Consider the following 57671-nt stretch of genomic DNA (forward strand, 5'->3'; position numbering starts at 1 on the left):
CGAGGGAGGGACTCGAACCCCCGACACGCGGATTATGATTCCGCTGCTCTAACCAACTGAGCTACCCCGCCAAAGTACAGTCAATATAGCGTTCCAGGTGAACGCTGTCTAGCAAGAATTGAGAGGAAGGATGGAATGATATTTGCTGTGAGATGGTTTTGGATACTCATTTGTTGAAGGGGGGATTCAAGAAATCCCTGCATCCCCCGTTCAAAATAGACTTTAATATTTGAGTTTGCCCAAAAGCACTTTCTTCTCCACAGTCATCCAACCACCTGTAGCCTTAGCTTTGGGAGCCTCAACCTTTGATTCTTCCTTAGAAGCTTCAGCCTTAGGTGCTTCCTGAGTAGCTCCACTATTTGCAGAGCCCTTAAAACCGAAGTGCGCCGTTAAAGTCAACCCAAGGATTGTATTTGGAAAATCTTCTCCGAGACGATCGCCAGGTCTTTTTACATGATCTGCTGGCAGGGGAACATTTTCTACTCTCACACTAATTATAGGAGAAGTATGGAATGTATAGCTGTTGTCAACATTTAACCCATTGAAGAAGGCATTTAGAGCTCTAACTTTAGATTCATTCTGAGCTGAAAACTCGATTTTATCGATGTTAAACATGCCATTTACAGAAGGTACGATTGTTGCGGGCGTTAGAGCTACAAGGGCGTTGTATTCGCCATGGTTGTCAATTTTTGGATCATGGACTTGCCATTCGGTCCCATTGAATCGACTGATCTTTCTCACCAAGCATCCGTTGCAGTCTTGTATCCGCACAGCTTCGTATTTTTCCATAGCGCCGGTGGGATTCAAGCCTAAAGCTAACAGGGCAATAAAAAGTGATCTAAATAGATTTTTCATAAGAGATTCCTTCTAATTTATATTATACGTGGATTTTTTATTTGATCAGGCTGACCATAATATTAACGTAATTATGAGTCAAGATAATTCATATTTAGTTAGAAAGAAGAAATATCCTAAAGAAGCCACTTATTCGAGGCCAAGTGCGCATTATGTCTTGAAAGAGAACCATGCTTTTTCAACAAAATTTGAACTTCTTCTTTATCCAAACTTTCCATGTTAATTTGCAGTTTCTCGATGACGTACGGTGCGATTTCTTCATGTTCACTATGCAAAAGATCAACCAAAAGAGGCATTAATTGCGCCTTTCTAAAATGGGGCAGATGATCTTCATTTGCCAGAAGGCTTTTGACCTCATCAACATAATTATGACGAAGGAAAAAGCTTAAAGACCGGACAGGAGAATGAGGGATGAGTTGCCGCAAAACGGCGGGATGCTTCTCTTTCTCTACTTTAAGGGGATAGTAAAATACGGTAAGTTTTTCCTGACGGTTTTTGAAAGCATCGATCATTTGAGCAGTATATGTTGGATCATCATCCACGAAAAAATAATGGGTAGCCTTCACAATCCGGGGATCATCAATCAAACGGACAGTCACTTGCCCTTTCTTACTCCCCGTAAAACAAGTCCCTTTCGTAAATATGCCGCGATCTAATGATCCGTCCCGTAAATCAAATTCTACATTTTCAAAAGGTCGTTGATTTGAAAAGCAAATACCGGATTCGGTTTCCATGGAATGGGCCCAAGTAACATGGTATGAAAAATGGTCGGCCGTATGATGCTTCCATCTTGCTGTGACTTGGATAACAGGTACCCCCTTCTCTTTAAAGGCTTCAATAACAGCGTTTGTATTTTCTTGTCGATGAAAGCTTTTATGATCGAGGTCAGTAATAGCGCCAAGGGTCAGATCGCGGTCCGTCAACAGAAGATATGTCTCAGACGGGTTCGCACGTGAATCTTGGACATAACACTCCAAAACTTCCTCATAGGACCCTATGGTAACCTGGCGAATGTGAGGCGGCAGCGCGCCGTCTGTGCCCTCCTCCATTCCCAAAAGAGGGCAAAGAACCCCTAAGATCATAAGCACGGCAACAAAAAGTGAGTAAATACGAGAAATGAGAGAAACCCTCCTGTTGTAATTCATTAGGCTCATTCAGCGTCTCTTTCAGGAGATTCATAATGATGTTTTAATTGTTATATAATCACAAAATGATTGATATTCAATGCTTATTTCGAATTACACTTACAGAATATATTAAATAGAAAATATATTATAAATAAAACTCTTACTTCACTCTTTTCCAAATCTTGCGCTTGGATAAATAAAGAACAAAGGTAAGAATGAAAAGATAGAAGAGGACTTTGACGCCCATTTGTTTACGCTGTTCCATTTCCGGTTCCGCTGCCCACGACAAGAACGTCACAACATCACGCGCCATTTGGTCAACCGTGGCTTTAGTTCCGTCCGCATAGGTCACTTGCCCTTCAAAAAGAGGCGGTGCCATAGCGATTTGACGACCTGAGAAATAAGGGTTGTAGTGCATACCAACGGGTATGGATGTATCTGGTGGTGCGTTGCAATATCCCGTAATAAGGGCATACACATAATTAGGGCCCCCTGCCCGTGCCTTCGTGATCAATGATTGGTCTGGGGGTAAAGCCCCATTGTTAGAGGCCCGTGCCGCCTTGTCGTTGGGATAGGGGGAATGAATATGATCCGATATAATGCCTTTGCGCATTGTCGGCTGGCCCTCATCATCAAGGTCTGGCTGATCATGTTCAGCGGCCAAGACTTTCACGGCATTCTTCGACAAACCAATGGCCATCAATTTACCATAAGTGATGCGCTTCAACCCATGACAAGCGGAACACACTTCCTTGTAGACTTGATATCCTCGTTGCAAAGCATCTTGCTTAAAGGTACCCGTGGGCCCTTCAAAGGACCATTTTTGACGGGGGATCGGCAAGGTGTCGTTATCTGCCAGAACACTTGTGATAGAGATGGCCATGAGAACAACCCACAGGAATAGCTTATCCCTCATCGTGTTGACTCCGGAATGATGGGGCGGCTAATGCTCAAAGGCAGGGCCATAATCGGTTCCAGTCGACTTAAAGCGGGTAGAAATAGGAAGAAATGAGCAAAGTAATAGAGGGTTGCTGCCCGTCCAATAAGGACAAACATCCCTTCCGGAGGATTGGCGCCAACCCAGCCAAGGATAAAACAATCAAGCAAAAACAGCCAAAAGAGCCAGCGATGAATGGGACGAAATCGGGAGCTGCGCACTGGGTGCGTATCCAACCATGGAACGAGGAACAAAACCATGACTGACCCAAACATGGCAAGAACACCCAACAACTTATCCGGAATGGAGCGTAAGATTGCGTAAAATGGCAAGAAGTACCACTCTGGAACGATGTGGGGCGGTGTGACGAGCGGATTGGCAGGAACATAGTTGTCAGGTTCGCCAAAGAAGTTCGGCGCAAAGAAAATAAATCCACAGTAAATAATCAAGAATACCCCAAGACCAAAGGTGTCTTTGATCGTGTAATAGGGGTGAAATGGAATCGAATCTTCAGGGCTCTTACGTTCTATACCCAAAGGGTTGCTGGACCCAAATTGATGTAAAGCTATCAGGTGAAGCATGCTCACCCCAACGATGAGAAAAGGGAGAAGATAATGCAAGGCATAGAAGCGATTTAAGGTCGGGTTATCCACCGCAAAACCACCCCAGAGCCAATGGACAATGCTCTCTCCAAAGGGAAATGCTGAGAAAAGATTAGTGATGACCGTAGCACCCCAAAAACTCATCTGCCCCCAAGGAAGCACGTACCCCATAAAAGCGGTTGCCATCATGAGGAGGAGAATAATGACCCCCAAAATCCAAAGAAGTTCGCGTGGTGCTTTGTAGGATCCATAGTATAGGCCGCGAAAAATATGGATATAAACCACGATAAAGAACATTGTCGCCCCATTCATGTGAATATAACGAATCAACCAGCCCCCGTTCACGTCGCGCATAATATGTTCAACACTATCAAAGGCATGGTCTACGTGGGGGACGTAATGCATAGCAAGAAAGATGCCGGACGCAATCATAATAATCAGGATAATTCCCGCCAAGGACCCAAAATTCCACATATAGGAAAGGTTTCTTGGGGTCGGATAGTCCCGCAGCTCATTATTGATGAGGCTGATAAAGGGAAGGCGTCGGTCAATCCATTTTAATATGCTCATGATTGTCTTTAGTAACCTTCTAGCCGATTCGAAGAACGGAATTGGGGTTGATAAACTCATAAACTGGGACTTCCAAATTCTTGGGCGCAGGCCCGCTAATAATTCGGCCTGAGTAGTCATATTTTGAACCATGACAGGCACAAATCCAGCCAATATCTGGCTCACCGGTATCTTGCATTGCCTTACGTTGTGTTGGGATACACCCTAGGTGCGTGCAAACGCCCACAACGACCAGCCAATTGGGGTCTTTGGTGCGCTCTTGATCCGTTTGAGGGTCAGGTAGCGTTTTCAGGGCCGTATCCCGCATTTCTTTTACTTCCTGAGGGGTGCGATGACGCACAAATACAGGCCGCCCGCGCCACATCACCGTTTGGGTTTTCCCCAAAGGGATAGAGGATATATCTACTTCAATGGACGACAACGCCATCACATCAGCAGAGGGGTTCATGCTATTGATAAAAGGCCACGCCGCAGCGCCAAGCCCCACAGCTCCCATAGCCCCTGCGGTTAAATGAATAAACTCGCGACGGGTGGGCTGGACGACCCCAGGAGTTGATGGGGATTTAACCTCAGAATCTGACATCGCTAACCTTTAAAATAGAATCTCTCAGCTTCTATATTATTAGATTAAAGAGCCGTATTGATCAAGGGGATGGATGTTCTGAGGGAAGAGGCTGAAATAGCCCTCATTTTACCGCATTAACTCCCTATTAAACAAGATCATACTAAGATTAATTGAGTTTTATAGAATTTTAAGGAGAAATCATGATGAGCAAGAAAAATTTATTGTTAACTTCGTTGTTTCTGACGGTAGCTGCCGTGGCGTCAATGGAGAGTGTATCTGCGGCCGCAGTGCTTGATGAAGTGGCAGCTGCTCCACCGCCCCCTCCGCCCCCGCCTCCTGGTCATGGAGCACCCCCTGCCCCTGGACTGCCCTCGGCCGCAGCTCATTCAGGAACTGTCGATAAAAATGCGCTTGGACAAATGGTCCGTTGGGCTCAAAAGGAAAAGTTGATTACTATTGCGGATGGTGTGTCCATGGATGATCTTCTCAACGGCATGATTTCAAAGAAGTCGACAGGACCTAAGCCAGAAGAAGCAAAGAAGCATAGCGTCAAGAAACAAGGAGCCCCTACAAAGACGCAAGAACAGATGATGAAAGAGTTGAATGAGAAGCTTGCAAGGCGCCAATCAGGTGGTGTTACTCCCAAAACAGCCCCAGCAGATAAAGACGCATCAAGCGACGCCTTAACAGCTGAAGAAGAGAAAAGAGCTGCCGCTCGATTCGATGAAATCTATGCAAAACAAAAAAAACCAGCCTTGAAGAAAGCCCTCGCTCCTGAAGCAAAAGATCCAGCTGAACCTGTGAATCCATGGGCAGGTGCTCTTAGGAAATCTACTCCCGCTCGATAAATATTGAGGGGAACATAGAGGGAAGCATAAAAGTTTGAAGAGGACTTTTATGCTTTTATCTTTGATTTTTCGTGATACTTCAGTTAAGGATAGACCACGACAAACAAAAATAATTTTATTCAAAGACATAAGTGATCCATCATGAAGTTTCTCGATCAAGTAAAAATATACATTAAATCTGGCGATGGTGGTGCAGGCGCCTGCAGCTTTCGTCGGGAAAAATTTATTGAATACGGCGGCCCCGATGGGGGCAATGGCGGCAGGGGTGGCGACATCATCCTGGTGGCAGTCGAAGACTTGAACACTTTGATTGACTATCGCTATCAGCAACATTTTCGCGCTGAAATCGGACACCACGGCATGGGACGGAATCGCACCGGTAGGGATGGCGAATCGATTATTATGAAAGTGCCTGTGGGCACGCAAATATTTGATGAGGATAAAGAAACCATTCTGGCGGACATGTTGGTAGAAGGACAAACCGTTCTTCTCGCCCGCGGCGGAGATGGTGGCTTTGGAAATGCCCATTATAAATCCTCTACGAACCGATCGCCGCGCAAGTTTACTCCCGGATGGCCGGGGGAAGAACGCTGGATATGGATGCAGTTGAAGCTGATTGCCGATGCGGGCCTCGTGGGATTGCCCAATGCGGGAAAGTCGACGTTTTTGTCATCCGTCACCCGCGCAAAGCCAAAGATCGCCGATTATCCCTTCACCACTTTGGCCCCCCAATTGGGCGTCGTGTACATTCATGATAAAGAATTTGTCATGGCAGATTTGCCAGGTCTCATTGAAGACGCTCACCTTGGAGCTGGCCTTGGGTATCGCTTTTTGGGCCATGTTGAGCGTTGTGGCGTTATCCTCCATTTGATTGACGGAAGCGCCGAGGATGTGGTCGCCTCCTACAAAACCATTCGTCATGAGTTGGAAGAGTACGGCTGGGGCTTGAAGGAAAAGCCGGAAGTGGTTGGTCTGAATAAATGCGATCTTTTAAGTGATGAAGAAATTGAAGAAAAGATCGCCGCGTTAAAGAAAGTCAGTGGCTCCGACATTTTTGTGATGAGTGGCGCCACCCAGAAAGGCATTCCTGACGTCTTGTCTTGCCTCCTGAAACACATCCAGGCTGACCGAGCCCATAAAAAAGAAGACCTTACGGTAAAAGACGAAGGGTTTCACCCTCTCGATTAGGCATTGTTTTTATTGAATAATTCACAATTGCGCTTTTGATGTTAGGAGGCAAGAAAAATGAATTTTAAAAGTGATAATGTTGTCCCCGCAAGTCCTGAAATTGTCCAAGCCATCCAGGACGCCAACAAAGACACCCAATCTTCCTATGGCGCCGATACCTATTCCGCTGCAGCCACAAAAAAGCTATCTGAGATTTTTGAAAAAGAGGTGATTGTCTATTTTACAAACACAGGAACAGCGGCAAACAGTTTGGCTTTATCTGCTTTAGTTAACCCTCATGAAGTCATCTATTGCCACGAGGAATCACATATCAATACGGATGAATGTGGCGCGCCAGAGTTTTTTACGGGCGGTTCTAAATTGATACCTTGCAGCGGACCTCACGGAAAGCTCGATCTCGATTTGCTGAACGAGAAGATTCTCCAGGGCATTTCCATGCGCCCCCATGCTCAAAAACCAGGATGCATCAGCATTACGCAAGCAACGGAATGTGGCACAGTCTATACGCTTCAGGAGCTCCATCAATTACATACCATTGCAAAAGAACATCATCTCCCGATCCATATGGATGGAGCCCGTTTTACCAATAGCCTCATCAAGCTTGGATGTACGCCGGCGGAACTTACCTGGAAAACCGGTGTGGATGTCATGAGTTTTGGGGCCACGAAAAATGGGACCGTGTGCGCCGAAGCCATTATTTTCTTTAACCATAATCATGCGAAAGATTTTGATTATCTTCATAAAAGATCCGGTCAGTTGATGTCAAAAACACGTTTTTTTGCCTGTCAATTGACCGCTTATTTAGCACAAGACTTATGGCTAAAAAATGCGAAACATGCCAATGCAATGGCACAAAACCTGGTTAGGATTTTTCAAAAAAACGGGGTAGAAATTGTCCATCCTGTTGAATCTAATGAAATCTTTGTGAAGCTTCCCTCGCAAACCGTGACCACTTTACGAGAGCAAGCTTGTGGATTTTATGATTGGGGGGCAACAAACTCAGATCTTTACAGATTTGTGACGTCTTTTCACACCTCAAACTCAGACATCGAAGGTTTAGACAAGTGCCTATCAAAAATCACTCTCCAAGAAGAAAGAACGGTATAAAATGACAAAACATGTCCTAAAACTCATCCTTCCTATGGTTCTCTTCGCTTGGCATACGGGGGCTCGTGAGTGTCGTCTCCCAAGTGAATGGCAAGAATTGTGCCGTATTCTGAATGCAAGAGTCGCCCAAAAGCAGCCGAAGATGAAGTTGGAAGATGCCGAGGCTTCGAGTCTGGAAACGTTCTTAAGAGAAACAAAAGCTGACCTTCCCAACCTCAACGCGCTGAAGACTATTTTACCAAAAACGACGCTGGAGCTCTTGATGGCGATTCACAAAAGGGGATTGTCGGCCGAGGAATCAGAGTTAATGGCCGCCTATTTAAAAGACCTAACAGCGGCGTTTCAATTTCAAAATGTGGGAGCTTTTGATAACAACACCTCCCACATCATTGGCCGAGAGTGGCATGAAATTGATTATACGGGCGAAGGCATGACCTGGAAAAAACAGCGGGCCAAGTATGCCCCTTATGGCATCACCCACTTCAAATCGCTCGACTGTCTCGAGAAGTTTTTCCCCGTGGAAGCGCGATTGCCCTATTTTAGAACATCTTACAAACCCCGACATCCCCGAGCACTTGATCATCAAGGATAATAAAGGGGTTCAAGACTGTAGTGCGTTAAGGTTTTCTGATGATTTCCACTGATCCTTTATCCATCGAATGACAAGGAAAGAGCGATATCATGGAGAGACCTATCGCAAGAATAAAGGCGAATCTAGAGTACATGGGTGCCTCGTGAATGTATGTGAAATGATGGTAATTTATAAAGGGTTTCTTAATTTAAAAGCAAGAAGGAATATATTGTGTGAAATTTCATTTACAATGAAATGATGACAAATGTTTAGTCTTGTCCAACCCTTTTAAACCCAAAAGCCTTTTGAATATGTTGTTGGAATTCTTTGGCGGTCATGAGCCCTAAATCAACAGCAGCTTTTTCGAGAGTAATTTCTTCGAGAAGCGCGCGCTTCGCAATTTTAGCGGCGTTATCATACCCAATGATAGGGTTAAGAGCCGTAACCAGCATCAACGAATATTCTAGGTTCGCTTCCAGTTTCTTTTTATTGGGATGGATGCCCTTCAAACAATTGTCCGTAAAGCTATTAGCGGTGTCGCTCAACAGAGCAATCGATTGCAGTACATTGGCAATGATCACGGGTTTGAAGACGTTCAGTTCGAAGTTTCCTTGGCTCCCGGCCATGGTAACACAGGTATGGTTCCCCATCACTTGGGTCGCAACCATGGTCATGGCTTCGGCTTGAGTGGGATTAACTTTGCCAGGCATGATGGAAGATCCGGGTTCATTCTCTGGCAGTTCAATTTCCCCGAGGCCGCACCGCGGACCTGAGCCTAACCAGCGAATATCGTTGGCAATTTTCATGAAACTGACGGCGATCACGTTTAAGACGCCGGATAATTCCACCATCGAATCGTTGGAAGCCAGGGCTTCAAACTTGTTTGGGGCCGTAAGAAAAGGAAGCCCTGTATAGTCCGCCACATTCTGGGCAAAGACTTCTGCAAATTTAGGGGGACAATTCAATCCCGTCCCCACAGCTGTTCCTCCTTGAGCCAAGAGATAGAGGCGTTTCAGGCAATCTTCGAGACGGGTGATGTTTAGGTCAATTTGAGCCGCATACCCTGAAAACTCCTGACCCAATGTAAGGGGCGTGGCATCCTGGAGATGGGTTCTTCCAATTTTGAAGAGGTCGGCAAAAGCTTTCTCTTTTGTTTTCAGTCCTTGATGAAAGTAGGTTAAGGCCGGTAGGAGTTTTCCCTGAACTTCTCGAACAGCGGCAATGTGCATGGCTGTTGGAAACGAATCATTCGTTGATTGTCCTGAGTTGACATGATCATTGGGGTGAACGGGTCGTTTGGTCCCCAAAGCGGATCCGAGCAATTCATTGGCTCGATTCGCAATCACCTCATTCATATTCATGTTGGTTTGGGTACCCGACCCCGTTTGCCATATCACAAGGGGAAAGTGGTCGTCCCACTTCCCTTCAATCACCTCATCGGCAGCTTGAATAATGGCCTCTGCGATATTTGAGGCAAGGGTCTTTAGGGACAGATTCGTCTGCGCAGCACAGCGCTTCTGGATCGCCAGGGCCCGAATCAACCCAAGAGGCATCAGCTCTTTGCCAATGCGGAAATTTTGCCGTGCACGTTCCGTCTGGGCACCCCAATAGGCACGTTTTGGGATGCTGACCTCACCCATGGAGTCTGATTCTGTGCGAAACTCTTCAGCCATATTTGGTCCTTTAACTTCAAAAGGGGCTTATTCTATACTCTACCTTAAAGTGAGTATAACCGGGAGATGCTTAATGACTTCTAAATGGGCAAGCCAAGAGGAGGGTAAATGGATGGCCCTTGCTATAGACCAAGCCAAAGAAGCGGGATTGCGCGGTGAGGTTCCTGTGGGCGCCGTTTTTGTAAAAGACGGTACTATCCTAAGTGCTTCAGGGAATCGTGTTGAAGAACTATTGGACCCCACCGCTCATGCGGAAATATTGGTGATTCGGGAAGCGGCTAAATTTTTGGAGAGTCCCCGCCTGGGGGGGGATTTATACGTAACGTTGGAGCCCTGCTCGATGTGTGCAACAGCTTTGTCATTTGCTCGCGTCGATCGTATCTTCTTTGGAGCATTTGATCCTAAAGGGGGGGGCATTGATCATGGCCCTCGCATCTTTCAGCAACCCACTTGCCACCATCGCCCAGAAGTATATGGAGGAATGTCTGAACAAACTTGCGCCGCTGTGTTGATTGATTTCTTTAAGGAAAAGAGGTAGGAGCGAAATATAAATCTCAAAAAAGTTGAGGGGTGTTCTTTAACACGCCCTCAACAGTTTCTAAACATCAGTTCAATACTTCCTTACACAATCACAATGTGACTGAGTTGGACAATGTCTGATAGGTGTTGGCCTGAAACGAAAGCAACACTCGAAAAGTTAATACTTGTTCCATTTGCAAAAGTTGCAAGAGCATGGCCCGATCCATCATTTGTAATGACAGCTTGAGAATTCGCTGCAGCTGCAGTTGCCACACCGTGGATTTGGAGATAGTCATTTACTTTGCTAAAGTCAGTAATCGTATCATGACCCTCATTGTTTGTCAGATCATACCGGAAAGTGTTATTTCCTCCATTACCTGTAAGAACGTTGTCCGTTACATCTCCCTTGAATACGTCGTTAAATGCGCTTCCCAGAAGAGCAGTGAATCCATTAGCGAACCCTGATAAGTCATCTCCTTGAGCATCTCCTCCAGAACTTGTCAATGCCATGAGGTCTACATTTACACCCGCATTGGAAGACGCATAGGACAAGATAAGATGATCAGCAAACCCTTTAATAGTATCTGCTCCTGCTCCTGCCTCAAGAACGCCACCCTTTGCAGTTACGATGGTAAAGGAATCGTCCCCATCGCCACCACTGAAGTAGTCGTTGGTGTTAATGTTTAGATTTATGAAGGTATCATTACCGGCTTCACCATAGACTTGCTTTTGGTTGACTTGGCAATCCATATTAAATAGATCATTTCCATTACCACCATAAACAACGACCGAACAACTTGGGCAATAGTCAAGGAAGGTGTCGTTTCCATCCCCTAAGTAATTGAGACTCAAACCGATCTCAGAACAGTAGCACCAAACCGTATCATCCCCTTGACCCGCATAGGTTAGGGTAAAGATAGGGGTACCAATGTTGTTAGGTGTGGAGTTAAGATCCGGGATTCCGAAAGGGTAGGCTGGCGAGGGATCAAATAATCCTTCACTCAGGTTCGAGCCGATGCGGATATAATCATTACCTGCCCCTGAGCTGATGTAGCTGAATTCTTCTCTGCCTCCATATATGACATCATCACCGCTACTGCCAACCAGAGTATCATAACCACCATCACCACTTATGAGATAGCCAACACCGCCTGAACCGCCAACGCCTGCATTTGGGTTAGCAAGGTATTGGGCATCGATCACGATGTAGTCGTTTTGATTTGTCCCTTGAAGTCCTTCTATGCTTATAAAGGTCGTTGTGTCACTACCATGGACAGCCGTTCCATTCCCGTTTACAACGCCATTAATCATAACACCATCAATGTCATAGGAGGACGGTGGGGTGGGTAACCAGGCAGGATTTGCAAACTTGGTTTGCAAATCAGCATAGGTTGTCCCGTAAATGGAAGGAATTGAGAAGGCAAGCATAGATGGTGCAGCATCCGTAATCCCGATAAAGCTTAAGAGGTCACTTCCTCCCCGTCCATCTATCGTGTCGCTTCCTCCGTTACTGTAGAACTCATTATGCTCACTTGTGCCTTTTAGGGTGTCATTATACTTTGACCCAATAAGTCCCTCGATGGAGGTCAAAGTATCAGTCCCTAAACCGCCGCCAACTGATTGTGCCACAGCAATATTTATATCAACTGTTACCCCAGATGTTGCATCAGAATAATCCGCCGTATCAAAGCCAAAACTAGGATCAGGTTGGAACAAGCCCAACAAACCACTTCCGGATTCTGTATGATAAGTTACGGCCGTATTTGAGCCTAGTATTCCTGGCGCAAGATTGGATGTCGTGAGAGGAAGACCATTTAGATCATCAATCGTTAAAATGTTATGCAGATAGTCTTGATTACTCCCGACACCCGTAAAGAGCTCTTGATGCAACGATGTTGTTCCAATCGTCGTGTCTAAAAAGGCATTAATATCTGCCATCCAAGTATGGGCTATGTCGTTTAATGTTACGGTAATATTTATCATAGTTCCTGTAACACCCGCGACAGCTATAGTAGACGTATTAGTTACAAGATCTTGTATAGCTATTGGCGCTGGATTTGCAAAAGTATAAGTCCCGGTGCTTGTATAAAAATTAAGCGTCCACCCTGAAGCAATACTTCCCGGATCGCCAAGAGCTGTATCAGAAATCCTTAAGGTCCAATCATGGTTTACGTCAAGAACAGCTCCTAAAACCCCTCCTGTAATTATGTCATCTCCCTTACCGCCTCTCAGAGTGTTATTGCCATAATCACCAGTCAAAACGTCGTTGTAATCGCTTCCAATCAAGCCCGCATTCATAAATGCCGCTCCCGTAAGATCGTCACCTGTTGCGTGCCCCCCTGATGCTGTTCGGGTTGCAAGGTTAACATTTACAGCCGCATTGGAGGATGCATAGGAAAGGATGACGCCAGATCCGGCTCCATTAAAGATGTCAGCACCCTGGCCACCTTCTACAATACCACCAGTAGCATCCCCAATATTAAAGGTATCAACACCAGAGCCACCACTCATATAGTCATTAGATGATAATTTCAGTATGTTAAATACATCGTTTCCATCTTCACCGAAGATACGCTTCAAATTTGCATCGCAAGCAATGTTAAATATGTCATTTCCTGTGCCCCCATAGACAACATTGCTGCACAAAGAACAAAAGTCGTTAAATACATCATTTCCTTCCCCTAAGAAAGTTAGGGTCATACCAATCTCTGAACAATAACTATAAACGACGTCATCTCCTGTTCCAGCATATACAAGGGCAAATATAGGAGTATGGTAATTGTTGGGGGTAAATTCACCCGGGACACCAAATGGGTAGGCAGGAGATATATCCTTCAAATTCTGGTCATTATTCAGATTCTCGCCCGTTTGAATGAAATCGTTGCCTGCGCCAGCACTTATGAAGTTAAAGTCTGTACGCCCCCCGAAAATAACATCATCGCCACTCCCACCTACCAGCACATCTTTTCCTAATTCACCTGATAAGAGATACCCCGGGCCTCCCGAACCAGAGGGACCCGCATCAGGATTTAAGAGATAAGTTTGATTCATAACGATATAGTCATTCAGATTACTTCCCTGGAAACCTTCAATGCTTTGAATGGAGGCAACGCTGCTTCCGCGAGTAACGGTGTTACTGGCCCCATTCATCCACACACCATCTATGTCAAAAGACGTCGGCGCTGTGGGCAACCAATCCGGATTGGAAAACAAGGCCTGCATTGAGCTGTAAGTTGTTCCAAAGATTGTTGGAATTGTGAAGGTATGACCAGATGCAAGTGGGTTGGTAATGTCTATGAAGCTTAACATATCAGCTCCTCCACGCCCATCAATCGTGTCATGACCGCCCGTAAACCGGAATACGTTGTTGGCGTCATTTCCAATTAACGTATCGTTATACTTTGAGCCTCTGAGGCCTTCTATGCCGATCAACGTATCATTGCCAAGACCTCCCCCAACACTTTGAGCAGTTGAAATTCTTAAATCAACACGCACGCCTGAGCTTGCATCTGAATAATCTGCAATATCAACACCGCCAAAACGTTCGAAACCGACAGGGACTAATCCATTCAATATATCGTTGCCTTGTCCTCCTTGGAGAATATCACTACCAACTCCGCCATAAAGAGTGTCATTGCCACTGCCCCCCATGAGTGTATCGTCTCCCCCTCCAATACCTAGTTCTGAGCCGGCGGCCTGATCAAGAGGACTGAGTTGAGTTATATCCATCATATCCCCGTAAAGGATGTCATTACCGTTATCTCCCTTTAAAGTATCGTTACCAAAGAAAATCGTTGTGGCTTTTATTGAACGATTCGTTCCCGTATCAACAATTGACGTGGTAATGGTGCGAACATCTCCAATCAGTACATCGTCACCATTATCCCCATTGAGCGTATCATTTCCAAAAGTTAATGTTGTTGATAATAAATTCGCATATATATCTGTATTTACAAGTTTAATATTAAGGGTCTCAATGTCTCCAGTAAGGGTGTCATTTCCGTTGCCCCCTGTTATCACATCATTGCCCAATGTTATTTTTAAACCAGCTATTTGAGCTGCAACAGGTCCTCCAATAACGAGGGGAGCGTCTTTAATATCCATTGTCATTGATTGAACATCACCGATTAGATTATCCTCACCATTGCCCCCATTAAGGGTATCAGTGCCAAAAGTAATCGCCCCAGCAGGGTTCATAACCGTAATTGCAAAGCCACCACTCGCAGATGAAGGGGCAGCCGTCAGACTGATCGATAAGTTTTGTACATCCCCAATTAAGAGATCATTGTCATTTTCTCCGTTTAGGGAGTCGTTCCCAAACGTAAAGGGTGATGAATTTAATGCGGCAGAAGCACTACCATTTCCAGATGTAGCTGTGCCCCCTTGCAGGGCTAAGGTAAGCGTTTGCACATCCCCTATAAGCACATCCAAACCATTTCCGCCAGATAACTTATCTGCCCCAAAAACAGTTGTTATATTGATAGAACCTGCTTCTGCACTTGAACTTGATTCTAAACTTACTTGAACACTGCCACCTTGATCAAAGCTTGAGTAAGTTTCAACATCACCAATTAAAGTATCGTTCCCATTATCTCCGTTTAGTTTGTCATTTCCAAAAGTAAAAGTATTGAATTGTAAGGCGGCAACAGCTACACCAGCTCCATTGACAGTTCCCCCGAGAGAACTGATGGACAAGGTTTGTACATCCCCAATCAATTTGTCGTTATCGTTTCCCCCATTGAGCGTGTCGGCACCAAAGGTAAAGGTGTTTGGGCGTAAATACTGCTCTGTTATAGCCATGACAGCATTGGCACTAGCATTTGTTGGAGCCCCGGATGCGGTTCCGGCCGTAAGGGTTATTGATAGAAGATTAACGTCTCCGACCAAAAGATCCTTGCCATTACCCCCATCTAGAGAATCTTTCCCAAAGACAAAGCTATTTTGCGCAAATAATGCATCAGCATGAGACCCCGTAGAGGTGCCTGCTTTAATATCAATTTTAAATGTGTCGACATCCCCCAAAAGGGTATCGTTACCGTTGCCACCGCTGAGAGTGTCTGACCCCATATTCATCGTAATATTAGCCAGATAGGCTTTAGAACTTGACGTGCCAGCACTGTCTGCCGTGACTGAAAGAATAATATCCTTAGTGTCACCCACTAATTTATCATTACCATTTCCCCCATCAAGGACATCTTTGCCAAAGTTGAAGGTCACTGGCGTTATCAGAAGCGCCTTTGTGTTGAGGCTAGAATTGACTCGATACTCAATTAACGATATATCACCAATGAGTAGATCGTCCATGTTGCCTCCATTCAGGACATCATTTCCAAATTTTGGAACAAGAAAAACTTGATTTTGTATGAGGTATGAAAGTTGGTCCCCTATAAGGGTTGTGTTTGAATTTGAGCCATTCAGGGTATTGTTGCCGGAGGTACCAATTAGTGTCGCCATTTTAACTTCTCCACTCTGTTGGGTATTGAGCAAAGTCACAATAGACTCACAACATCAATACCTGTTGGGCACATCTTTCAACATGCATAACTACACATCACGTAATCTACTTACTCAAATAGAATTTTTATTGAAAAAGTCAATACTTTTAGGTTATTTGTTTTCAAATAAATTTATATATGGCTGCTTTGCTTAATGTTATTTTAATAATTCATTAATTTTTGGATTTTCTTTAAGGATTTAGACAGCAATTTATTGTTGGTCAGGAAAATTTTCCAGGATTACAAAACGTCATTTTTATAAAAATCATTGAAAGATAATTATATATTTTAAAAATTTTTTGTATCGTAAATTAAAGAATTTTTGAATTTTAAAAAATTCTGAAAAATTATTAAAAATGACTCTTCCTGACTGAGCGATTTCGAACGAATGGGCCTGATAGATGGACTCATCAATCTCCCAACTCGACCTTCTCAAGATACTCAGGCACATAACAGGACCATTGAAGGCGATTTTCGATCTTATGACGCAACGCATCTGCAGGTGCAGGTTCCCCATGAGTGATGAATGTTTGCCGAGGAGGCTTTTTAAAGTGTTTTAGCCATCCCAAGATTTCGTTGGCGTCCGCATGGGCTGACAAATTATGCAAGATCATCACTTCAGCTCGTATGGGGACAAAATTCCCATGAATTTTAATTTCTGTGGCGCCATTGACCATCGCTTCACCACGTGTTCCAGCTGCCTGAAACCCTGCAAATATAACCGTATTACGCCGATCTGATACAAACGCCTTTAGGTGATGAAGCACACGCCCTCCGGTTGCCATACCGCTTGCAGATACGATAACCATCGGAAAGTTCTGATGATCTAATGCTTTTGACTCATCCGGTGTTGTCACCAAATTTGCACTTGCACACATCTTTCGGCACTCGTCAGGCGTTAATCGATGCAAATCACTGTATTTACGATACAGATTCGTCACATCCGTTGCCATTGGGCTATCAAGATATATCGGAACGTCTACAATTTTTCCTTCATCTTTGAGCTGTTGCAAAAGATACATGAGGACTTGGGCCCTCCCGACAGCAAAAGCGGGGATGATAACGATGCCTCCGCGATGGACCGTTCGATTGATCGCATCAGCCAAAATTTCCTTTACATCTGACTCATCATGGAGTCGATTACCATAAGTTGACTCTACAACAAGGTAATCTGCGCTTTCTATAAGAGTTGGTGCCTTCATTAAGGGGTCATTGGGGCGGCCTAAGTCACCACTGAACATAAGGGTTTTATCCCCATCAGAAATACGAACAAAGGAGGCCCCTAAGATATGTCCCGCTGGAATCAATTCAAAAGTCACACCGTCCCCTAAGGAAACTTTTTCGTGATAAGGGACAGCGCTTATATATTTCAAGGAGGTTTCTGCCTCTTCTTGCGTATAAAGGGGCAAGGCCGGATGATGTTTTGAGAAGGCATGCTTATTGGCGAAATAGGCATCTTCTTCTTGAATATGGCCACTATCAGGTAAGAGAATCTCACACAGATCCTTGGTCGCAGGGGAACAATATATTTTTTTATGAAAACCTGCACGCACAATCAATGGGATTGCGCCCGAGTGATCCAGGTGGGCGTGGGTCAAAATCAATGCGTCTAGGGATTTAGGTGAAAACGGTAACGGTGCCCAATTGCGAAGCCGTAATGGTTTGAGGCCTTGGAACAACCCACAATCAACCAGAATTTTTTTGTTCCTAACGGTCACGAGGTACTTTGAACCTGTAACGGTTCCTGTCGCCCCTAAAAATTGAATTTCCATTGCTGTTTGTCTATCCTAAAAGGTCCATTAAGGGTTGAATACATCCAATAATTGCAAGAAAAACAAGAAGAATGATGGGAACGACGCTCATTCTAAGTCCAGCAAAGATCGTTGCATAAACAGCCTTCAGCAAATTGTTGGAGGATGTGGCAATTAATATTGAGGCTGAAATAACTTTCGGATTCAATCCATGGACGCTGTCTTGCGCCAAGCTCACCACAAAAGGGGAAATATCCGACACACCAATGATCATTGCCAATGTATATAACCCGATATCGCCAAAGTTAATTTTCGCCCAAGCAGAGGCAAGAGAAATCAAAACAAACAGGGTCGCAAAGATCAATGCCGCCGCTAATTCTAAGGGGTTCTTTTGGGTAACAATCACATTTTCATCCGTAGCCATACTTTTGTGACCCCGATGGTACAAAATAAGGGACAAGAACAAAGAAATGAAAAAGAGACTGATCAATGTTCCAGCCATCTGTTTGGCAAGAGAAATATTGAAAACCATAATGATAACAAATAGGCGTAAGTAGACCATTGTCGTCGACATAATGACCGCAAAATGAAACATTTCTGGGTTAATATGCTTTTGCATCGCATGGCGCGACAAGACAACAGTCGTAATGGTAGAGGAATAAATCCCCCCCAAAACGGAAGTTAACCAAATACCTCCCTTTTCTGACTTATATCTTTGAATGAGGTAGCTCGCGTAAGAAATGCCACTCACCACAACCACCGCCAACCACACTTGATAGGGCGTAATCGGCGTGAAGGTTGTCACTGGCGTATCTGGCAAAAGGGGAAGGATGATACCCGTCAGAATCAAGAACTTTCCTGTGGCTGTAATTTCGTCCGTTGGAACCTGGCGTGCAATATCGTGCAATCGATCTCGCGCCCCTAAAAATAAAACCGTACTGACGGTCAAGCCAATCGCAAACCAACTGGTTTCCAAAATAGTGATGGGGCCCAACAGATAGGCAAGAAGGTTTGAGGTCAATGCCACCAAGCCCCCTGCGGACTCTTCATTCCGGGCGCTATAGCGTAAATGATACTGGTAATAGGCCAGAAGCCAGAGGCCCAGAATCACCAAACCCGCGGCAAAAACGATTCCATAATGGGGCTCCAACAGATACAAACAAACCCCGGACATGGAGAGCAGAGGAAAGGTGCGAACACCACCAGGATGGTGGAATTGGCTGCGGCCATATAAATCTTCATAGGCCAAGCCTAAGAAGAATGACAACCCCAACAACAAGAGAAGCTTTTGTGGATTCACTGCTGAGGCCAGAGCCAAACTGATGCCGTCCATTTCATCTCCTTGATTATAGGGCAATTTCTAAAAGAAACGTATTTCACGTATCTTATACGATTGTCTCAAAGGTTAAAAGGGTATGTCAACAGTGTCTGATGAGCAATTCCAAGAGGTTCATCATTTAGAAAAGTCTATCGGTTAAGGAAAATGTTTAGAAAGCAAAGGAGCGTAAATAACCCCAGAGGGTCATTTACGCTTAGAAGATTAAAAGGTTATAGAGAGTCTTGTGCAGGGCCTATTGATCATCGTCACCTGTTACATCGTCTTCACCTTCAGAAGGTCGCATTCTTTTATTACAAATATGTTCTAATGTACTAACGTACGGACCAAGTTCTTCGACAAGTTTAAATAAGGTTGGGAATCGGCTATAATGAGGAATTTGAATAATCGCTACAGCCCCACCTTTTATAAACTGATATAAACCTTCTTCAACACTCATGCCAGCCTTTGCATATTGTGTAAATATGTTAAGTCTTGCTTCCTCATTTAAATGAAAAACTCTTGAAAGCGTTTTAAAGGGATTTGTCCCTGTCAAACGCATGTTTGTGTTATAAACGTCGCTCATTTCTTTTGCGCATTCACTGATATCATCTGAACATACTCTTTTATGTGTGGAAAGAGCACTTTCACTAGGATTTTTGTTTTCTGCCCCTTGCGTTTGGAAAACGCACAAAGCCATAACGATTAATAATGCTTTCTTCATAATATACCTTTTTAAAAATGTGGAAATTTTAATTGTTTAAAGTATATATATGTTTATTATTTAATCTTTACAAATGTTTTTTATTTAGTTAAATTTTATTAAATCAAACACGAAACAACTTGAACACTTTTTATTCAGCTAATATGGAGAAGAATTTAACCTTCTAAACAATCTCAGGAATATGTTCAATTTGGGGATTATGATCAATATTTTCGAAAAAAGTCAGAAAATGTTTTAGACGCACACTGATGGTCATATCGTTTCGAAGGGGGTGAAAATTTACCAAATCATACGTCAAAAAATCCTTATCTAATAAGAATTTGACTTTACGATCTTTATCATTCAAAAGGCCATAGGGCGTAACGGAACCTGGAGCAACACCCAAAAAACAAGCCAGCTCTTCTGCACTTCCAAACGAAAGATGGCCTGAAGCAAATTTCTTTGCAAGCGCCTTTAAGTCAACACGCTTTGAATCAAGAACTGAAACAAGAAAATATTGCTTCTTTTTATCTTTTAAGAAAAGATTTTTACCATGTGCTCCCTCAATCACCACCTGAAGTTTTTCAGCGTCTTCAGCTGTAAATAGGGGTTCATGGGTAAAAAGTTCATAGTCCAAACCATATTTTTTAAATAACTCAAACAGCTTTTGATGAGGCATCCTATTTTTCTCCAGGTGAGGTAATCAGAATCCCAAATCGCTCCATAAGCTTCTGCTTTTCGGCTGGTTTTAAGCGTAAAGTCAGGTGGATCACTTCGTCTTCATCTTCGCGACTAACAATCACCCCTTGGCGATAACACCACGCCAACACTTCTCCTTCTGAGGCTGGAATGGTCACCACAAGAATGGTCCCCTTCTCTCTCAACTTTTCATCAATGCGCCCTAACAACGTCTCAATGCCTTGACCATTGATGGCCGAAATCGCAACCACATTGTCGTCGCGTTTCAACCGATTTTCAAGACTTGCGAGCTCCTCCCCTTCCAGAAGGTCTAGTTTATTACACACCTCTAAAAGAATCCCTGACTCTAGGGGATGTGTAATATCGAGTTCTTCAAGCACTTGATAGACATCGTCTGCTTGTTGGTCTGTCTCGGCGTGCGCAATATCTCGAACATGGAGAATGAGGTCCGCGGCACACACTTCTTCCAAAGTGGCTCGAAAAGCTGCAATCAATTGCGTTGGCAAGTCTGAGATAAAGCCGACCGTATCTGATAATATAATCTGACGACCGCTGGGCAATTTGACCTGTCGCATGGTAGGATCAAGGGTTGCAAATAGAAGATCTTCTGCAAACACATCCGCATGGGCAATCAGATTGAACAAGGTTGACTTTCCCGCATTGGTATAGCCAACCAAGGCCACAACGGGATAGGGCACGCGACTGCGAGCGGTGCGATGCAGCCCACGCGTTCGTTTAGCTGCGGCAAGCCCTTTCTTAATTTTTAAAATGCGATCATCAATCAAGCGGCGATCTAGCTCCAACTGCGATTCACCCGGTCCACCAATGAACCCGAATCCGCCCCGTTGTCGCTCCAAGTGGGTCCAAGACCGAACCAGGCGACTGCGCTGATAATTAAGGGCTGCAAGTTCAACCTGGAGAGACCCTTCGGCTGTGCGCGCTCGATCACCGAAAATTTCAATGATCAAACCGGTGCGATCAATGACCTTACATCCCCAAGCTTTTTCCAAATTTCTCTGTTGAATGGGTGTAAGCGCGTTATCCACAACCATAAGTTCGATTTCCAGAGCCTTAATAAGCCCTGTCAACGCCTCAAGGTTTCCTTTTCCAATCAAGGTTGCGGGAACAACTTTATGTAATTGAATGACCTGACTGTGAACAACATTTAGATTAATCGCAAGTGCAAGACCGACAGCTTCATCCAGTCGACCTTGAACGGTTCTCGCTTTGGGGGAGATGATATCTCCCTCTTTTATATTGCGCGTTCGAAAACTTGCATGAAGAACCCCCGTTCGCGTGGGGGTTTTGGAAGCCCGATCGTCAATCAATCAGATTATTCCCCATCATCTTCATGAAATTCAGGATCTTCTATAGAATGCTCATCCGCACCTACGGCAGAAGAAGCCTCAAATAACTGAATCGGCCCTTGTGGCATGACGGTGGAGATAGCATGTTTGTAAACAAGCTGGGAATGCCCCTCCCGACGCAAGAGCATCGAAAAGCTATCAAACCAAGTCACAACACCTTGCAACTTCACGCCATTGACTAGGAAAACTGTCAATGGGGTTTTGTTTTTACGGACATGGTTGAGAAAAACATCTTGAACATTCACAGGCTTATCGTTGGCCACAGGACTGCACTCCCTCTTTTTATTAAAATTTATTCTAATTTATGAATAGTACGATTTGCCCAAAAGACCAAGGGGGGAAATTACATTTTGATAAATATTTTTTTTAAGTTGCCACAATTTTCAATAGAAACAATCATCGGCGATGATGGCTCAAATCTCTTTCCAATAGCAACAGGTTGACATCCCGCAGCCAAAGCACAATCCCAATCGACAGGAGCATCTCCAATAATCCAAACTTTTTGGGAAGGAGGTACCTTAAGAGATTCTAAAGCAAGCAAAACCGGATCGGCCGCAGGCTTGTCTCTCAGGGCATCCCCAGCCCCTACAACCGTGCCAAAATAATCCCCCCACCCTAAATGGGCGACTTCTTTCCTCAAAAAAGCTCCCTTTTTATTACTGATAATCCCAACAGGAATTCCTTTACCCACAAGAACCTCAAGAACCGCCTCTGCCCCTGGCATGGGATTCAGTCCTTGGAGATTGTCTTCCTCAACAAGCCTATAAAAGAAGGTTTGCGCCTCTTTGGCCTTATCTCCAAACCATTTGGGAAAAGCTTCTCGCCCAGAACGTTGAATATTGGAAAGCGCAAACTCTTCTGTCCAAGGCTCCAAACCAAATGCCAGAAGGGTGTCATTCACGGCATAAAATATCGTCTTCCACGTATCCACAAGGGTGTTATCCCAATCAAACAAAACGGCAGTGGGGGGAAGAGCAGCAGAAATAGAGGACGGGATTGACCCCACCTTATCGCTTCTTGACTTTTGATTTTTATCAAAAATTTTATCAGTCGGAATTTGAGAAAGTACCACCATAGCTGAAATCCTTATAACAATATTACAAACATAGGCAGAAATCATCCCAGAACATTACGTTTCATAGGGCATATTTAGACTTTTAATATACCCCCTTTTCTAGCTCAAAAATACCCCCTTTGTTTCTAAATCTCCTATAAATGTTTAAAAATGTTATTGACTGTTACTGAATTAAGATAGTTTCATGAGGGTGGATTATGTAAGATTAAGATGAAAGTAGGTCATTCATTACAAGACAAGGACCCCTGAAATGCCAGCTAATGCAAGCCGTCTCGCAGATCTTCGACAATTGTTGACATCTCTTGGTGGAGATGGGTTTGTTATCCCTCGAACGGATGCTTATCAGGGAGAATATGTCGCACTTTGTGATGAGCGTCTGTCCTGGTTAACGGGATTCACTGGCTCTGCTGGAATGGCGATCGTTTTGAAAGAAAAAGCTGCCCTTTTTGTAGACGGACGTTACACATTGCAAGCTCAAGCCCAAGTGGATACCAGTGCTTATGAAATTTGTTTATCAACGGATTGTCCCCCGTGCACATGGGCAAAAAAGCATCTGGAAGGGGGGCAAAAGATATTCTACGACCCCTGGCTTCACACATTAAATGACAAAACACGTGGACAAAACGTCTGTGAAGCAGTTGGAGCAACTTTCCTTCCTGCCCCTCAAAATCTTATCGATAAACTGTGGAAAGATCGCCCTTCACCGCCAAAGAGTCCGGTGCAACCTCATGACTTATCTTATGCCGGCATTTCTTCTGAAGAGAAACGGAAACTCATTGCAACATCTTTACGAGAAAAGAAAGCAGATGCTGCCCTCCTAACCGCCTCAGAATCGATTGCGTGGCTCTTAAATATTCGAGGAAATGATGTGCCGCACACTCCCGTGGCGCAAGGATTTGCTTTAATCTGGAAGGATAGAACGGTAGATTTATTTATGGATTCTTCAAAGGTTTCAACTCAGGTAAGAAACCATCTTGGCCCTGACGTTCGTTTGCAAGATCCCCTCTCCCTTGAGAGTTGGTTAAGCAATTTAAAAGAGAAAGCGATTCTCATAGATCCGGCACTCACACCTTTGGCCCTTCTTCAGCAACTCGAGAACTGCACCCTTCTTCACAGCCCTGACCCTTGCGCTCTCCCTAAAGCCATCAAAAACCCTGTGGAAGCCCAAGGGGCTGTCCTGGCCCATATTCAAGACGGCGTTGCTGTCACGCGCTTTCTGGCATGGTTATCGAAAAATGCTTTGAAAGGAGCCGTCACAGAAATCGACGCCGCTGAAAAACTCTTCGCTTTTCGTAAAGAAAATAAGCAATTGAGGGATTTGAGTTTTGAAACTATTTCCGGCGCTGGGCCCAATGGGGCGATTGTGCACTACAAGGTATCTCCTGAAACAAATCGCCCTCTAGAGCTTGGCTCCCTTTATCTGGTCGATTCGGGAGGTCAGTACCTGAATGGCACAACAGATATTACCCGCACTGTTGCTATCGGCACACCTACAGCGGAACAAAAGGATCGCTTCACACGCGTGCTGAAGGGCCATATTTCTCTCGGAAAAGCCCTCTTTCCAGTTGGGACAACAGGATCTCAACTTGACCCACTGGCCCGCTATGCTCTGTGGGAGGCGGGCCTCGATTATGATCATGGCACCGGTCACGGCGTCGGCAGTTATTTAAATGTCCATGAAGGCCCTCAACGGATCAGCAAATTCCCCTCTACGGTTGCTTTACAACCCGGCATGATTATCTCCAACGAGCCTGGCTATTATAAGACAGGCGCCTATGGCATTCGCATTGAAAGCCTTGTGATTGTTACTGAAAAAGGCATTCCTTCGGGCGGAGAGCGCCCTCTTTTGGGCTTTGAGACCCTCACGGTGGTACCAATCGATCGCACCTTGATTGAGGTAAAGATGCTAACAGAACAAGAACGTGCCTGGCTTAACGCTTATCATAAGAAAGTCCGGGAAACTTTGACACCTTTGTTAAGTGGTGATGATGTGGTCTGGTTGAAGGCAGCCACTGAGGAGGTGTGAGGGGAGAGGTAATAATACATGTGTTATAGGAAGCATCCCTCATCTTCACCCAAAAATAAAAATTCTTTCTTCATAAAGACACCAAAATCTTAACCCGCCCTTAAGAGTTATATTTATAAACTTTAAGGTATGAAGAAAGCACCCTTAAAAGCCAAAGATGCTGGCATTCCCATGTTTCCCCTTCGCGCCACGCAGGAGAAGGGTCGAAAGCATCGCTCTGTCACTTTGTTTGATTTGTCCTCCCATGCTCGGGCGAACGAAGCAATGAACTTTGGGCTCAAAATGCGCAACAAAGGGTTTCATGTTTTTGTGGTGGGCGAAGATCGAAGCGGGCGCATGACCGCAACCCTTTCTTTCCTAAAACAGTATATCCAAAAATTACCCCCTCCTGCTGATTGGGTTTACCTCAATAATTTCTCATCACCCCATCGCCCAAAACCCTTTCGCCTTCCCAACAGCAAAGGCTGTCAGTTAAAATCAGCAACCATGGATCTGATCGCCAGTTTGCATTCCCTTATGGCAAAGACCTTTTCCCATCCCCACTACACAAGTCAAATAGATGCTATGACGACGTCCCTTGAAACACAAGTTCAAGAAGAACTACAAGCCGTTCAGGATTTTGCAAAAAGCAGAGGTTTGAGCATTGAAGAGACAAGTGAAGGTTTTAGCATTCAGCTCATAGAAGATCCCCTTGCTGTAAAAAAGAACAAACACCCTTATCATCCCAAAGACATTCAAGAGATTAAGGATCGATTAAATCGCATTACAACTTCTGCCCATTTGGCAAGCCGACAACTAACTGTTCAAATTAATGAAGCAAAGAAAAATATAGCCGCTCAGGTTATTGAGCCTCTCTTCCGCCACTATCGTCAAGAATTTGACAAATACATTAAAGACTGGATTGATGAGCTCTTAGAAGACGTTCTCAATCACGTTGACGATTTCTTGAGCGAGGATCCGGAAACGCAAAGCAAATTGCCCGCTTATGTCGAGGAGCGCTATAACGTCAATCTCTTAATCAATAACCGGGGCGTAAATTTCCCTGAAGTTGTATTGGAGCCCTCCCCCACCTATGAAAATTTATTTGGATCTATTAAATATCGCGCCATCGTTGGTGGTGGAATGGAAACAAATTTCACTATGATTCGACCCGGCGCTCTTCATCGAGCTAATGGGGGAGTCCTCGTTTTACGTGCAGAAGCTCTGGCACAAGCTCCCGAAGTATGGGAAGCCTTAAAAGCCGCTTTACGTGACCAACGGATTCGCATTGAAGAACGGCACAGAGATACCTCAACACCCCTGTTGGATGCTCCAGAACCTATCTCCATTCCCTTAGATGTGCAAGTTTTTCTCATTGGAGCCCCGATGTGGTACTACTCGGTCTTTTTCCATGACACCGATTTTAAAACCTACTTTAAAATCAAAGCGGAAATAGACCCTGACTTGCCAGCAACCCCTCATAATATCAATATATATTCAAAGCTTATCCAGCAAGGCTCGATCCTCCATACAGGTCAAGAAATTGATCAAGAAGCCACTCAATATCTTATGGGATACAGTGCAAGGTGGGTAGGACATCGCAAAAAACTCAACTCAAAATTTGAACTAATTGCAGACGTCTTAAGTGAAGCCGGAACCATTGCAGCAAGTGCGCCTGCAAGAAAGTCTGACGTAATTACGCGTGAGGATATCAAAACTGTCATTCGGGAACGACGCAAACGAACGGCCCGTCTGGAAGACCGCTCCCATGAAGACATCGAATCCGGCCAGATATTAATCGACACAGTTGGCTCCGTCGTTGGACAAGTCAACGGCCTGTCCGTTCTTGCCACCGGTGATCATCAATATGGTTTGCCAAATCGCATCACCGCTCAGACCTACGCGGGTGAGCTTGGCGTCATCAACATTGAGCGCTTAACAGAAATGAGCGGCCCCATTCAACAAAAGGGGGTACTGATTCTGGATGGTTACTTGAATGGGATGTTCGCCCAAGACTATCCTTTGTCCTGCGGTTGCTCCATTACCTTTGAACAAAATTATGGCGGGGTTGAAGGGGATAGTGCATCCCTTGCGGAGTTGGTCGCCATTTTGTCTTCCCTTTCAGGGATCCCAATCCGCCAAGATATTGCCATCACCGGGTCCATCAACCAATTCGGGGATGTGCAACCGGTGGGTGGCGTCATTCATAAGCTTGAGGGATTTTACCGAACCTGTAAGCACAGAGGCCTCACAGGGACTCAAGGCGTCATTATACCAAAAACCAACATCGAGAATGTGGTCTTACGGGATGAACTTGTGGAAGCAATGGAAGTTGGAGACTTTACCATCTGGCCGGTTTCCCGCATCGAAGAAGCATTGAGTCTGTTGACGGGCCTTCCCCCGAAAACCATCTTCAAAGCGGTTAGAGAAAAGCTTGCTCTTTATCATGAAGCTCTCGAAAAGCTGAAATCTTAAAATACTATTCCACGGTCACGGACTTTGCGAGATTTCGCGGTTGGTCCACATCTGTTCCCCGCAATAATGCTGTATGATAGGCCAGAAGTTGCAAAGGAATTGTATAGACGATCGGAGCAATAAAGGCATCTGTTGGGGGAAGGGCAAAGGTTGTAATCTTCCCACTCAATGCCTGAATCTGGGCTTCTGTTGCTTCATCCGTAAAACAAATCACAGAAGCGCCACGGGCTAAAACTTCCTGCATATTGGACACTGTTTTATCAAACCACGCATCTTGCGGGGCCAAAACAATCACGGGCACATCCTCATCAATCAAGGCGATGGGACCATGCTTCATTTCTCCGGCGGGATAGCCTTCTGCGTGAATATAGGAGAGTTCCTTCAGCTTCAAAGCGCCTTCCAGCGCGATTGGGTAGCTTGTCCCCCTTCCCAAATACAAGGAGCTGTGGGCCGGACGGATGAAATGCGCTAACTCATGAATTTTATCGTCTTTTTGCAAAACTTTTACAATGTGAGATGGCACCGTCAGCAAGCTTTTAACAAGATCTCGCTCCTCATCAGCAGACAAGACTCCCCGAGCGCGCCCTGCCGCAATGGCCAAACATGCCAAAACGGCCAACTGACCAGTGAAGGCTTTCGTGGAAGCGACACCAATTTCCGGCCATGCTTGGGTGTGAATCACGTTTTGGGCTTGACGAGCCATCGAGCTTTCAGGTGCATTCACCAACGCCAGCGTATGATGCTTCAACTCTGTAGCAAGCTGCAAAGCGCACAACGTATCAATCGTCTCCCCAGATTGAGAGATAAAGATCGCCGCGCCCCCTGGCGTTAACTGCGGGTCACGATAGCGAAATTCGGAGGCAATCTCCACATCAACGGGCAGATGAGCAAATTTCTCAAACCAATATTTGGCCGTGAGACCCGCAAGAAAGGCTGTGCCACAAGCAACGAAGGTGAGGCGCGGGAGTTTTGCCCAATCGAAAGACAAAGTCGGCAACTGAATCGATTGTGTGGGATGATTGATTAAAGAATTTAACGTGTCGCTGATGGTTGTGGGCTGTTCAAAGATTTCTTTCAGCATGAAGTGGCGGTAAGAACCCTTGCCAACCGTATCTCCCGACAACAACGAAATGCGAATGGGTCGCTCGACCCGCTTGTCCGTTTGGTCATAAATTTCGGCTCCATCTTTCGTGATGAGGGCATAGTCACCCTCCTCAAGATAACAAAGCTGCTGAGTCCAAGGGGCAAGTGCCAGGGCATCAGAACCGATCGTCATCTCTTGATCCCCATACCCAATGACTAAGGGGCTTCCTCGACGTGCAACGATCATGAGATTATCATGATCGCGAAAAAGAATAGCAAAGGCAAAAGCGCCGGTGAGTTCTTTCAAGGCTCGCTGGACAGAGGCCAGGGGCGTATTGCCTTCATCAAGGTATTGGGTCAACAGATGCACGACAACTTCTGTATCCGTTTGACTTTGAAACGTGTGGCCTTTGGCGATCAGCATCGTCTTCAGCTCCACATAATTTTCGATGATGCCGTTATGAACCACGGCCACTTGATCACTCGTATGAGGATGGGCATTTTCTTCTGTGGGCGCACCATGGGTTGCCCAGCGCGTATGCCCAATGCCGAGCAGTCCAGTAATAGGGCTGTGTTCCACCAAATCTTGCAACTGTTGGAGCTTGCCTTCTGCCCGGCGGCGACTGATACCCTTATTTGTTAAGGTGGCAATACCAGCCGAGTCATACCCCCGATATTCAAGGCGTTTCAGCCCTTCCAATAACCTTGGGGCAACCGTTGTTTGGCTGATCATTCCAATAATACCGCACATAAACTATTCTCCCTTACTGATAACGCTTTCGAAATTGGGTTGCCCAGGTGAGCTTATTCTCTTGACGTTGCCGGGCAATCGCCATGGCATTGTCCGGAACGTCCTCACTCACAACGCTTCCCGCTGCCACAATTGCACCCGCGCCTACGGTCAACGGCGCTACAAGACAACTGTCAGACCCAATGTAGGCATCATCGCCGATGGTTGTTGGAGATTTCACAAACCCATTGTGATTGCAGGTAATCGTCCCTGCCCCAATGTTCACATTTTCCCCAATGGTTGCATTGCCCAAATATGACAAGTGCTTTGCCTTGGTCCTGGCCCCCATGGTTGTGCTTTTAATTTCAACAAAGTTTCCGATGGTCACCCCATCCCCGAGGATGGTTCCCTCTCGTAAGTGAGCGAACGGCCCGACCGTTACGCCCTGACCAAGAGTGGCTTTCTCAATATGACATCCAGGCAAAATACGCACCCGATCGCCAACAACCACCCCTTCCCCAAAGGTAACGTTCGGACTGATGGTTACATCACGCCCAATTATTGTATCATGACTGAAGAAGACACTGGCAGGATCCGTCAAGGTCACACCATTTTCCATAAATTGACGACGCAAACGCGCCTGGAAAGCAGCTTCAGCTGCCGCCAAGTCAATGCGCGTGTTAATGCCACGCAAAAACTCATAAGGAACTTCAACAACCCAAGAGAGGATATTCTCTTGGCGCGCATGAGCCACAATATCCGTCAAGTAATACTCACCCGCTGCGTTCTGTGGCGTTAGGTTGGCAACAAGGCGCTTCAACAAAGCACCCTCCACAACCATCACGCCTGAATTGCATAAGGGTATGGCACGCTCAAGCTCAGAAGTATCTCGATACTCAACGATACGGTCCAATTTTCCTGATTCATCCACCACAAGGCGGCCATAAGCACCGGTATTTTCCGGGCGCATCCCAACGACGGTAATACAAGGGGAAGGGCGCGCTTCATGTTGAGCCACGACGGCAGATAAGGTATCCGCTTCAAGAAGAGGGGTATCCCCACAAAGAATGAGGACGGTCTTAGGTGTCTGTGAAAAGGCCTCAAGGCCTCTTTTGACCGCATCTCCGGATCCGATCGGCTTCGGCTGAACAGCGGTTAGAGCCGCACGACCGCCAACAACCGCTTTCGCATCCAGCGTTGGCGAAATCACCACAACGGTTTGAGGAGTGCTGTTCGCAGCCTCGATTCCGAGTGCCGCATCAATCACATAATGAATCATGGGCTTGCCCCCAACGGGGTGCAAAATCTTTGGCAAATCAGATACCATCCGCGTGCCTTGACCTGCTGCTAAAATAAGCGTTGCAACCATTATTTATTCCCTAGCGTTAAATACCCTTAAGATTAGTTCTATCATACATAAAGTCCCATAAAGCACCTAAAAATGTGACAAAAGATTTCAGAAGAACGAGATGATGAGAATTCTGCCAATATTAGGGAGGTAAGACAGCTCAAGCGCTCACTTCATTACAGAATTGGTTGTCTTCCTTCACACACCCTTAACCATTATTTCGGTACTATATTACAGTATATCTGATTAATTCAGATTTACGAACAACGTCTCTTAAATATTTTACTATAAGGAGGCTACAAATACATGACAAACACCCCCATTCGATTGATAAACATCTCAAGAATTTTTATTTTCTTAACTTTATTTCTAAGCCTACCCCCGACCTCAATACATACAAAGGAACCCTCAGATCCCGAAAAATCTACTCAACTCGCCCGTGGTTTAACCGTCACCGTTACAAATGATGATGACGATTTAGACGAGGCTTTTCGACACATTCATTGGCATGAATCAGACAAACTCCCTCCAAGCTCCCTATGGGAATACACAAGCTCCATCGCTACGAGTATTTACAACTTTCTGCCAAGCTTACCGCGCCCTTGGTCTGGAGGTCAGAAATAAGCGCTGACACCGCTTTAGGGTTTATTTAACCCTTTTTTGTCAGAATAATAGAATCAATCATACGAGGCATTTTTGATGCTCCTGCCTATCAACTGGAGGAAATACCATGATCCAGAACCATTCTCTTAAACTTCTTGCTTTTATCCTGACCACAACCTCCTTCAGCTCCATCGAAGCTATGGAAATGTCAGCAGGCAAAGAAGACAAGCATCATGACCTTGTATTTTCAAGAATGCTGAAAGACCACAATCTCCCTCCACATGACCTGAGAGAAGTCAAAATTTTTGACATTAATGAGGCTCATGCTGCTCGGTCGGAAGAAATTCACCAAGCCTCTTTAAAGAGAGCTCGCGGTCCTCAAGCATCCTCATCTTGGTTATATTCTGGGATCACGTATCCCTTTCGTCTCATTGGGGGACTCGTACAATATGTACCAGGGTTTCGAAGCTCTCCTGTTGCACCTCAACCAACCCATCTCACCAACGTAGACAAACATGAGTTTGTTTTAGTAGAGAATCCCACAAAACCAAAGAATATCCCTTCTGATGAATCTAATGGGGATTCATGCCCTTCTAAAATGCCAAAATATCTTGTCTTGTCCATGAATGGGGGTGGCCTTCGGGGCCGATTGGGGGCCTATTGGCTAGATCGATTGAATCAATTCACCAAACAACCAACTTGGAAAGTTTTTGACCAGATCGGCGGGACCTCTACCGGTGGACTCAAAGCGTTAAGTGTATCGATGAGTTTGGATGGCATAAACCCCGTCAAAAGTGAGGCTGAATTATTAGAGATGATGCGCCATGAAGGACCTACCATCTTTCCCGAAAAAGCCTGGTGGAATATCCCCTCAAAACTTTCGTCCTACTATTACAACGAATATGACCCGGGTCCCTATGAAAAATTTCTCCAGCGTGATCTGGGCGATACCCTCTACGGGTCTGCTTTAACACCCACAATCGTCACCACCGTTAAACCCATCGACAATACAATTTTTATCCTCAATAGCCAAAAACATCCCCTATGCAAAGCGTGGCAAGTGGGTCGATCCACATCTGCTGCACCTACCTACTTCCCTGCATTTACCTTGAAGGATGGGCTATTAGCCCCGGTTGAAGTTGTCGATGGTGGTGTCGGCGTCAACGACCCTGCTCTTGAAACCTTATTAGCGTTGAAAGAAAGAGTTGAGCCGCTGCAATCCATGCCTTTTCACTTTGATCAGGTTACCTTGTTCTCTTTTGGAACAGGTAAGATGCCTGTTGCAAGCCTTCTCCCGGGAAATGCCGGTGCGCTTCGAGCCGCTGCTCCCGTTGTTGAAATGGCTATGAGCACCCAAGTCTCAGGCATGCATGACACAATGACTGATATCCTAACAAAAGGTAACTATTTTTACTTGAATCCAGAACTGAAAACCCCAATCCCTATGGACAGACTCACCAACGAACAGGCCCGAGAATTAGACGATGCCGCTGACGCAGAATGGGGCAAGAATCAAGAGAGCATTGAAACAAATGAAGTCCTTCGTCGTCGGTTAGAAAGTTTACAAAAATAGAAGCAGGATAAATCTTATTGTTGATATATTTAATTTTAAATTTATACCAACAATAAACTCAAAATATAATCATTAATTACAGATAAAACACAAATTAATAGATTTTTTTGATTATCTATTGACAAGAATCAACTTAGAAACTATATAATCTATAGAAAAAAATTGTTTTTATTATTAAACTCACAAAGTGAAAGGCTTATTTATGTTAAAGAAATTATTTATGACCGTAGCAACAACAACCTTCTTTTTGTCCTCTACTTTTACAATGGATGCAGTTGTAGATAACCATGGAAGGCTTGATTTGCAAAATCGCAACCTCACGACTGCTGATCTCAGCGAACTTCTGCCACGAATTTCGAGTACAGATAAGCTTAAAATTAAAACCCTAGTTTTAAGTCACAACCAGCTAACAACTTTGCCGTTTAAAATCAGTGAACTCAAAAATCTCGAAGTATTAAACTTATCAAACAACAAATTCACACAAATACCTGATGTGTGTACTGCGAACATTGTCGTACCTGAAGGCGTGATTAAACTTCTTAAATTAAAAGAATTAGTTTTGGAAGGCAATCCTCTTGTATTGGATCTACAAGACCAAGCTCTCTTCGAATTGGGATATAACCCAATGCATTAGAGAATACAAACAACCCATAATATTTATTATTGTGTATAATGGGGATCTATAAGGTCCCCATTATTTTTCAAGTAGCATAATTCAGCTCGAAACAATACCTCAAGAACACCCCTCAGGCGTGTGATTGCTATTTTAATTTTCACTTTTTAAATTTTTCCTTACATCCTATAGGTGTAATTTCTCTTGCCCAAATGACGGCGACACGTTAATCTCTCACTTAATAATAAAAAGGGAGAAAATCCATGGTGGGTCGGGTCTACTCTGTGGCCTTTCAAGGGGTCGAAGTTCTTGAAATTGATGTCCAAGTCCAAACGTCCGCAGGGGTTCCCCAGTTCCATATTGTGGGTTTAGGAGATAAAGCCGTCACCGAATCCCGGGAACGCATTCGGGCCAGTTTTCACACACTTGGCCTTGCCCTGCCCTCCCGACATATTACCGTTAACTTAGCGCCAGCAGACGTTCAAAAAGAAGGGTCGCACTATGATCTCCCCGTGGCTCTCGGGCTTATGGTGATTATGGGGATCTTAAGCCCCGAAGACATTGCTGACTATACTGCCTTGGGAGAACTTGGGTTAGATGGCTCACTAGCCCCTGTCTCTGGAATTCTCCCCGCCGCCATCGACACGGCAGCATCAGGCCGTGGGCTCATTTGCCCTGCTGCCTGTGGGAGCGAAGCCGCCTGGGCCGGCGACTTGCTGATTCTGGCTGCCCCCAATCTGCTCAGCCTCGTCAATCACTTTAAGGGCACGCAAGTCCTCTCTCCTCCTCAAGCTCGAATTCCTGAATTATCTACAAAATCCGCCCTCGATCTCTATGATATTAAAGGGCAAGAGATGGCCAAACGCGCCCTGGAAGTCACCGCTGCGGGCGGACATAATTTACTAATGCTGGGTCCCCCTGGTGCTGGAAAATCCATGCTGGCGGCACGCCTGCCAGGCATTCTCCCCCCTCTTGATCCTGCAGAAGCCTTGGAAGTCACGATGATCCATAGCTTGAGCGGCACACTTCCGGAAGAAGGGCTCATTCGCCAGCGCCCCTTTCGGGATCCCCATCATTCTGCGTCCCTTCCCGCCATGGTCGGCGGCGGAATTCGATGCAAGCCCGGAGAGATTTCGCTGGCTCATTTAGGGGTGTTGTTTTTGGATGAGTTGCCCGAATTTAATCGCCCTACGCTTGAAGCCTTGCGCCAACCGTTGGAAACAGGTCGTGCGGTCGTTGCCCGTGCCAATGCCCATATCACCTACCCTGCCCGCGTGCAATTGATCGCCGCCATGAATCCATGTCGATGCGGCTATTTTGGAGATACGCCCCGGGAATGTGCGCGTGTGCCCCGATGTGCGCAAGAGTATCAAAACAAAATCTCAGGGCCGCTTTTGGATCGCTTTGACATCACCATTGATGTCCCAGAAGTACCTGCAACAGACTTGGTGGGGAATTCTCCCCGTGAAAGGAGCATCGATGTCGCTACGCGTGTGGCCTTCGCCCGTAATATTCAAAGAGAGAGGTATAAAAATATGACCCCAAAAATGAGCCTTTTGACAAATGCCGTCGTTGATGGTGACACCCTTCACACAATCGCAACCCCAGATGAAGCAGGTCAAACCCTCTTAACCCAAGCCATGGAAAAGATGAAGCTTTCCGCCCGCGGCTACCACCGCGTCCTTCGCGTAGCCCGCACGTTGGCGGACCTCGATGGCTCAGATAGTGTCAAACGCCGCCACATTGCGGAAGCGTTAGGTTACCGGCGCATGCCCATGGTGAAGAGTTGAGATTAGAATTTTAGGCTCGAGCCATAAAAACCATTGTGTCTCTTACAGTCAGTTCCCTAAAATCATTTATAAATTTTGATTTCTTTATTGCATGAAATTGTTTTTTTTGCTCTAAGTGATGTGAAGTCGTCAAGATCGTTAAGAGGTGAGCGCAAAGCAATGGGGTCTGTAAATTTAGCCAGAGACTCAACAAACCAACAGACAGACGAAAAAATTACGTCGGTTTTTCGAGATGTTGGCCAAGTTCTTGCAGAAGCACGGATAGAACAGAACCTCACCATTGAAGATGTTGCTTCCAAAATACACATTCGACAACAGTATTTGAGTGATTTGGAAGAAGGAGATCTTGCAGGACTCCCAGGGCGTGTTTACATTCTTGGGTTTATTCGAACCTATGCGCGCCTTCTGAATTTAGACGGCGAAGAATTGGTTCGCAGAGTTAACACACTGCCAAATCTACCGGACTATGAACGCAGTCAAGTCCCTTTCACCTCACCATCTGAAGAAGAACCCAATTCTCTTTTCCTCATCATATCTGGTGTCCTCATTCTCTTGATTGCCATCGGCGGCTATCTCTTTTTAAGGCCATCCTCAAAAGCCCCTCCTGCATTAGAAACTGCCCTGATTGACTCTGTAGGACAACCTGAAGAAAAGGACACACTGACTGTTCCTCTTTTGGAAGAAGAGGTTGAGCCTGCCCAAGTACTGCCCTTACCCAAACCAACTTCCCCTATTGAATTACCAGAAGTTGGGAGTGCCCACCCCCCCCTTCCAGTTCCTTCCCTATCCGTTAATAAACTCCCCTCCTCAACCTTGAAGAAAATAACGTTGAAGGCAAGGGAACCTTCCTGGGTTGAAATCCGCGATGAAGCCGGGCGTATCTATTTTATGAAGGTCCTGAAAAAGGGGGAAGAATATGTGTTGCCAGAAAAACCGGGGTCGATCATCAATACGGGCAACGCCGGCGGCATCGATATTTTTGTAGGCGACCAAAAGCTCCCGCCCCTAGGTGCCCGGGGTGACGTCAAACGAGGCATTCGCCTGGAAACCCTTCAGTAGACAACCATACGAATAAAGAACGTATCCCAATAAACTTCTTCTTATTAAAATTTTAACGAATATGTGGTGTGATTTAAGGCAGGATCACTACAAAGGACACCACACGTGAAAGAAAAAGCCTCTAGGTTGGAAGCGGATTGGATGGCTTTGGCGCAAGCTGAGCGTAAAAGGAATGGCGCAGCGCCAGAGGTTTGGGCAACACCTGAAGGCATTGACGTGAAGCCTCTTTATACAGAAACGGATTTAGAAGACTTATCTAACCTCCACACATTACCAGGATTTCCACCGTTTACACGAGGCATCCGGGCAACCATGTATACGGAGCGCCCCTGGACCCTTCGACAATATGCCGGATTCTCAACTGCCAAAGACACTAATGCTTTTTTCCGTGAATGCCTTGCAGGCGGTCAACGGGGTCTTTCCGTTGCCTTTGATTTGCCAACCCATCGGGGGTACGACTCAGACCATCCCCGTGTGGTAGGAGATGTTGGAAAAGCAGGGGTTGCCATCAATTCAGTTGAGGATATGAAGCGCCTCTTTGACGGCATTCCTTTGGATAAAATGAGTGTCTCCATGACCATGAATGGGGCCGTCTTACCAATTCTCGCCTTTTATATCATTGCTGCTGAAGAGCAAGGAGTGTCGCCAGATCAACTGTCGGGAACCATTCAAAATGACATATTAAAGGAATTCCTGGTTCGCAATACCTATATCTATCCGCCTACGCAAAGCATGCGCATCGTAGGGGATATTATTGCATATTGCGCAACTCATATGCCCAAATACAATCCCATTTCCATTTCCGGCTACCATATGCATGAAGCCGGCGCCACAGCTGTTCAAGAGCTTGCTTACACGCTCGCGGATGGCCTGGAATATGTGCGCACCGCCCTTTCCAAGGGGTTGAAAATAGATGATTTTGCGCCCCGTTTGTCGTTTTTCTTTGGTATTGGGATGAATTTCTTTATGGAAATAGCAAAACTGCGCGCGGCACGTCTCCTATGGGCAGAACTCATGGCGGATTTTAATCCCCAAAATTCTCAAAGCTTGATGTTACGCACCCATTGCCAAACGTCGGGGGTGAGCTTAGCAGCCCAAGATCCCGACAATAACGTTGTTCGCACGACGTTGGAAGCATTGGCTGCCGTTTTGGGGGGCACACAATCTTTACATACAAATGCGCTGGATGAAGCTTTGGGTCTGCCCACAACACGTACTGCACGCATCGCTCGTAATACGCAATTGATTCTGGCAGAAGAAACTGGCCTTACGAAAGTTGTTGATCCATTGGGCGGCAGTTATTATGTGGAAAGCCTCACCCATAGCCTGGCGGATGCCGCCCGGACATTGATTTCGGAAGTTGAAGAGCTGGGCGGAATGACGAAAGCGGTTGAGTCAGGTTTACCAAAATTGCGCATCGAAGAAGCTGCTTTGCGTCGACAAATTCAACTTGATGAAGGGGACAACCCCGTTGTGGGGGTGAATAAATATAAGCTGAATGAGGAAGAAATTCCCGCCCTTTTAGATATCGATACGCAAACTGTACAACGCGAACAGTTAGCTCATCTTAAGCATCTGAAAATCCATCGAGATCAAGAAGCATGCGCAACGGCTTTGAATGAACTCAAAGAATTAGCGAAATCAGAGAACGGTAACCTCTTGGAGGCAACCATTCATGCCGCACGTGTACGCGCGACTCTTGGCGAAATTTCGTCAGCTCTTGAAAGCGTCTTTGGCCGCTATGAAGCACATTCTCAAACCTTAAGTGGCGTGTATGCCTCGAGTATGCATGAAGAAAAAGACTTAAAAGAAGTCCGAGCCGCCGTTGAGAGGTTTGCAACAAGTCACGGGCGACCCCCGCGATTGTTTTTGGTCAAATTGGGTCAAGATGGGCATGATCGGGGTTTAAAAATAATTGCAACAGCCTTTGCAGACTGTGGTTTTGAGGTAGAAATTGGCCCCCTATTCTCAACCCCAGAAGAGGCTGCATCCCAAGCAGTGGCAAAGGATGTCCACATCATTGGGGCCTCTTCCATGACGGCAGGTCATAAGACCTTGATCCCCGCACTCCTCAAAAATTTGAAAGATTTAAATGCAGATCATATTCAAGTGGTGTGTGGCGGAATTTTACCCACTAAAGATCATAAATACTTGATTCAAAAGGGTGTAAGTGCCATTTTTACCCCGGGCACACCTGTATTAGGCATCATTAGAGAAGTCCTTGAAAAACTTCGGTAAAGTAAGGACTTCTCTCTCAACATCTTTAAAATTTACCCTTCAAAAACGATACGCGAATCTAACCAATGCTGAATAGATGATGGGTCGAAACGACATACTTAAAGAACCCACATTTGGGGGAATTATGACGTCATCAGAGGGATTTTGTCGTTTATATTGTATGTTTCTAAGCTCAGCCCCAACAACAAAATGCCCAATGTGCTTTTCAAACCCAAATCCAAACAAAAACCCATTGTAACCTCTGGTCCTGTTTATTATGTTTGATAAGGTGGGAGCTGGCTGGTTAGTTAAGACCCTCTTTGTTGTAAATTGGCTGCGGTCTAACCCCAAAGAAACATAAAGAAAATTATCCTGACAGAATAGATATCCAATTCTGACAAGTCCCCCATAAAAGACCTTACGCAAAATATCCGTCGAATAATATCTGTTGTTCACTCCCCCCAAGTCGGCCCGAATATCTATGACACTCGAAAGAGAGTTGCCTCTGCCAATGTATCCTTCAATTCCCATCAATACGGGAAGAGGAGGGAATTTCCAAAGAAATCCACCAATGGCGGATACCACGCCGTTATTTTCTAGTATCCCTTTACCGGTTGTATACCCTGTTCTGACGGCTCCTTCAGACAATACTTCTGTTCGCCTCCCCATCAAACGCTCGACGCCCCCTGACATGCCAACATAAAAGAAGATGGGTTTAGAACAATAGGTATTGTCTTGCCATGAATTCGCAGAAGCATTTCCTATGAGTCCTAGGGATGCGATCATCATCAAGAGAAAAAATATTTTACGATTCATGGAACCCCCAACATTAATTTAAAAATATACTAAAACTTTATCTTATTAGTTTATTAACGAACAACCAGTCTGTAAAGGGGGAAGGTCTTACAATCTTCTAATTTCATAAAAATCTATCAATCATTAACGCTTTTTTTACATACCATAGCCTACGCTTAAAGAAAGCAGTAAGTAACGCTACGCGCATGGTCTAATTAAAAAACGAGATGGATTCTTAATCATGGACTCACAAAGACTTTCAAATGCAATCATCATTGCCTCTGGTAAGGGAGGTGTTGGCAAAACCTGGCTTTCTATAAATCTGGCTCAGGCTTTGAGCCATCAAAGCAAACGAGTCCTGCTATTTGATGGAGACCTTGGTTTAGCCAACGTCGATATCCAGCTCGGTTTAAACCCAAAACGAGATATAACGAGCGTCCTTAAAAGAAAATGCACATTTGAAGAAGCCATTTTGAACTATAAACCTGATAAGAATCATCAATCGTCTATCGACATTATTACAGGCCGTACGATTGATGGTGTTTTTACAAACGTTTCTAAGAATGGTATTTTGACTTTGAGGGATTCATTGACCACCGTTTCCCCAAATTATGATCATATGATTCTCGACTTAAGTGCGGGGCTAGATCAAATTATTCAGGAGTTTTCTCTTTTTGCCAAACAATGCTTGGTGGTCGTCACGGATGAACCAACATCTCTTACAGATGCTTATGCGTTTATTAATGTAACAAGCCATCGCAATCCCGATCTGCCACTTCATATTGTGGTGAACATGGCAGAGTCAGAGACTCATGGTCAGCAGATTTATGGAGAACTGATGGACTCCTGTCACCATTTCCTCAAAAAGACACCGCCTTTAGTCGGCATCATCCATCGAGACCATTGTGTGCCAGAGAGTATTTTAAAACAAAAGCCAACTTTGACGCGTCACCCTACCAGCCAAGTCGCGCAAGACATTGAACGCCTTGCTGAGAAACTGATAAAATTAAAAGAGTAGCTTCAAAATCACTTGAAGCTACTCCTTCGTCATATTTTAAGAGTTATCAGCAATAACTCGACCTTGGCCACGCCCATGGAGTTGCGAACCAACATCAATTACCATAACTCTTTGGCCTACGCAGAACATTGGATCCGCTCCTTGACGCATGGTCACTATGTCACCACGCTGCAATTTAATTTGGTATTCCATGCCTTCTTGGTCAGTCAATTTTTGACCCAACAAATGACCACCAACACCTCCAGCAACAGCACCAGCGAGTCCCGCAACAATGCTGCCTCTACCTCCACCGACTTGAGAACCTAACAGACCACCGCCAAGTGCACCGAGGGCTGCGCCTGCGCCGGGTTGATTATCCATTTCTTGGCTACCCGATGAGATCGTGATCGGACGCGCTGCAATAATAACACCTCGAAGTGTCTGGCTCATTTGCCCAACGCCATGGATAGAAACGTTATTTGCACCAATGCGCGGCGCACAACCTGTGCCGAGCAAAACTAAACTTAAGGACGCAGATATGACCATTGAATTCAAAAGTATTTTTTTCATAATATTTCCTAATTTATGTAAGTAGAATTTTCATTATCGTTATTGTGGGGTTTTCCCTCTTCGCCTCTTTATATAGCAAAAAAGAAGCTAAAAAACAATTTCTTTCTATGGGGCTACACTTACTAGAACTTTACGCAACTTGCGCACTGCTAGTATCTGTGTCCTTCGCAACAAAGATTTGATCAACTTTCAAGAGTTTGTAGCCAACCCATAGGCTCGAGACCATAAACAACCCCATAATCACAGCCAAGGATCGCAACGTTCCATCGTAGAAATAGCTTGCAAGCTGGAGACTCAATGCCGTGACAATTAATCGCCCAGCCACAACCACAGCCGCTAAGCGCCCTTTAGCCCCGGGAATGCTTTCCAGCATAAGAGGCCACAAGATATTGATTGGTAGTATAATGCCGATCGATTGAAACAACATGACCCCAGTAATGATCAAGGGATCTTTGACATTAAACAGAATAAGTACCGGCATCAACACCATGAACACCACCATCATGGACACACCAAAGAAAAAACATTTTTTCTGACCATATTTTCTCAAGAAGAATCCAGAACTAAAACTCCCAACAGAAAAAACAGCCGCAAGGGCCCCTTGATAGAAGCCAAATTCTTTTAAACTGACCCCCAGATCTTCCATATACAAAATAGGCGACATCCCAATAAAGATCCAGTAAACCTGAAGAGAAAGAACGATGGAAGCAATGTAGTAAAAAGCTTTTTTGGAGCGCAACACGGGCACATACTCTTTTAAGGAGAAAGTCACTTCCGAATTCTTGACACCCTTTGGCAAATAGACAATTCCAAGCCCCAAACATAGAAGTGAAAGAAGAAGGAGAACCACAAAGTTGCCTTGCCAACTATAGTACATATTAACGAAGCTACCCACGACAGGCGCAAACGCCATTGCCAAAGTCAATGCCCCATTCAACGTGCCCATCAATTGTTGTTGGCGTTGTGCAGAATACATATCTGCAATGACCAAATAGGACAAAACGGCAGCGCCCGATATCCCAGCCCCTTGCCATAACCGCCCAAACAAAAGATGCCAGTAAGCTGTTGAAAAAATACAAAATATACTGCCAATCGTAAAGATCAACAACCCAAGCAAAATAATGGGACGACGGCCATAACGATCCCCTAGATTCCCAACAATCAGAGACGTTAAGCAGTGAGCCGTCAAATTCACAGCCAGCGTCAGCTCCACCATGAAAGGGGATAGATGAAAGGCATGTTGCAAATCTGGAAAGCTGGGGACAAAAATGTCAATCTCAGCTCCGCATAGGATTTGCATAAGGACAATCGTCATCAACAGAGGCATTTAATGGACTCGAGGTTTTTGATTAAAAGTAATGTTTACTTTAAAACATATAATTACTTAATTTGGAAAATACAATCGGAAACAAAATTATTAAGCACCGCATTCAAGGGCGAAGTGCAACACAGCGTACGGTGTTACCATCTTTTTAGAACCGTCCCGCATCGCCCTCAAGTTTTTTTTCCTCGTTCAATTTATATTCTCTTTCAATTTCCTCTAGCATTACTTCTATATTGGCGTAAGGAATTTCCACGTTAAACCTAAAATCTTCTTGGTTTGGGTGCATATCATAGACATCTGCATTGCTAAAGTGAAATTTAAAGGCGTTTAAGGATTCTGGATCCCCGCCAGGAAAAATATTTTCGTATGAAACCTTTATATAGGTATTCGGTAATACCCCCTCAAGCTTATCAATGCCGAAGGCAGCGACTAACGTTGGATTCATGGTTAGCTCTGGATTTATAGTGTCATACCCTTCATGTCGATGGTCGCCCAAACTGCTTCCTGAGCATTCGAAGTATTCACACAAAACAAACAAGGCTGCTCTTGGGATCGGCTTCGATTTATCTAACTCATAATCATCCAATGGTATGTAAGGTTTCTCAATAGGATTGTTTCCGCAGCCTATAAGAGCCATTATACCATTGAATGGACGAAGCTGCAGAACACCGTAAGTCTCAAAAACTCTTCTCATCTCTTCAAGAGGAAGAGTAATTGTTAAACTTTTAACCAAGGTAAGGGGATCTTCAAAAGAGCATTGTTGTTGCTCGTTCAACGTATTGGCACCAACTTTCAGACGGCCAAATCTATCTCTTTCCGTTTGGTACCTTTCTTGCATCTGAACATACATAGAGAAAACCTCTAAGTATTCCTTGTCCGTAAGCGCTGCTTGAACAGCTGGCTTGATGTCGCTAGCTTGATCTACCAGACTTTCTTTTTTGGCTAATACTGTTGTAAAATGATGATTTTGATCTTTAGGATTATTGTCGTTTGCTTCAGCGCCATAGGTAGCACCATGACCGTAAACAACTACAAGTAAGTAGGTGGCAGCAAAAGATAATATGCGCTTATTCATAACAAATGGTCCTATTCATAAATTTTTAAAAGGATATAGGCCGCTTATAACGGACTTTAAGTACTTATATAGTGCTAAACAATATCTATATCAACCATTTATTTCTACTTTAAGTGACTTCCAAGTAATTTGATGAAAGGGCTTCAAGTAATGGGTTTAATGCAAATAAAAGATACAACTCAACTTCTTGATTCTTTTGATATATACCCCTCACCCGCTCATTTCGCTCACGCTCAAGAGCGACCTCTCCCACAACGGGAGAGGTGAAAATGCACGAATTATGAACATAAGATTTCGGAAGGTTGCAAAAGAAGACTGTTCTTTACCTCTTCCATTGCTCAGTTATGCTGTAGCGAGTGGGGGCATAAGAGATTAGGATAAGGAACCAAATAAATAGCAGAAACCCCAAACCTCACCCATTAATAATAGTTTTACCCAGTACCTCTCAATCACTAATCCTTTGCCTTGAGCTCTTGGGAGTTGGCTTTCCCGTCATCTGCAGATACCTCCTCCCCTTTCCCTTTATCAGCTGCCAGCGTGGTCTCCACGACCTCAGGTCGGTTTTGCGGTTGTTTTTGGTTTTTTGCTTTAAGCTTTTCTTCAAGCAACTTCATTTGTAATTCTACCAAGTATTGTTCTTGCTCAAAAACTCTTTTCCTCTCAGCCCTCTCAGCCTTTCTCTTTTCGTCTTGCTCTCGTTTCTCTTTCAGCTTTAGCCTCTCTTGCTTAGATTTGAGTGTTTGTTCCTTAACGGATTGCAATTCTTGTTCTTTTTTTGAAAGAATGCTCTCAGTAGTAAATTTCAGTGTTCTTTCCTCTTTTAATTTCTGTTCAAATTGTTCTCGAAGTGTAGATAGTTCTTGAGCTTTATTCGAACATTCAAGCTTAAGCGCTTCCGCTTCTTCACGTAATTCAAGAGTGCTTTTAAGCTCAGGTTTAAGAGGGCTTTCGAATTTCTCCTTCACAATCATATCTATTAAGTCAGAGCGTCTGCTCTCTGCAAGATCTCTTAAGCACTCTTCCAAGCTTTTGATATCATGAAAACGTCGAGCCGTCTGATCTATATTGAGACTAAGTTGCTCACATGCTTTCAAAATCAAATATCGGTCAACAAGATCTAAGGAATCAATCCCTTCCATTAAAGTGTTTTGAAGCAAGATATGGGCATCATCCATTCTTTGACCTTCCGTCAACACGGTTAGTGGACTGGCTGATTCGCGCTTTTGTGCCTTCTCAGCTCCCCATGTGATGGTGGTATTGATGAACCCTAGAAATAGAACGAAGGCCAAATTTTTGTAATGCATGTATATCTCCAAACTTATTAAAATAACTCAATCAAACTGGGATGCCTCAAAGAGCTTAAAGCCTTTTTAATGCTATGGACCTGCTCTCCTCGGCTTTATCTAAAAGTGTGCTCATTCTAATTATTCGTATGAACACTGCTTTCTAGTGTCTGTGAAGGTACTTGATACCTCCTTAATTCCTCTTCCACTTCAAGAGTTTTACGAATCCGATCAGCTTCATCCTGTTCGGCTTTAAGGCGTAATTTCTCGCCCGCTTCTCTTGCTCTGTTTTCAAGTTTTTCCTTCTTTTTGTGTGCTTTCACTTGCACGATGGCTTGTTCGGCCCTCAATAAATCCTGTTCATGTGCTAACTCCGCTTTTGCTTTGGTTAACGCCTCATCAACGCCCTTGGTTCTTTCTTCAACAGTCCCTCTTGCCGCAACAACACTGCTTATTTTTCCTTGTTCTTTCTCCTTAAGAGATCTTATCTCCTCAATCGTAGCCTTCAGCGATTTTTGACTTCTATCGATTGTAAACTTATCATTTAAAGAACTTGGCCAATAACACGAAGGCTTCATATTTAATTCACGATAATCCTTTGTTTTTTTTATTATTTTTGTGAGCCAATCATCCTTCTTGCTGACCAAAGGAAGACGATAAGTTGGAAGATAAGGGAGAGCCTCTTCCTTTTGTAAAGTTTGAGTTTTCCACTTTTGTGCAAAAGTTTGTAACTCTCTTGCCAAATATTGGCGTGCCACTTCCAACTCAAGCGGCGGAAGCCCTCTGTGTTCAAGATACATCAAGAGTATTAGAAACTCATTAAACGCATATTCTTCTTTAAGAGAAGCGCGATCCATAACAGTTAAGGGAGCTTCTCGCCTTTGCAGATCTACCGAAGGGGTCAGTCTGGAAGTTTCTATGGGGGTCTCCGGTAACCTTGGCATAACTTCAACCTGATCAGGCTCGGATTGTTCCGCTTCCTTATTCATAATCTCCACAGATGGTGGCAGCAATTCCTGATGAAGCTGCTCAGATGGAGGTAGAGTGACTTCTTTTGCAACCGGTGTTATCTGTTTCTCGATGACCTCTAAAGGCTTATTAAGATTTGCGAGGAGCTGTTGACGCGTCCTCTCTTGCGCTTCCATGAGAGCATGACGGGTTCTCTCTTGCTCTTCCATAAGCGCTTCACGCGCCTGCTTCTGGGAGATTTTTTGCTTCAATTTCTTATTTCTTTTCTGCGCGGCTTGCACTTGCTCTTGAAGAAGACGCAAACGCTTCTCTCCTTCTCGTTGTTTTTCTTTATTACTGTTCTCCTGAGCCTCTCGCAGTTCTCTATCGATTCTATCATCAATGGCATCCATTCTCTTCTGAGTGGAGAGAGTTTCATCCAAAACATCCCCCAATCTTCTCCTTGTCTGGGCGAGTGTTCTTTGCGCAGCTTCTTCCTTTTTCTTAATTTGATCCGTTTCTGATTTCCATTTTTTGCGCACATCCTTAGAATTTTGTTTCGTCTTTTGCACGTTACATTGCGTTTCTTTTAATTTTGCTGTTTCCTTTTCCAGTCTTTGTTTTTCAGCACCTTTTAACGCTTCCGCTTCTCGGACCCTTTTATTTATAGAGAGTAATTCTTCGAAGCGCTGTCTTCTCTCACAAGTCAAATTTTCCAAAATAGCATGTAATTTGGCATTTTCAGGGTAACGTTTACATAGTCTTTCGAGTTCAATTCTAAAAACCACAAACCTCCACAAGAGAGCGTCAGATTGATAACCTGGGCGCTTTTCTAATTCCAAAAAGGAATTTGGGTATATTTTATAAAGAATTACAGAAACACCATTATGATAACGCATACCCCCTTTTTTTTCAGGCCAACCTTCTCTTAAAGCTTTTGTTTCCTGGTCTATATAAATTCCGACTATATTTGAAAGGGAAAGAGAATACTCTTGAGTATAAGTTTGAGAAGCCTCTCTATTGCGTCTTTTAAGCTCTAAGTAACGTTCTCTTAACGGTTCCAAGGGCACCTGCAAATCAGCAATTCTAGGTGTCCTTTTTGGGGCACTCATTGGAACCACGGTGGCCGTTTCAATAGGTCTTCCAAGCTCATCTCCTTCGACCATATCCGGTCCTTGGGCTCCTAAGGTAAAGGATGCACTTAAGAGTCCCAACAAAAGACTAAAAGCTAAATTCTTGAACTTCATGAAATATCTCCTAATAAACAACGAATAAATCCAATATTGATGAAGGGCACCAATCCTTGAGCCTCATCTACTTTATTTCAGCGAGAGTGATTAGCATCTCCTCATTTTCTCTGATAAGCTTTTCCAACATTCTTTGAGCCTCAAATAACTGCTTCTCCAGCTCACTCGACACCCCTGTTTCCGTTTTATGGAATCGCTCCATGCCTGCCTCGCGTATGCGGCGTCTTTTTTCTTCGTATTCTCGTTGTTCATGTTCCTTCAAATCTAGCTTTAATTGACCCAATTTCATTTCTGCAATCGCAATTGCTTCTTCAGTAGCCCATGTTTCACTTTTTGCGGCCCTCTTGGCGTCTTTCATTTTTTGGCGCATCTCCTCCTCACGTCTTTCTTTTACCTTGAGTTTTTCAGTAATAGAGGTTAGGCGATCCGCAGCCTCTTGAGTGGAGGCTAGAGCCTGCTCCGTTTGTTGCTGATACATTGGAACTTCTGACTGATAAGCACTCAACTGACTCTCACGCGCCTGAATGGTGGTTGATAAAGCATCGAATCCACACTTTTTGAGGATATTTGGCTGGCATATTTTGAAAGCCTCCCAAGCCGAATCGACGGGTGTCTCTTCATCCACGCCTCTTTCAGCTTGCCATTCTTTAAAAGCCACTTCTGTCGCTTTTTCCCAAAATAATTTGGTATGATACAGCTTTTCTTGAGAAAGATTGCCCGTTTGATAAACAAGTTCTAAGAATATGGAAGCTTCAGCATCCAGAAAGGCTTTCTTCACAAGAGCACGCTCCCCAGCTTCACGTAAATATTCCTGTCTTAAGGCCTCTCGTTGTGCTTTCTCCTCAGCTTCCCGTTGCTTCTTTTCTTGCTTTAACGCTTCCTCGAGAGCCCTCTTCTCAGCTTCTTGTCTTTTCTTTTCAGCCGCTTCAGCAGCAACACGCTGACGTTCTTCAGCCGCCAAAGCTTCTTGCTTTTCTTTTACGGCTTGGAGATTTCTTTGATACTCGAGAGTGGCTATTCTTTTTGCCTCTAATTCTTCTGGTGATTGTACAGCTGGTAATTGTACAGCCCTTGCCCTGGGTAGGCGGATGACGCAAAAAGAGCGGTACTCAATGCCGTCATCTTCTTCATCAGCCCCCAACACACATGTCGTACTGATTAACCCCACACTCAGAAAATATGTAATCATTTTGCCATTCATAACAGTCTCCTAAACACCGAAAATAAGTTTTTTTAAAAATTATGTGTTCGTTGCTCGCACATTATAGAGTGGCAGTTTTTAGTCAATACCGTAATAATACGCTAGTCATTAATGAGGATTTGTGAGAATTATGCTTGTGACTTAAGAATCTTCAAGATGGCTAAGTGCCTTTGTTCTTCAATTCCGCCAATAGATCTTTTACCCGTGTTAAGGCTTTGGGATTGTCTTTCAACAGCTTCTCGGCCCGTTTGGCTTGAGATTTTGCTGCATCAAATTTCTCTAAAAGAAATGCCTCTTCAGCGAGCGCGTACGCTGCTTCCCCCACGCGATTTGTTTTGCCATAAGCCGTTGCCAACAGGCGCCAAGCCATGGAATAATCTTGAGGATGTTTTTGCGTCAAGGGAACCAGAATATCCACCGCTTCCAGACAGCCGGGCGATGACTTTCGCTCAATGAGAGCATGGGCCAGCATGATCTTAATTAAAGGACTGTTGGCTCTCAAGGATAAAGACTTTTTCAGTGGCTCTACAGCTTTATCAACTTCGCCCGTTTCGAATAATATTTGACCTTTTAATTCATGAAAATAGGGGTCCTTGGGATAATCTCTCAATAAATGATCAACTTCTTCCAGAGCCTGTCCAAACTGTCCCAACCCATATTTAGCAATAGCACGGGCATAACGGGCATGTTGACTCGTATCCGATGGTTTATAAGTTTGCAACGCTCTCGACGGCTCCAAAAAGGCCATCAATTTTGCCTTGATGCGCTGAAACTTGGCCTCAATATCATGAGGGATAGTTCGATTGTGTGGAAAGCATCTTCTCAAATTTTCATGAACGCTTTGAATCCGATCCGGCGTCAAGGGGTGACTTCGGGAATAGAGATCAACTCTGCCAGTTGACTCATACATTTTGTGAATCTTATGTAAGAACTCAGAGAGACCTTCTGCTGGCCAGCCCAATTGCGTAAGGTAAGTCAGAGCTGCTTGGTCAGCGGATGATTCTTGAGCGCGGGAGTAATGCAACATCCCTCTTTCAAAAACATGAGCACCACCGGCAAGCGCGGCTTCTAAGGGTGCTGTTTGGCCACTCGCTAGCGCAAGGGCGCCCCCCAAGATCACTGCAGCAGCAGCAGGTATGAGAGCTTGGGTTTGGGCAGCATCCATGCGAGAAATATGCCCGCCAGCAATATGCCCAACCTCATGCGCCATAACACCTAAGAATTGTGAGGCATTGTCACATTTCATCAAAAATTCAGAATATATTAAGATAATGCCACCAACGGTCGCCGCCGCATTCACATCCGGATTAACGATAATATAAATGTGCGGCTTGTACTGCCTCAATCCCGCTGCTGTAAATATCTTTTGGATCCAGCTCTTAAAGGCAGTATCTGTTTCATCATCCAGAAGGACACTCCCCGTCTTAAACTGAGGTGGCCCTGCCGAGATTGGGGTTATAATGGCGCATATAATGAGAAAAAGCAGACTTGTAATGACTTTTCGCATCATCATTCCCTACCAGTGAGTTGAATCAACCTGGTCTCACCAAATCGTTAATATCTGCAATATTTTCTATCATCAAGACTCGAGTAACCTTTTCCACCAACGTCCATGCGGGCTCTTTTTCGAGGGGGATTCTGGTCCCTCGGGTAAAGATGTGATTGGAATAGTAACATCCTTTGATTTCGGTTTTGAGGTCTCTACACTTTTTAAGGACGGCCGAGACGGTTTCTCAGGTGTGGTTGGAGCTTTCTCTTTGGGTTGTTCCTCTACGACAGGTGAGGCGGTCGAAGTTGACTCCCCTTCGCTTCCCTGTTGCTGCTGATGACGCTGACCACTGCGACGGCGTCGCCGACGACGCCGAGGATGTTCAGAAGCCCCCTCTTCCCTTACAACTCCTTCTCTATTATCTTCCTTCGAAGAAGATGTCACGGAACTTTTCCTGTCCTGTTGGGGGACTCCCAAAATTTCAGATACGATTTGTTCTTCTATGCTGGCAGAACTTCGAGCATTGTCCGTTTGAACAAATTTTGGCCCCGCATAGTCACTCCCGTGTTGTTCACCCTGATTTGGGTCTCTCGGGCGGTCATGATCACGCCTTTTTGAGAATGGACGACGTCTCCTTCGACGGCGACCTCCCCCTTCTCCTTGAGAAGCATGATGAGGAGCAAATATTTCCTCTTTATCTTGTCCAGGGGATAGTTCATTTTGCAGCTCATGATGTTCGTCTTCATCAATTGACTCTGGAGAAGGCAATGGGAGAAGTTGCGGAAAGTCTAAGGGAACTTTCCGTTCAGCCAAACTTTCAATACGGAAATCAGGAGAAATAATCAGATCATCGCGTGCAATGATGATGTGCATTTGATATCGAGCTTCCACAGCTGTTAAAGAGGCACGTTTTTGATTCAACAGATACAAGTCAACACCTGTAGGAACTGTCACAACAATTTCAAGGCTACGTCCCGTAATCCCCTCATTTTCAATGGCCCGCAAAACAAGCAAAGACATAGATTCCACAGAACGAACCAATCCCGTTCCCCGACAATGTTGGCAAGGCGCTGAGTTTGTCTCGATCAGACTTGGATGTAGCCGTTGTCTGCTGAGCTCTAGCAGCCCAAACTGGCTAATATGACCCAGTTGAATTCGCGCGCGGTCACGGCTGGTTGCCTCCTTCAAACGTTTTTCAACTGCATGAATATGTTTTTGATCACTCATGTCTATGAAATCGATAACCACCAGTCCAGCTAAGTCTCGCAAGCGCATTTGTCGAGCAATCTCATCCGCTGCTTCAAGGTTAGTTTTGAGGGCTGTATCATCAATATGACGCTCTCGGGTGGATCGACCAGAGTTAACATCTACTGCAACCAAAGCTTCTGTTGGGTTAATGACAATTGATCCCCCAGATGGAAGCTTTGCCATCGGATTCATCATGGCATCGATTTGTTCTTCAACTTTATGACGGTGGAAAAGAGGAACAGAATCCTTGTAGGGCTGAACACGCTTGGTATGACTCGGGATCAATGCTTTCATAAAACCCTTGGCGGCTTTATATGCTTCGTCACCTTCGACGAGAATTTGGTCAATATCTTTATTATAGACATCCCGAATCGAGCGCTTAATCAAATCGCCTTCAGCATAAATGAGCGCAGGTGCTGTTGCTTTCAGGGTTGTCTCTCGAATTTCCTCCCACAAACGAAGGAGGTAGTCAAAATCTCGACGAATCTCTAACTTGTTACGCTCTTGTCCAGCTGTGCGGACGATCAAACTCATCCCTTCTGGAATCTCGAGTTCTTTTAAAATATCCCGCAAACGGCGCCGATCCGTTCCTTCGCTAATCTTTCGAGAAATCCCTCCCCCTCGATGACCTGCGTTTGGCATCAAAACGCAATATCGTCCTGGAAGGCTCAAATAAGTTGTCAAAGCCGCGCCTTTATTGCCGCGCTCTTCTTTAACCACCTGGATCAACATGATTTGGCGGCGCTTAACAACCTCTTGGATCTTATAGTGATAGTTACGTGGGCGGCGGGGAAGCTCATCCTCATCCACCAGATCGATACCGGCATCCATAGTATCTTCAGCGGGAATAGAAATAGAATCAGAATCATCGGTCAAGAGAGCGCCCGTATCTTCCGCAATGATGGAAGAATCAGTGTCTTTATCTTTAGACTTAACTTTAGCTTTCGTTTTGGGCTTTGGCTTCTCTTTTGGTTTTGGCTTTGCCTTTGTCTTTGAAGACTTGGCTTTTTCAGAGCTTGAGCCAGCCTGCGTATCTTCTTGAGTCGTTATTTCCCCACTCTCTAAAGCAGGACGATCTGATACAGGGATACGAAAATAGTCCGGATGAATTTCACCAAAGGGAAGAAATCCATGGCGATTACCGCCGAACTCCACGAATGCTGCCTGCAAAGATGGTTCAATTCGAATCACTTTTGCTAGGTAGATATTTCCTTTAATTTGTCGTTTTGTTGATGTCTCCGAATCGAACTCTTCTAACCGGTTGCCGTCAACAATTGCAACTCGGACTTCCTCGTCGTGAGTTGCATCAATAAGCATTTTTTTAGCCATAAGGCATTAGTCTCCATAACTGGCCGTGACATGGCAGAGCTAAGAGAGCACTTTAATTTTAAGTGCAAATCAGTCATAAGCCCATCTATCACGGATATATTAATATAGGGATGAGAAAGCAAAAGTGCCGAGTCTTTGACCCGACTTTTGCTCGCAACAAGACCGGTTACGAAGTGTGGTGGCGTAATTTTTTTATTCAACATAATAGGTCACCTTCACGTATCCAGTCATAAATTTAATCATCTTCACTTATAACTTTAACCTTAACTCCCCCTGATAACCAAGCAAAAAAAGTGGGGTAGATGCATTTAAAGGGAGAAATGCATGTATCATTTACTATTTTGAGCTTTGTGAGGCGCAGATAATTTAATATGAATCGCATAACGATTTTTTCTCCTCGTTGACTTTTTTAACGTTATTTTGTTCTTCAGCCCAATCTATGCATCTCATATTCTCAAGTTCTCAACACCACTTGGCCTTAATTGACAGTTAGACATCAAAATAATTAATATAAGTCCCGAATTCACACCTTATGAATTTGCTTTTTATTAAATATTTATAAACTTATATAATCATACAATTGTGGATAGTGAATACATACACATCTTCGATTTACAAAGGAAAGAAAGATGGCTAAGGAACAAGATACGGGAAACAAGGCAACCACAGCCAATACCACGCTGCCAGTAACGATCCATGCACAATATATTAAGGGATTGTCCTTTAACAATCCAACACCCCTCGCCTCCTTTACCAATGAGACCAATGCACAACCCAGCATTTCTATAGGAATACAAGCCAACGCTGCAAATTTGGGAGGACGTAACTTTGAAGTGACTCTAGAGATCCGAGTTGATGCTACCCGGGAGAAAGCCCCATTATTTAATACAGAATTAAAGTATTCAGGCATCGTTACGTTAGGAGATGGCATTGAAGAAAATGAAGCTGGAGCCCTCTTAATGGTTCAAACTCCTGCTTTGTTGTTCCCTTTTGCCAGAAACATCATAGCCAATGTCACCCAAAATGGCGGATTTCCGCCCCTTATGCTGGCTCCAGTTGATTTTGCGGCTCTTTATGAACAGCAAAAGAATCAGGGAGATGCTGGGGAAAAAGCAGGAAAGCCGGTCAAAGGTGAAAATTCAACCCCTGCCGAGAATGGGGTTGATAATCGATTGGTCGATTAAGCTCCACTCAACTATTCCAAAACTCGTAACTATAAACAGGTTGAGCGTCTACGATCCAAATATGCATTATCTAGCTAAAATGGATTAGTCATCATAAAATGGTGACTGACTTGTAAGCATACCCATCGTAAAATGCACATGAAGTTTGGGAATTGATCATCATGATATTTACTCAATATATTTGAATTCTGAGCAATTTTTACTATTTCCATTTCATTATTGTCAATAAATTTATCCTGGAAGGATGAGATGACAAACTTGTTGTTTGAAACAGTCCAAACAAAGCCCCCTCAAGAGTCCTAAATTCTTGCTTTCTTCCCTGTTATTTATAAGCATTCATTAGAGTTTCTATCTGTTGTTGGGTTTGCGCGGATCGTTTGTCTACCTCTTGGAGGTATAGCTTTACCTCAACATCCCGCAATTTTTGAGTAAGGAATGCATCATTTTCCTGCTTTAGTTCTGCATCGGTTTTAACTGTGTAAATTGGATCCATACCAATGATCATTCGAGTTCCATTGAGCACTGCATTTGTGTCATTTTTAACGTCAGCTCCTACCGAATCAAAGTAAGCTGATACACGGGGTTCCACGGTTGGGAATGTGTCATTGAATTTTTCCACACCGAGCCTAAACAATTGGCTAGGCACAGTCAAAACAGTCTTTAGAGCTCTGCCCTCAATCATATTTCTCGCCTCAATGGTGGAAATCAGGTACTGGTTTGCATCGTGCTCATCAATGGCTCTTTGTCTTTCTTCAAGTTTATTGATTATCTTTCTATCGCTATAGTCTGGAATAAACCCTGCTGCAAAATCTAAACCCGTAACTGTTAAAGCTACAGGCAAGCTAGCGGCCATTGCTATCCCCGTCGTAACACCTCCATAAACAACAGCACCAACACCCGTATTAATTGTGGCCTTTGCGAAAGAGTCAGGGAAATCATGGCCATGCCCCCAATGCTGAACGGCCGCGTCTATCCCGAAGCCAACAAGAGGAAGAGCTTTGAGCCCCGTTTTCCAACCAGAGCTGCCGACAGGTGCTTGTTCCCACACACCCGATATAGGATTCACTTTCATATCAATGGTGATTGGGGACTTATAGCCTAGACTTTTTGGTCCTGTTGAACTCAAGACTTCCACATGGGGGTTCGAGAACGGGCCCTTATATTGAGGAATCAATGCGTTTCCAGTCCCAGAGCTTAGGTTTCCATAGTTTGAATACCTCAGCGGATAGGTCCTTAGAACCAGTGCGTTTCCGGCTCCAGAGTTAGAATAGATCACTGGATAAGACTCAGGAATTAATGCATTTCCGGTTCCTATGGTATAGGCATTACTGCCTTGAGGAAGAACAAAGGACTTTCCCCCAACCAAATCATGCCCCGTTGATGGTCCTGATGACCCGAATTCCCAAAGAGTTGATTTGTTTAAGGGACCTCTGCTGCCATTTGGAGTTTGAGTTTCAAAATATTCTAGTGCTTCTACTGTCCTCGGGCACAAAGTTTTCCCGATTCCTGCATTTTCTAATCTCAACAGCTCTGTGTTGGTAAGGAGTGCTGGGATTTCTGAGGCTAACTCCATCTCAGCCTGCATTGTGGCAACATATTGCCCCCTATTCCCCTTGTTTATCAAACCACTATTTTGAAAGTTAATAATATTCGTACATAAGGGTGATCCCTTTAGGATCGCATTTTCAGCACTCATTGCAAGAGGTGAAGGAAGCCCACTCGCGTTGAGATTGCGATGGAAATACCCCCAGGTTTCATGAAACATGATGTGCTCTTCTACGGATCGAGGCTGAAACGACGAGCTCGTTATACCCCTTGCCTGCATATCTTGAGAAAAGCTATTCAGGAGAAGTCCCATATTTTGATATGTCTGCCCAGGATTCCCAGGAACAAAACCAGGAATCAGTGATTGTCCACCAGACATCAGGTCTAAGTACCAATGATAGGCTTCGTGACCTAAAACGGAATGGACTGGATAGTTAGGATGATTTGAGAGTCCGGCAATGAGGATCCCTTTTTGTCCATTATTGCCTAAGGGCACATGAGACCCCAAGACGCCCTTTGGAGTATGACCCGAATTATAAAAGAAAGCAGAAAGACGGGGGTCATTCAAGGCCACTCTTCCTCTTTGAGCATACACTGAGGGGTGGTCACTCAAACTCTTATAGGTATTTTGGACTGTCGACAACAAACTTGGATCTTGGACATAGATTTTTGTACCAGAAATGATATGGGAGAACGAAGCACCACCAACATTGAGGGGGGTTCCCATGGAATTGAGCATGGGAACCATTCCCGCCAACAAAGCAGAACCGCCTCCCATGATGAATGGGGACTGGTCAAAAGGGCTGGTAGGAGCTTGGGGGACTTGGGGCTGAGATGAACCACTCCCCCTTGCGGAATCACCATTCTGATTCGCGGATGTTGGATGTTCCGATAACAAAGACTCAGTTCGATGGGGTGTGTTTTGGAAAGTGACGTCCCCAAAGCCAGAATAAGCAAACGATCCGGGAACGGGTGATGGGAAAGGGCCAACCATGGGTTGATAGGGAACAGGTGTGGATGCTACAACCTCTGATGTTACGGGCTGAGGCGTGGGTGTAAGTGCGTCCCAAACATCGCGCGCTCCATCCACAATTTTGTCGACAACTTTGCCACTCACTTCAGCGACATCGTGTGCAAATTCCTTGACAGTATCCATGGTTTTTGAGGCGCCATCGGCAATCTTTACACCAAGCTCTCCTGCATCTTTTCCAAATTCATCCCAAGCCTCCGGATTAACACCGGTCACAATAGGAGTCGTTATATTGATCCCCTTATCGGTGTTCCGATAAGTTGCCGTACCCACGAAATCAAATAACTGGAGAGGTGCTTTTGGATCCTTCGGCGCATCCGGATTTTTCAAGGCAATCGATGCACTGACCTCATGGCCATTATTGGAAACACCAACGGTAGCTGTACCATAGTACTGGGTATCCGAACCCATCTTCTCGAAATTTCCACTATAGCCTACGGTATAGCCTCTATTCCGGTACTCTTCTGGGAGACCTTTAGAATGAACAGGCCCGATGTTTGCACCGTTATCGCTCTTCAGATAAATCTTCGCGCCTCTTAAATGAGCGGATCCAATACTGAAATCCTCTCCGGCCTCGTCAATAAAGAGTCCAGCTGTATGGGTCGCTTCACGAGATTTTTTCTTACTGAAATAACCACTGAAACTCCCTTTGTAATCGATTGAAAAGCCCATGCTCGTCGTTTTGCTGGTATCTTGACGCGTCCGTGATTTTACCTCGCCAATATGTCCCGAAGCCTTCCCGGCATTCAGGATACCGGCATCTTGATTCAGTTTTCCAACATTAATATAAAGGGTACCATTCACATTCGTCACGGCGGGAACCCATCTTGTGGTTTCTGTCTTTGATTGACTAAATCTCACACCTGCGGTTGCATCTTGACTATTGGCCGATCCATAGATGCCGACCGAAGTGGTATTACTCGACCCTTTCAGCTTGGCGCCTGTTTGGAAATACCGTTCTGCGGAAATATGGGCATCCCCTAGAGCTGTAATGCCATAGCCATTTCTTTGATGAATATCGTTCGTGAAATCTAAGGTCAAACCGTTCGTCAAAATAGACCCTGGGCCAAGCGTTTGCCATTGACGATCAGAGAACACACGATCTATGCCAATGGTAAGCGATGGGTCAGCCGCGTGAGCAACACCCTCTATGTAATCGCCTTGATTCAAGTCATGAACCAAGTCTTTAGAAGCTTGTAAAGCATTCAAAGATTTCCACTGAGTCAATAAGGAATAATCATAAGAGACTTTTGTGCTGATAGAACTGGATGAGTTATTCAATTTGCGTCGATCAAGGTACAGATTGTGACCCATCATGGACAGATCGCCCTTGGCGCCAACATAGCGAAGTCCTGGCGCATTCACATCCCCGTTGGTCGACCAGATTCTAACCGTCGAATCCCCCTGGTTCACAAAAGTTGTGGTGTTGTTGAGCCCCTTCGTTTTCTTATCATAGGTGTCAAAAACAGGATTCCATTTGTTCGCTCGAACGGTTGTATGGCCGCTCTTTCCCTTCATGTCGAGCAAAGAGACTGAACCAGATGTAATGATGTCAGCTCCCTGACCAGCTACAAATATACCAGCTCTTTGCATGAAGCCACCATTTTCACTACTCGCAACAATCTTACCAGGGGTTGAAATTGCCCCTGTGAAGAATTCAGTGTCAAAATGGGTCTTCACCTTTGTGCGCCACTTGTTTTTATTCACCTTCTGACGAGAGACATAAAGTTGCGAATCCCCTTCGTTGATAAAGCCGAGTCCTGCATCAATGACGATGTCACTGCCCGCACCAAAATTACCGCCAACACCGTGTGCTTGCCCTTCAGATCTAATCCGCAAGCCCATCTTACGCATTGATTTTTCACCCGTGCTCGGATCAGTGTATTCGTATTCCACGCCAGTTCCACCGATGAAGTTGACGCCTTTGAACGCAACGTCAGTCA

Annotated in this window: 41 protein-coding genes (1 of these 41 running past the window's edge); 15 read left to right on the forward strand and 26 right to left on the reverse strand. The window is 44.8% G+C overall.

Annotated elements, in window-relative coordinates:
- Window positions 1-222: 222 nt before the first annotated feature.
- From K2Y18_04175 to petA, 5 genes are all read right to left on the reverse strand, one after another.
- A complete protein-coding gene (locus K2Y18_04175) occupies window positions 223-855 on the reverse strand; it encodes a hypothetical protein (GenBank protein ID MBX9804935.1) in 633 nt (210 codons plus the stop codon).
- 116 nt (window positions 856-971) lie between these two features.
- Complete coding sequence (locus K2Y18_04180) at window positions 972-2009, reverse strand: DUF2608 domain-containing protein (protein ID MBX9804936.1); 1038 nt, start codon at window positions 2007-2009, stop codon at window positions 972-974.
- Between the two features lie 133 nt (window positions 2010-2142).
- Window positions 2143-2898, reverse strand: a complete 756-nt coding sequence (locus tag K2Y18_04185) for a cytochrome c1 (GenBank protein ID MBX9804937.1) — start codon at window positions 2896-2898, stop codon at window positions 2143-2145.
- Window positions 2895-4091, reverse strand: a complete 1197-nt coding sequence (locus K2Y18_04190) for a cytochrome b N-terminal domain-containing protein (protein ID MBX9804938.1) — start codon at window positions 4089-4091, stop codon at window positions 2895-2897. The genes K2Y18_04185 and K2Y18_04190 overlap by 4 nt, the downstream gene beginning before the upstream one ends.
- Window positions 4092-4110: 19 nt before the next feature.
- Window positions 4111-4674, reverse strand: a complete 564-nt coding sequence (petA, locus tag K2Y18_04195) for a ubiquinol-cytochrome c reductase iron-sulfur subunit (GenBank protein ID MBX9804939.1) — start codon at window positions 4672-4674, stop codon at window positions 4111-4113.
- Between the two features lie 182 nt (window positions 4675-4856).
- On the opposite strand from petA, the gene K2Y18_04200 reads away from it, so the two are divergent.
- The 4 genes from K2Y18_04200 to K2Y18_04215 all read left to right on the forward strand — a co-directional run bounded on the left by K2Y18_04200 (window position 4857) and on the right by K2Y18_04215 (window position 8391).
- On the forward strand, window positions 4857-5504 hold the full coding sequence (locus K2Y18_04200) for a hypothetical protein (GenBank protein MBX9804940.1): 648 nt from the start codon (window positions 4857-4859) through the stop codon (window positions 5502-5504).
- Window positions 5505-5645: 141 nt separating this feature from the next.
- Window positions 5646-6692, forward strand: coding sequence for a GTPase ObgE (gene obgE / locus K2Y18_04205; GenBank protein MBX9804941.1), 1047 nt, complete (start codon window positions 5646-5648; stop codon window positions 6690-6692).
- Between the two features lie 57 nt (window positions 6693-6749).
- Window positions 6750-7799 carry a low specificity L-threonine aldolase gene (locus K2Y18_04210; GenBank protein ID MBX9804942.1) on the forward strand — a complete coding sequence of 350 codons (1050 nt, stop codon included), beginning with the start codon at window positions 6750-6752 and terminating at the stop codon, window positions 7797-7799.
- A 1-nt stretch (window position 7800) separates the two neighbouring features.
- Window positions 7801-8391, forward strand: a complete 591-nt coding sequence (locus K2Y18_04215) for a hypothetical protein (GenBank protein ID MBX9804943.1) — start codon at window positions 7801-7803, stop codon at window positions 8389-8391.
- Between the two features lie 248 nt (window positions 8392-8639).
- On the opposite strand, the gene fumC is transcribed toward K2Y18_04215, so the two are convergent.
- Window positions 8640-10043: a class II fumarate hydratase gene (fumC, locus tag K2Y18_04220; protein ID MBX9804944.1), complete on the reverse strand. Its 1404-nt coding sequence runs from the start codon at window positions 10041-10043 to the stop codon at window positions 8640-8642.
- Between the two features lie 112 nt (window positions 10044-10155).
- Between fumC and K2Y18_04225 the strand changes: the two genes are divergently transcribed.
- Window positions 10156-10581: a nucleoside deaminase gene (locus K2Y18_04225; protein ID MBX9804945.1), complete on the forward strand. Its 426-nt coding sequence runs from the start codon at window positions 10156-10158 to the stop codon at window positions 10579-10581.
- Window positions 10582-10664: 83 nt separating this feature from the next.
- Here the strand turns inward: K2Y18_04225 and K2Y18_04230 are convergent, their stop codons facing one another.
- From K2Y18_04230 to K2Y18_04265, 8 genes are all read right to left on the reverse strand, one after another.
- On the reverse strand, window positions 10665-16016 hold the full coding sequence (locus tag K2Y18_04230) for a hypothetical protein (protein MBX9804946.1): 5352 nt from the start codon (window positions 16014-16016) through the stop codon (window positions 10665-10667).
- 451 nt (window positions 16017-16467) lie between these two features.
- The gene (locus tag K2Y18_04235) at window positions 16468-17829 is read right to left on the reverse strand and encodes an MBL fold metallo-hydrolase (protein ID MBX9804947.1); all 1362 of its coding nucleotides are present in this window, start codon (window positions 17827-17829) and stop codon (window positions 16468-16470) included.
- A gap of 10 nt (window positions 17830-17839) precedes the next feature.
- Complete coding sequence (locus tag K2Y18_04240) at window positions 17840-19141, reverse strand: DUF4010 domain-containing protein (protein ID MBX9804948.1); 1302 nt, start codon at window positions 19139-19141, stop codon at window positions 17840-17842.
- Window positions 19142-19379: 238 nt separating this feature from the next.
- Window positions 19380-19847 carry a hypothetical protein gene (locus tag K2Y18_04245; protein MBX9804949.1) on the reverse strand — a complete coding sequence of 156 codons (468 nt, stop codon included), beginning with the start codon at window positions 19845-19847 and terminating at the stop codon, window positions 19380-19382.
- 163 nt (window positions 19848-20010) lie between these two features.
- Entirely contained in the window at window positions 20011-20505 is a 495-nt protein-coding gene (locus K2Y18_04250) for a prolyl-tRNA synthetase associated domain-containing protein (protein ID MBX9804950.1), read from the reverse strand.
- Between the two features lies 1 nt (window position 20506).
- Window positions 20507-21853, reverse strand: a complete 1347-nt coding sequence (gene hflX / locus K2Y18_04255; GenBank protein ID MBX9804951.1) for a GTPase HflX — start codon at window positions 21851-21853, stop codon at window positions 20507-20509.
- 5 nt (window positions 21854-21858) lie between these two features.
- Window positions 21859-22155 carry an RNA chaperone Hfq gene (gene hfq, locus K2Y18_04260; protein MBX9804952.1) on the reverse strand — a complete coding sequence of 99 codons (297 nt, stop codon included), beginning with the start codon at window positions 22153-22155 and terminating at the stop codon, window positions 21859-21861.
- 80 nt (window positions 22156-22235) lie between these two features.
- Window positions 22236-22967, reverse strand: a complete 732-nt coding sequence (locus K2Y18_04265) for an HAD family hydrolase (GenBank protein ID MBX9804953.1) — start codon at window positions 22965-22967, stop codon at window positions 22236-22238.
- A gap of 250 nt (window positions 22968-23217) precedes the next feature.
- Here K2Y18_04265 and K2Y18_04270 point away from each other — a divergent pair, with 250 nt between their 5' ends.
- Together K2Y18_04270 and K2Y18_04275 are read left to right on the forward strand one after the other, a co-directional pair.
- Window positions 23218-24993, forward strand: a complete 1776-nt coding sequence (locus K2Y18_04270) for an aminopeptidase P family protein (GenBank protein ID MBX9804954.1) — start codon at window positions 23218-23220, stop codon at window positions 24991-24993.
- Between the two features lie 129 nt (window positions 24994-25122).
- A complete protein-coding gene (locus K2Y18_04275; GenBank protein MBX9804955.1) occupies window positions 25123-27447 on the forward strand; it encodes an AAA family ATPase in 2325 nt (774 codons plus the stop codon).
- Window positions 27448-27451: 4 nt separating this feature from the next.
- Here the strand turns inward: K2Y18_04275 and glmS are convergent, their stop codons facing one another.
- Entirely contained in the window at window positions 27452-29281 is a 1830-nt protein-coding gene (gene glmS, locus K2Y18_04280; GenBank protein MBX9804956.1) for a glutamine--fructose-6-phosphate transaminase (isomerizing), read from the reverse strand.
- Between the two features lie 13 nt (window positions 29282-29294).
- Window positions 29295-30629 (reverse strand): bifunctional UDP-N-acetylglucosamine diphosphorylase/glucosamine-1-phosphate N-acetyltransferase GlmU, encoded by a 1335-nt coding sequence (glmU, locus tag K2Y18_04285; protein ID MBX9804957.1) that lies wholly within the window; start codon window positions 30627-30629, stop codon window positions 29295-29297.
- A gap of 285 nt (window positions 30630-30914) precedes the next feature.
- Between glmU and K2Y18_04290 the strand changes: the two genes are divergently transcribed.
- From K2Y18_04290 to scpA, 6 genes are all read left to right on the forward strand, one after another.
- Window positions 30915-31232, forward strand: coding sequence for a hypothetical protein (locus K2Y18_04290; GenBank protein MBX9804958.1), 318 nt, complete (start codon window positions 30915-30917; stop codon window positions 31230-31232).
- Between the two features lie 106 nt (window positions 31233-31338).
- A complete protein-coding gene (locus K2Y18_04295; protein ID MBX9804959.1) occupies window positions 31339-32784 on the forward strand; it encodes a patatin-like phospholipase family protein in 1446 nt (481 codons plus the stop codon).
- Between the two features lie 220 nt (window positions 32785-33004).
- Window positions 33005-33418, forward strand: coding sequence for a leucine-rich repeat domain-containing protein (locus tag K2Y18_04300; protein MBX9804960.1), 414 nt, complete (start codon window positions 33005-33007; stop codon window positions 33416-33418).
- A gap of 242 nt (window positions 33419-33660) precedes the next feature.
- Entirely contained in the window at window positions 33661-35187 is a 1527-nt protein-coding gene (locus K2Y18_04305) for a YifB family Mg chelatase-like AAA ATPase (protein ID MBX9804961.1), read from the forward strand.
- A 159-nt stretch (window positions 35188-35346) separates the two neighbouring features.
- Window positions 35347-36246, forward strand: a complete 900-nt coding sequence (locus K2Y18_04310) for a DUF4115 domain-containing protein (protein ID MBX9804962.1) — start codon at window positions 35347-35349, stop codon at window positions 36244-36246.
- 141 nt (window positions 36247-36387) lie between these two features.
- The gene (scpA, locus tag K2Y18_04315; protein MBX9804963.1) at window positions 36388-38484 is read left to right on the forward strand and encodes a methylmalonyl-CoA mutase; all 2097 of its coding nucleotides are present in this window, start codon (window positions 36388-36390) and stop codon (window positions 38482-38484) included.
- A gap of 39 nt (window positions 38485-38523) precedes the next feature.
- On the opposite strand, the gene K2Y18_04320 is transcribed toward scpA, so the two are convergent.
- Window positions 38524-39279, reverse strand: a complete 756-nt coding sequence (locus K2Y18_04320; GenBank protein MBX9804964.1) for a hypothetical protein — start codon at window positions 39277-39279, stop codon at window positions 38524-38526.
- 220 nt (window positions 39280-39499) lie between these two features.
- On the opposite strand from K2Y18_04320, the gene K2Y18_04325 reads away from it, so the two are divergent.
- Window positions 39500-40276: an AAA family ATPase gene (locus K2Y18_04325; protein ID MBX9804965.1), complete on the forward strand. Its 777-nt coding sequence runs from the start codon at window positions 39500-39502 to the stop codon at window positions 40274-40276.
- Window positions 40277-40312: 36 nt separating this feature from the next.
- Here K2Y18_04325 and K2Y18_04330 read toward each other — a convergent pair whose 3' ends face one another.
- The 8 genes from K2Y18_04330 to K2Y18_04365 all read right to left on the reverse strand — a co-directional run bounded on the left by K2Y18_04330 (window position 40313) and on the right by K2Y18_04365 (window position 51969).
- Entirely contained in the window at window positions 40313-40825 is a 513-nt protein-coding gene (locus tag K2Y18_04330) for a hypothetical protein (GenBank protein ID MBX9804966.1), read from the reverse strand.
- Between the two features lie 130 nt (window positions 40826-40955).
- Entirely contained in the window at window positions 40956-42140 is a 1185-nt protein-coding gene (locus tag K2Y18_04335) for an MFS transporter (GenBank protein MBX9804967.1), read from the reverse strand.
- Window positions 42141-42297: 157 nt separating this feature from the next.
- Window positions 42298-43224 carry a hypothetical protein gene (locus K2Y18_04340; GenBank protein ID MBX9804968.1) on the reverse strand — a complete coding sequence of 309 codons (927 nt, stop codon included), beginning with the start codon at window positions 43222-43224 and terminating at the stop codon, window positions 42298-42300.
- Window positions 43225-43676: 452 nt separating this feature from the next.
- Complete coding sequence (locus K2Y18_04345) at window positions 43677-44528, reverse strand: hypothetical protein (GenBank protein ID MBX9804969.1); 852 nt, start codon at window positions 44526-44528, stop codon at window positions 43677-43679.
- Between the two features lie 116 nt (window positions 44529-44644).
- Window positions 44645-46702, reverse strand: a complete 2058-nt coding sequence (locus K2Y18_04350) for a hypothetical protein (protein ID MBX9804970.1) — start codon at window positions 46700-46702, stop codon at window positions 44645-44647.
- A 67-nt stretch (window positions 46703-46769) separates the two neighbouring features.
- Window positions 46770-47903 carry a hypothetical protein gene (locus K2Y18_04355; protein ID MBX9804971.1) on the reverse strand — a complete coding sequence of 378 codons (1134 nt, stop codon included), beginning with the start codon at window positions 47901-47903 and terminating at the stop codon, window positions 46770-46772.
- Window positions 47904-48063: 160 nt separating this feature from the next.
- Window positions 48064-49416, reverse strand: coding sequence for a M48 family metalloprotease (locus tag K2Y18_04360; protein ID MBX9804972.1), 1353 nt, complete (start codon window positions 49414-49416; stop codon window positions 48064-48066).
- Window positions 49417-49482: 66 nt separating this feature from the next.
- On the reverse strand, window positions 49483-51969 hold the full coding sequence (locus tag K2Y18_04365) for a ribonuclease E/G (GenBank protein MBX9804973.1): 2487 nt from the start codon (window positions 51967-51969) through the stop codon (window positions 49483-49485).
- 629 nt (window positions 51970-52598) lie between these two features.
- On the opposite strand from K2Y18_04365, the gene secB reads away from it, so the two are divergent.
- Entirely contained in the window at window positions 52599-53153 is a 555-nt protein-coding gene (gene secB, locus K2Y18_04370) for a protein-export chaperone SecB (GenBank protein MBX9804974.1), read from the forward strand.
- A gap of 322 nt (window positions 53154-53475) precedes the next feature.
- On the opposite strand, the gene K2Y18_04375 is transcribed toward secB, so the two are convergent.
- Window positions 53476-57671 carry the end of a hypothetical protein gene (locus K2Y18_04375; protein ID MBX9804975.1) on the reverse strand. 5827 nt of this gene lie beyond the right edge of the window, so 4196 of the gene's 10023 nt are visible here — the last part of the coding sequence; the start codon falls outside the window, past its right edge — the gene reads right to left on this strand; it ends in the stop codon at window positions 53476-53478.

Source organism: Alphaproteobacteria bacterium (assembly GCA_019746225.1).
Taxonomy (GTDB): Bacteria; Pseudomonadota; Alphaproteobacteria; order Paracaedibacterales; family VGCI01; genus VGCI01.

Excerpts from the sequence above, each read along its gene's own strand:
- K2Y18_04175 (MBX9804935.1), bottom strand. The coding sequence starts at position 855 with ATGAAAAATCTATTTAGATCACTTTTTATTGCCCTGTTAGCTTTAGGC.
- K2Y18_04180 (MBX9804936.1), bottom strand. The coding sequence starts at position 2,009 with ATGAGCCTAATGAATTACAACAGGAGGGTTTCTCTCATTTCTCGTATT.
- K2Y18_04185 (MBX9804937.1), bottom strand. The coding sequence starts at position 2,898 with ATGAGGGATAAGCTATTCCTGTGGGTTGTTCTCATGGCCATCTCTATC.
- K2Y18_04190 (MBX9804938.1), bottom strand. The coding sequence starts at position 4,091 with ATGAGCATATTAAAATGGATTGACCGACGCCTTCCCTTTATCAGCCTC.
- petA (MBX9804939.1), bottom strand. The coding sequence starts at position 4,674 with ATGTCAGATTCTGAGGTTAAATCCCCATCAACTCCTGGGGTCGTCCAG.
- K2Y18_04200 (MBX9804940.1), top strand. The coding sequence starts at position 4,857 with ATGATGAGCAAGAAAAATTTATTGTTAACTTCGTTGTTTCTGACGGTA.
- obgE (MBX9804941.1), top strand. The coding sequence starts at position 5,646 with ATGAAGTTTCTCGATCAAGTAAAAATATACATTAAATCTGGCGATGGT.
- K2Y18_04210 (MBX9804942.1), top strand. The coding sequence starts at position 6,750 with ATGAATTTTAAAAGTGATAATGTTGTCCCCGCAAGTCCTGAAATTGTC.
- K2Y18_04215 (MBX9804943.1), top strand. The coding sequence starts at position 7,801 with ATGACAAAACATGTCCTAAAACTCATCCTTCCTATGGTTCTCTTCGCT.
- fumC (MBX9804944.1), bottom strand. The coding sequence starts at position 10,043 with ATGGCTGAAGAGTTTCGCACAGAATCAGACTCCATGGGTGAGGTCAGC.
- K2Y18_04225 (MBX9804945.1), top strand. The coding sequence starts at position 10,156 with ATGGCCCTTGCTATAGACCAAGCCAAAGAAGCGGGATTGCGCGGTGAG.
- K2Y18_04230 (MBX9804946.1), bottom strand. The coding sequence starts at position 16,016 with ATGGCGACACTAATTGGTACCTCCGGCAACAATACCCTGAATGGCTCA.
- K2Y18_04235 (MBX9804947.1), bottom strand. The coding sequence starts at position 17,829 with ATGGAAATTCAATTTTTAGGGGCGACAGGAACCGTTACAGGTTCAAAG.
- K2Y18_04240 (MBX9804948.1), bottom strand. The coding sequence starts at position 19,141 with ATGGACGGCATCAGTTTGGCTCTGGCCTCAGCAGTGAATCCACAAAAG.
- K2Y18_04245 (MBX9804949.1), bottom strand. The coding sequence starts at position 19,847 with ATGAAGAAAGCATTATTAATCGTTATGGCTTTGTGCGTTTTCCAAACG.
- K2Y18_04250 (MBX9804950.1), bottom strand. The coding sequence starts at position 20,505 with ATGCCTCATCAAAAGCTGTTTGAGTTATTTAAAAAATATGGTTTGGAC.
- K2Y18_04265 (MBX9804953.1), bottom strand. The coding sequence starts at position 22,967 with ATGGTGGTACTTTCTCAAATTCCGACTGATAAAATTTTTGATAAAAAT.
- K2Y18_04270 (MBX9804954.1), top strand. The coding sequence starts at position 23,218 with ATGCCAGCTAATGCAAGCCGTCTCGCAGATCTTCGACAATTGTTGACA.
- K2Y18_04275 (MBX9804955.1), top strand. The coding sequence starts at position 25,123 with ATGAAGAAAGCACCCTTAAAAGCCAAAGATGCTGGCATTCCCATGTTT.
- glmS (MBX9804956.1), bottom strand. The coding sequence starts at position 29,281 with ATGTGCGGTATTATTGGAATGATCAGCCAAACAACGGTTGCCCCAAGG.
- glmU (MBX9804957.1), bottom strand. The coding sequence starts at position 30,629 with ATGGTTGCAACGCTTATTTTAGCAGCAGGTCAAGGCACGCGGATGGTA.
- K2Y18_04290 (MBX9804958.1), top strand. The coding sequence starts at position 30,915 with ATGACAAACACCCCCATTCGATTGATAAACATCTCAAGAATTTTTATT.
- K2Y18_04295 (MBX9804959.1), top strand. The coding sequence starts at position 31,339 with ATGATCCAGAACCATTCTCTTAAACTTCTTGCTTTTATCCTGACCACA.
- K2Y18_04300 (MBX9804960.1), top strand. The coding sequence starts at position 33,005 with ATGACCGTAGCAACAACAACCTTCTTTTTGTCCTCTACTTTTACAATG.
- K2Y18_04305 (MBX9804961.1), top strand. The coding sequence starts at position 33,661 with ATGGTGGGTCGGGTCTACTCTGTGGCCTTTCAAGGGGTCGAAGTTCTT.
- K2Y18_04310 (MBX9804962.1), top strand. The coding sequence starts at position 35,347 with ATGGGGTCTGTAAATTTAGCCAGAGACTCAACAAACCAACAGACAGAC.
- scpA (MBX9804963.1), top strand. The coding sequence starts at position 36,388 with ATGGCTTTGGCGCAAGCTGAGCGTAAAAGGAATGGCGCAGCGCCAGAG.
- K2Y18_04320 (MBX9804964.1), bottom strand. The coding sequence starts at position 39,279 with ATGAATCGTAAAATATTTTTTCTCTTGATGATGATCGCATCCCTAGGA.
- K2Y18_04325 (MBX9804965.1), top strand. The coding sequence starts at position 39,500 with ATGGACTCACAAAGACTTTCAAATGCAATCATCATTGCCTCTGGTAAG.
- K2Y18_04330 (MBX9804966.1), bottom strand. The coding sequence starts at position 40,825 with ATGAAAAAAATACTTTTGAATTCAATGGTCATATCTGCGTCCTTAAGT.
- K2Y18_04335 (MBX9804967.1), bottom strand. The coding sequence starts at position 42,140 with ATGACGATTGTCCTTATGCAAATCCTATGCGGAGCTGAGATTGACATT.
- K2Y18_04340 (MBX9804968.1), bottom strand. The coding sequence starts at position 43,224 with ATGAATAAGCGCATATTATCTTTTGCTGCCACCTACTTACTTGTAGTT.
- K2Y18_04345 (MBX9804969.1), bottom strand. The coding sequence starts at position 44,528 with ATGCATTACAAAAATTTGGCCTTCGTTCTATTTCTAGGGTTCATCAAT.
- K2Y18_04350 (MBX9804970.1), bottom strand. The coding sequence starts at position 46,702 with ATGAAGTTCAAGAATTTAGCTTTTAGTCTTTTGTTGGGACTCTTAAGT.
- K2Y18_04355 (MBX9804971.1), bottom strand. The coding sequence starts at position 47,903 with ATGAATGGCAAAATGATTACATATTTTCTGAGTGTGGGGTTAATCAGT.
- K2Y18_04360 (MBX9804972.1), bottom strand. The coding sequence starts at position 49,416 with ATGATGATGCGAAAAGTCATTACAAGTCTGCTTTTTCTCATTATATGC.
- K2Y18_04365 (MBX9804973.1), bottom strand. The coding sequence starts at position 51,969 with ATGGCTAAAAAAATGCTTATTGATGCAACTCACGACGAGGAAGTCCGA.
- secB (MBX9804974.1), top strand. The coding sequence starts at position 52,599 with ATGGCTAAGGAACAAGATACGGGAAACAAGGCAACCACAGCCAATACC.